Origin of the sequence: Nonomuraea endophytica, assembly GCF_014203235.1 — a bacterium.
Classification (GTDB): Bacteria; Actinomycetota; Actinomycetes; order Streptosporangiales; family Streptosporangiaceae; genus Nonomuraea; species Nonomuraea endophytica.
Genome location: NZ_JACHIN010000013.1, coordinates 246,925 through 303,948, shown reverse-complemented (window position 1 = coordinate 303,948; position 57,024 = coordinate 246,925). Strand labels below are relative to the sequence as shown.

Annotated in this window: 50 protein-coding genes (1 of these 50 only partly in view); 28 read left to right on the top strand and 22 right to left on the bottom strand. The window is 71.3% G+C overall.

Annotated elements, in window-relative coordinates; genetic code table 11:
• The 8 genes in view from HNR40_RS39655 to HNR40_RS39620 are tightly spaced (at most 58 nt apart) and all read right to left on the bottom strand, a layout consistent with a single transcriptional unit that may run on beyond the window.
• A protein-coding gene (locus HNR40_RS39655) for an SIMPL domain-containing protein (protein ID WP_312896680.1) crosses the window boundary here: on the bottom strand, nt 1-542 show its 5' portion. The gene continues 70 nt to the left of window position 1, outside the view; 542 of the gene's 612 nt are visible here — the first part of the coding sequence; its start codon is at nt 540-542; its stop codon lies beyond the left edge, outside the window.
• Between the two features lie 50 nt (nt 543-592).
• A complete protein-coding gene (locus HNR40_RS39650) occupies nt 593-2,962 on the bottom strand; it encodes a serine/threonine protein kinase (RefSeq protein ID WP_184970828.1) in 2,370 nt (789 codons plus the stop codon).
• 58 nt (nt 2,963-3,020) lie between these two features.
• Nucleotides 3,021-6,218, bottom strand: a complete 3,198-nt coding sequence (lysX, locus tag HNR40_RS39645) for a bifunctional lysylphosphatidylglycerol synthetase/lysine--tRNA ligase LysX (protein ID WP_184970826.1) — start codon at nt 6,216-6,218, stop codon at nt 3,021-3,023.
• Between the two features lie 17 nt (nt 6,219-6,235).
• Nucleotides 6,236-7,600 (bottom strand): alpha/beta fold hydrolase, encoded by a 1,365-nt coding sequence (locus HNR40_RS39640; RefSeq protein ID WP_184970824.1) that lies wholly within the window; start codon nt 7,598-7,600, stop codon nt 6,236-6,238.
• Between the two features lie 51 nt (nt 7,601-7,651).
• Nucleotides 7,652-8,209 carry a PspA-associated protein PspAB gene (gene pspAB / locus HNR40_RS39635; RefSeq protein ID WP_184970822.1) on the bottom strand — a complete coding sequence of 186 codons (558 nt, stop codon included), beginning with the start codon at nt 8,207-8,209 and terminating at the stop codon, nt 7,652-7,654.
• Nucleotides 8,206-9,102, bottom strand: coding sequence for a zinc metalloprotease HtpX (htpX, locus tag HNR40_RS39630; protein ID WP_184970820.1), 897 nt, complete (start codon nt 9,100-9,102; stop codon nt 8,206-8,208). The genes pspAB and htpX overlap by 4 nt, the downstream gene beginning before the upstream one ends.
• Before the next feature lie 3 nt (nt 9,103-9,105).
• A complete protein-coding gene (gene pspAA, locus HNR40_RS39625; protein WP_184970819.1) occupies nt 9,106-9,384 on the bottom strand; it encodes a PspA-associated protein PspAA in 279 nt (92 codons plus the stop codon).
• Nucleotides 9,381-10,205 (bottom strand): PspA/IM30 family protein, encoded by an 825-nt coding sequence (locus HNR40_RS39620; protein WP_221341372.1) that lies wholly within the window; start codon nt 10,203-10,205, stop codon nt 9,381-9,383. The genes pspAA and HNR40_RS39620 overlap by 4 nt, the downstream gene beginning before the upstream one ends.
• A gap of 126 nt (nt 10,206-10,331) precedes the next feature.
• Between HNR40_RS39620 and HNR40_RS39615 the strand changes: the two genes are divergently transcribed.
• Nucleotides 10,332-10,943, top strand: a complete 612-nt coding sequence (locus tag HNR40_RS39615) for a DUF3043 domain-containing protein (protein WP_312896679.1) — start codon at nt 10,332-10,334, stop codon at nt 10,941-10,943.
• 28 nt (nt 10,944-10,971) lie between these two features.
• On the opposite strand, the gene HNR40_RS39610 is transcribed toward HNR40_RS39615, so the two are convergent.
• A complete protein-coding gene (locus tag HNR40_RS39610; protein WP_184970818.1) occupies nt 10,972-11,976 on the bottom strand; it encodes an SMI1/KNR4 family protein in 1,005 nt (334 codons plus the stop codon).
• An 80-nt stretch (nt 11,977-12,056) separates the two neighbouring features.
• Here HNR40_RS39610 and HNR40_RS39605 point away from each other — a divergent pair, with 80 nt between their 5' ends.
• Nucleotides 12,057-13,055, top strand: a complete 999-nt coding sequence (locus HNR40_RS39605; RefSeq protein ID WP_184970817.1) for an aldo/keto reductase family protein — start codon at nt 12,057-12,059, stop codon at nt 13,053-13,055.
• A 53-nt stretch (nt 13,056-13,108) separates the two neighbouring features.
• Here the strand turns inward: HNR40_RS39605 and HNR40_RS39600 are convergent, their stop codons facing one another.
• Nucleotides 13,109-13,315, bottom strand: a complete 207-nt coding sequence (locus HNR40_RS39600; protein ID WP_184970816.1) for a hypothetical protein — start codon at nt 13,313-13,315, stop codon at nt 13,109-13,111.
• 82 nt (nt 13,316-13,397) lie between these two features.
• Between HNR40_RS39600 and HNR40_RS39595 the strand changes: the two genes are divergently transcribed.
• Complete coding sequence (locus tag HNR40_RS39595) at nt 13,398-14,081, top strand: SCO2322 family protein (protein ID WP_184970815.1); 684 nt, start codon at nt 13,398-13,400, stop codon at nt 14,079-14,081.
• 38 nt (nt 14,082-14,119) lie between these two features.
• Nucleotides 14,120-15,109 (top strand): bifunctional adenosylcobinamide kinase/adenosylcobinamide-phosphate guanylyltransferase, encoded by a 990-nt coding sequence (locus HNR40_RS39590; RefSeq protein WP_184970814.1) that lies wholly within the window; start codon nt 14,120-14,122, stop codon nt 15,107-15,109.
• Here HNR40_RS39590 and HNR40_RS39585 read toward each other — a convergent pair whose 3' ends face one another.
• The gene (locus HNR40_RS39585; RefSeq protein WP_184970812.1) at nt 15,110-15,961 is read right to left on the bottom strand and encodes an NAD-dependent epimerase/dehydratase family protein; all 852 of its coding nucleotides are present in this window, start codon (nt 15,959-15,961) and stop codon (nt 15,110-15,112) included.
• A 71-nt stretch (nt 15,962-16,032) separates the two neighbouring features.
• On the opposite strand from HNR40_RS39585, the gene HNR40_RS39580 reads away from it, so the two are divergent.
• Nucleotides 16,033-16,971: a LysR family transcriptional regulator gene (locus HNR40_RS39580; RefSeq protein WP_184970810.1), complete on the top strand. Its 939-nt coding sequence runs from the start codon at nt 16,033-16,035 to the stop codon at nt 16,969-16,971.
• Here HNR40_RS39580 and HNR40_RS39575 read toward each other — a convergent pair.
• Nucleotides 16,918-17,718, bottom strand: a complete 801-nt coding sequence (locus HNR40_RS39575; protein ID WP_184970808.1) for an ABC transporter ATP-binding protein — start codon at nt 17,716-17,718, stop codon at nt 16,918-16,920. The genes HNR40_RS39580 and HNR40_RS39575 overlap by 54 nt on opposite strands.
• A 24-nt stretch (nt 17,719-17,742) precedes the next feature.
• On the opposite strand from HNR40_RS39575, the gene HNR40_RS39570 reads away from it, so the two are divergent.
• Nucleotides 17,743-19,068: an aminoglycoside 3'-phosphotransferase gene (locus HNR40_RS39570; RefSeq protein ID WP_184970806.1), complete on the top strand. Its 1,326-nt coding sequence runs from the start codon at nt 17,743-17,745 to the stop codon at nt 19,066-19,068.
• Between the two features lie 2 nt (nt 19,069-19,070).
• The gene (locus HNR40_RS39565) at nt 19,071-19,874 is read left to right on the top strand and encodes an adenosylcobinamide-GDP ribazoletransferase (protein ID WP_184970804.1); all 804 of its coding nucleotides are present in this window, start codon (nt 19,071-19,073) and stop codon (nt 19,872-19,874) included.
• Between the two features lie 46 nt (nt 19,875-19,920).
• On the opposite strand, the gene HNR40_RS39560 is transcribed toward HNR40_RS39565, so the two are convergent.
• Genes HNR40_RS39560 through HNR40_RS39550 form a run of 3 tightly spaced genes read right to left on the bottom strand, consistent with a single transcriptional unit; the run spans nt 19,921 to nt 22,105 of the window.
• Entirely contained in the window at nt 19,921-20,799 is an 879-nt protein-coding gene (locus tag HNR40_RS39560; RefSeq protein WP_184970977.1) for a CPBP family intramembrane glutamic endopeptidase, read from the bottom strand.
• Nucleotides 20,799-21,761, bottom strand: coding sequence for a DUF1648 domain-containing protein (locus HNR40_RS39555; RefSeq protein WP_184970802.1), 963 nt, complete (start codon nt 21,759-21,761; stop codon nt 20,799-20,801). Before HNR40_RS39555 ends, HNR40_RS39560 begins: the two co-directional genes overlap by 1 nt.
• Nucleotides 21,758-22,105, bottom strand: coding sequence for a GntR family transcriptional regulator (locus HNR40_RS39550; RefSeq protein ID WP_184970800.1), 348 nt, complete (start codon nt 22,103-22,105; stop codon nt 21,758-21,760). Before HNR40_RS39550 ends, HNR40_RS39555 begins: the two co-directional genes overlap by 4 nt.
• Before the next feature lie 105 nt (nt 22,106-22,210).
• Here HNR40_RS39550 and HNR40_RS39545 point away from each other — a divergent pair, with 105 nt between their 5' ends.
• The 11 genes from HNR40_RS39545 (at nt 22,211) to HNR40_RS39495 (ending at nt 35,603) form a co-directional block, all read left to right on the top strand.
• Entirely contained in the window at nt 22,211-23,662 is a 1,452-nt protein-coding gene (locus tag HNR40_RS39545; RefSeq protein ID WP_312896678.1) for a leucyl aminopeptidase, read from the top strand.
• 48 nt (nt 23,663-23,710) lie between these two features.
• Nucleotides 23,711-25,075 (top strand): dihydrolipoyl dehydrogenase, encoded by a 1,365-nt coding sequence (lpdA, locus tag HNR40_RS39540; RefSeq protein WP_184970798.1) that lies wholly within the window; start codon nt 23,711-23,713, stop codon nt 25,073-25,075.
• A gap of 21 nt (nt 25,076-25,096) precedes the next feature.
• Nucleotides 25,097-26,593, top strand: a complete 1,497-nt coding sequence (sucB, locus tag HNR40_RS39535) for a 2-oxoglutarate dehydrogenase, E2 component, dihydrolipoamide succinyltransferase (RefSeq protein WP_184970796.1) — start codon at nt 25,097-25,099, stop codon at nt 26,591-26,593.
• 379 nt (nt 26,594-26,972) lie between these two features.
• Nucleotides 26,973-27,857 carry a TIGR01777 family oxidoreductase gene (locus HNR40_RS39530; protein ID WP_184970794.1) on the top strand — a complete coding sequence of 295 codons (885 nt, stop codon included), beginning with the start codon at nt 26,973-26,975 and terminating at the stop codon, nt 27,855-27,857.
• A 31-nt stretch (nt 27,858-27,888) separates the two neighbouring features.
• A complete protein-coding gene (locus tag HNR40_RS39525) occupies nt 27,889-28,626 on the top strand; it encodes a Type 1 glutamine amidotransferase-like domain-containing protein (protein ID WP_184970792.1) in 738 nt (245 codons plus the stop codon).
• A 38-nt stretch (nt 28,627-28,664) separates the two neighbouring features.
• Nucleotides 28,665-29,339 carry a lipoyl(octanoyl) transferase LipB gene (gene lipB, locus HNR40_RS39520; protein ID WP_184970790.1) on the top strand — a complete coding sequence of 225 codons (675 nt, stop codon included), beginning with the start codon at nt 28,665-28,667 and terminating at the stop codon, nt 29,337-29,339.
• 282 nt (nt 29,340-29,621) lie between these two features.
• Nucleotides 29,622-30,605 carry a M48 family metalloprotease gene (locus HNR40_RS39515; RefSeq protein WP_184970788.1) on the top strand — a complete coding sequence of 328 codons (984 nt, stop codon included), beginning with the start codon at nt 29,622-29,624 and terminating at the stop codon, nt 30,603-30,605.
• Between the two features lie 47 nt (nt 30,606-30,652).
• Nucleotides 30,653-31,582 carry a lipoyl synthase gene (lipA, locus tag HNR40_RS39510; protein ID WP_184970785.1) on the top strand — a complete coding sequence of 310 codons (930 nt, stop codon included), beginning with the start codon at nt 30,653-30,655 and terminating at the stop codon, nt 31,580-31,582.
• Between the two features lie 116 nt (nt 31,583-31,698).
• A complete protein-coding gene (locus HNR40_RS39505) occupies nt 31,699-34,074 on the top strand; it encodes a beta-glucosidase family protein (RefSeq protein ID WP_312896677.1) in 2,376 nt (791 codons plus the stop codon).
• Nucleotides 34,075-34,167: 93 nt separating this feature from the next.
• On the top strand, nt 34,168-34,842 hold the full coding sequence (locus HNR40_RS39500; protein WP_184970783.1) for a DUF4191 domain-containing protein: 675 nt from the start codon (nt 34,168-34,170) through the stop codon (nt 34,840-34,842).
• A complete protein-coding gene (locus tag HNR40_RS39495; protein ID WP_184970782.1) occupies nt 34,842-35,603 on the top strand; it encodes a class I SAM-dependent methyltransferase in 762 nt (253 codons plus the stop codon). The genes HNR40_RS39500 and HNR40_RS39495 overlap by 1 nt, the downstream gene beginning before the upstream one ends.
• Here the strand turns inward: HNR40_RS39495 and HNR40_RS39490 are convergent.
• Complete coding sequence (locus HNR40_RS39490; RefSeq protein WP_184970780.1) at nt 35,587-36,507, bottom strand: glycoside hydrolase family 113 protein; 921 nt, start codon at nt 36,505-36,507, stop codon at nt 35,587-35,589. The two genes, HNR40_RS39495 and HNR40_RS39490, sit on opposite strands and share 17 nt — an antisense overlap.
• Nucleotides 36,504-37,115, bottom strand: coding sequence for a TetR family transcriptional regulator (locus HNR40_RS39485; RefSeq protein WP_184970779.1), 612 nt, complete (start codon nt 37,113-37,115; stop codon nt 36,504-36,506). The genes HNR40_RS39490 and HNR40_RS39485 overlap by 4 nt, the downstream gene beginning before the upstream one ends.
• Before the next feature lie 119 nt (nt 37,116-37,234).
• Here HNR40_RS39485 and HNR40_RS39480 point away from each other — a divergent pair, with 119 nt between their 5' ends.
• Complete coding sequence (locus HNR40_RS39480; protein ID WP_184970777.1) at nt 37,235-41,518, top strand: GH92 family glycosyl hydrolase; 4,284 nt, start codon at nt 37,235-37,237, stop codon at nt 41,516-41,518.
• Between the two features lie 12 nt (nt 41,519-41,530).
• Here HNR40_RS39480 and HNR40_RS53915 read toward each other — a convergent pair whose 3' ends face one another.
• A complete protein-coding gene (locus tag HNR40_RS53915) occupies nt 41,531-42,169 on the bottom strand; it encodes an SMP-30/gluconolactonase/LRE family protein (RefSeq protein ID WP_221341371.1) in 639 nt (212 codons plus the stop codon).
• A gap of 130 nt (nt 42,170-42,299) precedes the next feature.
• On the opposite strand from HNR40_RS53915, the gene HNR40_RS53910 reads away from it, so the two are divergent.
• Nucleotides 42,300-42,533: a hypothetical protein gene (locus tag HNR40_RS53910; protein ID WP_221341370.1), complete on the top strand. Its 234-nt coding sequence runs from the start codon at nt 42,300-42,302 to the stop codon at nt 42,531-42,533.
• A 118-nt stretch (nt 42,534-42,651) separates the two neighbouring features.
• On the opposite strand, the gene HNR40_RS39470 is transcribed toward HNR40_RS53910, so the two are convergent.
• The 4 genes from HNR40_RS39470 to HNR40_RS39455 are packed head-to-tail and all read right to left on the bottom strand — an operon-like array spanning nt 42,652 to nt 46,760.
• A complete protein-coding gene (locus HNR40_RS39470; protein ID WP_184970773.1) occupies nt 42,652-43,410 on the bottom strand; it encodes an SDR family NAD(P)-dependent oxidoreductase in 759 nt (252 codons plus the stop codon).
• A complete protein-coding gene (locus tag HNR40_RS39465; RefSeq protein WP_184970771.1) occupies nt 43,407-44,249 on the bottom strand; it encodes an amidohydrolase family protein in 843 nt (280 codons plus the stop codon). Before HNR40_RS39465 ends, HNR40_RS39470 begins: the two co-directional genes overlap by 4 nt.
• The gene (locus HNR40_RS39460) at nt 44,239-45,420 is read right to left on the bottom strand and encodes a mandelate racemase/muconate lactonizing enzyme family protein (RefSeq protein WP_184970769.1); all 1,182 of its coding nucleotides are present in this window, start codon (nt 45,418-45,420) and stop codon (nt 44,239-44,241) included. Before HNR40_RS39460 ends, HNR40_RS39465 begins: the two co-directional genes overlap by 11 nt.
• Complete coding sequence (locus HNR40_RS39455; protein WP_221341369.1) at nt 45,420-46,760, bottom strand: aspartate aminotransferase family protein; 1,341 nt, start codon at nt 46,758-46,760, stop codon at nt 45,420-45,422. The genes HNR40_RS39460 and HNR40_RS39455 overlap by 1 nt, the downstream gene beginning before the upstream one ends.
• 218 nt (nt 46,761-46,978) lie before the next feature.
• Between HNR40_RS39455 and HNR40_RS39450 the strand changes: the two genes are divergently transcribed.
• From HNR40_RS39450 to HNR40_RS39415, 8 genes are all read left to right on the top strand, one after another.
• Nucleotides 46,979-47,719: an IclR family transcriptional regulator gene (locus HNR40_RS39450; protein WP_221341368.1), complete on the top strand. Its 741-nt coding sequence runs from the start codon at nt 46,979-46,981 to the stop codon at nt 47,717-47,719.
• A gap of 172 nt (nt 47,720-47,891) precedes the next feature.
• Complete coding sequence (locus HNR40_RS39445; protein WP_221341367.1) at nt 47,892-49,841, top strand: putative phage tail protein; 1,950 nt, start codon at nt 47,892-47,894, stop codon at nt 49,839-49,841.
• Nucleotides 49,842-49,876: 35 nt separating this feature from the next.
• Complete coding sequence (locus HNR40_RS39440; protein WP_221341366.1) at nt 49,877-51,955, top strand: putative phage tail protein; 2,079 nt, start codon at nt 49,877-49,879, stop codon at nt 51,953-51,955.
• Nucleotides 51,956-53,182 carry a Gfo/Idh/MocA family protein gene (locus tag HNR40_RS39435; protein ID WP_184970762.1) on the top strand — a complete coding sequence of 409 codons (1,227 nt, stop codon included), beginning with the start codon at nt 51,956-51,958 and terminating at the stop codon, nt 53,180-53,182.
• Between the two features lie 29 nt (nt 53,183-53,211).
• A complete protein-coding gene (locus tag HNR40_RS39430) occupies nt 53,212-54,432 on the top strand; it encodes an ABC transporter substrate-binding protein (protein ID WP_184970761.1) in 1,221 nt (406 codons plus the stop codon).
• A complete protein-coding gene (locus HNR40_RS39425; RefSeq protein ID WP_184970760.1) occupies nt 54,429-55,277 on the top strand; it encodes a carbohydrate ABC transporter permease in 849 nt (282 codons plus the stop codon). The genes HNR40_RS39430 and HNR40_RS39425 overlap by 4 nt, the downstream gene beginning before the upstream one ends.
• A gap of 2 nt (nt 55,278-55,279) precedes the next feature.
• The gene (locus HNR40_RS39420; protein ID WP_184970759.1) at nt 55,280-56,152 is read left to right on the top strand and encodes a carbohydrate ABC transporter permease; all 873 of its coding nucleotides are present in this window, start codon (nt 55,280-55,282) and stop codon (nt 56,150-56,152) included.
• Complete coding sequence (locus HNR40_RS39415; RefSeq protein ID WP_184970758.1) at nt 56,152-57,015, top strand: GNAT family N-acetyltransferase; 864 nt, start codon at nt 56,152-56,154, stop codon at nt 57,013-57,015. The genes HNR40_RS39420 and HNR40_RS39415 overlap by 1 nt, the downstream gene beginning before the upstream one ends.
• The last annotated feature ends 9 nt before the right edge of the window (nt 57,016-57,024 follow it).

Sequence of the window (57,024 nt, the reverse complement as noted above, 5' to 3'; positions counted from 1 at the left end):
TGGTCGGCCATGGCCGCCGCGGCCATCATCATCGGCCGCGGCGGGGCGTCGGCCTCCTCGCTGATGGACACGACCTGGCCGAGCGGGCGGCCGGCCAGGCCCGCATATTGCTCCGCCTTGGCCCTGGCGTCCTTGAAGGCCCGGTCGCGCGCGTCCTTGAGCGCCGAGACCGGGTCGGAGATCTCGAAGCTGACGCCGTTGAGCCTGGCCTCCTCGCCGACCCCCGCCACGAGGTCGATGATCCGGTCGGCCTGCGACAGGTCGCGCACCACCGCCTCGACGCCCTGGGCGGCGCGGTAGGCGGAGACCTTCGGGTAGTTCTCGTACTCGGGTCCCAGCGACAGCTCGCTGGTGCGCAGGTCCTTGGCGTCCAGGCCCGCCTCGGTCAGCGTCCGCAGGAGCCGGACGGCGGCGGCGCGGACGGCGGCGAAGGCCTCACCGGCGCTCGCCTTGCGCACCTCGACGCCGGCGTTGAGCCGCATGGCGTCCGGGGCGGCCGAGACCGCGCCCTGACCGAGCACGGTGATCTGCTGGCTGTCCACGTGTACCCCCTGAGGAGTCCGGAGCTTCGGGCCTTCTTGATCCTAAGCGCCTAGTGCGCTCCTCGCGTGTAGAGGAAGCCCATGGCGTCGAAGTCCTTCTTCTTGGGCGCGGTGGCCAGGACCCGCGTCGTGTCGCCCTTCATGTCGACGACCACGGCCTGGTAGCCGCCGGCGTGCACACGCCAGATCGCCACGTGGTCCTCGTCCCACCAGCCGATCAGCCGGTTGGTCTGGATCGGGATGGGCGGCCTGCTCTCGCCCCGGCCGGAGACGGGCTTGGCGCACAGGCTGCTGCCCGCCTCGTCGCAGTAGGCGAGGTAGTGGGTGCCCGAGGGCGAGAGCACGTCGCTCTCGACCCACAGCGGGTGGCCGCCCTCGGGCAGAGTGCGGGCCAGCGGCCTGCCTTCGAGGTCGAAGAAGCGCATGTCGCCGTTCGCCCAGTTGCCGACAGACTCGCCGTCGCCGTCCCAGAAGTAGTCGTAGGTGCTGGTGTTGATGTCCTTGACCTGGAAGACGCTGGGCTTGCCGGTGGCGATGTCGAGGATGGCGTAGCCGTACGGGATGCTGTCGTTGTCCGTGGCCTTGTACAGCGTGAACAGGCCCAGCCTGCCGTCCGGCGACCAGCGCGGCGCGCTCGGGTAGACGGGGGCGGCGGTCAGCTTGATCGTGCGCTTGACGCCGGTGACGTGCTCGACGATCGAGACCTGGGAGTAGCCGTCGCTGCTGTAGTCGGCGTCGGTGGCCAGGGCGCGGGTGCCGGTGGTGTTGAGCGCGTACTCGAAGTAGGCGCGGTTGAGCACGAAGCGGTCGGCGCCCGCCTTTCTGACGTAGACGCGCTTGCCGCTGTCGGCGCTGTAGGAGACGAGCTTGATCGGGTCGTCGTCGTGCTCCTCGACCGTCACCACCGTTCCCGGCAGCGTGAACCGCTTGGTCGCCGCCGGTGGCGGTGAGGGGTTCTTGGCGGTGGTGGGGGCGGGCGTGGCCGGGCGGGACGTCCTGGGGGTGGCCGAGGTCGTGACCGGGCCGCCCGCCATCCGGGTGGCCGTGACCACGCCGACGACCGCCAGCACCAGCACCGCGACGGCGGCCGCCGCGATCACCCAGCCCGTGCGCATGCCGCGCGGCCTGGTGGGCGGTGGCTGGCGCAGGGGCCGCGAGTGCTGCGGGGGCGGCAGATGAGCAGCCGGTACGGCCGGCGGCCCAACCCACGTCCCCTGCCCGGGAGGCACTCCGTGACCGGGAGGCACTCCTTGACCGGGCATCCGCTGTCCGGGCGGCATCCCCGGCGGCGGTGGCGTCGGCGGCGCCCCCTGCCGCTGCGGCATCCCAGGACCCTGCTGCATCCCAGGACCCTGCTGCATACCCGGGCTTTGCTGCATACCGTGGCTCTGCTGCGTCCCCGGGCCTTGTTGCATGCCGGGGCCCGGCGGCATCCCGGTGTTGTGCGGCGTTCCGGGGCCCGGTGGCATCGCGTTGGGGCCGCTCTGGGGGCGGGCGTCCGGGGGTGCGAAGGGGGCCCCGCCCGGTCCCGCTGCCACGGCCGTGCCCTCGACCAGCAGGCCGGGTGACGGCGGGCCCGAACCCGGCGCCTGCCCGAACGGGCCGCCCGGCGCGTGCCCCAGCAGGCGCATCAGCGCGTCCCCCGCGCTCGGCCGCCGGTTCGGGTCCTTCTCCAGGCAGTCCTGGACCAGCGCGCGCAGTTGCGGATCGGCGATGCCGCTGATGTCGGGCGCCGCGTTGAGGATGCGGTTGACCATGGCGGGCAGGCTGTCGGCCCCGAAGGGCGTGTGCCCGGTGGCGGCGTACAACATCGTGGACGCCCACGCGTGCATGTCCGCGCGGGGACCGGGCACCGCGTCGGTGAGCTGCTCGGGCGCCATGAACGCGGGGGTGCCGATGGCGGTGGCGGTGAGCGTGGAGGTGAGGTCGAGCGCCTTGGCGATGCCGAAGTCGATCACCCTCGGGCCGTCGGCGGCGAGCACCACGTTGGACGGTTTGAAGTCGCGGTGCACGATCCCGGCCTGGTGGATCGCGACGAGCGCGGTGACGGTGCCGATCGCCAGGCGGTGCAGCGCGGGGCCTGAGCGCGGCCCCTCCCGCTGGACGACCTCGTGCAGGGTCGGCCCGTCGATGTACTCGCTGACGATGTACGGCCGGCCGTTCAGCAGCCCGGTCTCGATCACCTGGGCGGTGCAGAAGGGCGCGACCCGGCGGGCCATGGCGACCTCGCGGACGAAGCGCTCGGAGGCGTCCTCGTCCCCGGCCAGGTCGGCGCGGAGCAGCTTGACGGCGACCTGGCCTCCGGCGGAGTTCTCGCCGAGGTAGACGGTGCCCTGTCCGCCCTCGCCCAGGCGGGCGGTCAGGTTGTAGGCCCCGACCCTGCCGGGGTCTCCCGCCCGCAGGGCAACGAGCTCCGGCATCCCCACCCCCACATTTGGCGACTTTCCCGGCCATTGTGGTGGGTGTCTGGCAATCTCGTCATCTCTTTGCGGGACGTACCAGCGGGAAAGGCAGCGTCTGGCGGATGGGCGCGCCGGTCAGGAGCATGACGAGCCGGTCCACGCCGAGTCCGAGCCCGCCGGTCGGCGGCATCGCGTACTCCAGCGCGGCCAGGAAGTCCTCGTCCAGCTCCATCGCCTCGGGATCGCCCCCGGCGGCCAGCGAGGACTGCTCGGTCAGCCGCCGCCGCTGCTCGGCCGGATCGGCCAGCTCGGAGTAGGCGGTGCCCAGCTCCGCCCCGAACGCCACCAGGTCCCAGCGCTCGGCCAGCCGGGGATCGTCGCGGTGCGGGCGCGTCAGCGGCGAGACGTCGGCGGGAAAGTCGACGTAGAAGGCGGGCGCGGTGGTCCGCGCCTCGACCAGCCGCTCGTACAGCTCCAGGACCAGCTCCCCGCGCCGCCACTTCGGGTTGTACGGCACGCCGAGCCGGTCACAGAGCTTCCGCAGTTCCGGCGCCCCGGTGGCCGCGGTGACCTCTTCACCGGCGGCGGCGGAGATCGCCTGGTTGACCGGGACGACCGGCCACTCGCCCGAGATGTCCACCCCTTGCACGATCTGCCCGCCCAGCGCCGCCTGGGCGCCCTCCTGGATCAGCGAGCGGGCGAGGTCCAGCATGTCCCGGTAGTCGGCGTAGGCCTGATAGGCCTCCAGCATGGTGAACTCCGGGTTGTGCTTGTGTGACACGCCCTCGTTCCTGAAGGTCCTGCCCAGCTCGAACACCCGCTCCACCCCGCCCACGCACAGCCGCTTGAGGTAGAGCTCGGGCGCGATCCGCAGGTACAGGTCCAGGTCGTAGGCATTGATGTGGGTGCGGAACGGGCGCGCGCCGGCCCCTCCGTGCACCGGCTGCAGGATCGGGGTCTCGACCTCCAGGAAGCCCCGCCGTACCAGGCCGTCGCGCAGGGCCCGGACGGCGGCGGCGCGTACCCGCAGCATCTCCCGCGCGGCGGGCGAGGTGATCAGGTCGAGGTGGCGGCGGCGCACGCGGGCCTCGGGGTCGGTCAGCCCGCGGCGCTTGTCGGGCAGCGGGTGCAGGCACTTGCCGGTCAGCGTCCAGTCCTCGGCCAGCACGGAGACCTCGCCCGTGGCGGAGCTCTCGACCCGCCCGTGGACCCCGACGTGGTCGCCGAGGTCCACGACGCGCCGCCAGCGTGCCAGCAGCTCCGGATCGGTGATCATGAGCTGCCGCTCCCCCGCCCAGTCGCGCAGCGTCGCGAACAGGATGCCGCCGTGGTCGCGCACCAGCATCACCCGCCCGGCCACCGCCACCCTCTCGCCGACCCGCCCGGCCTGCGCCGTCGTGTGCGTGCGCGGGAAGTTCACCGGGTACGGCTCCGCGACCAGCGCCAGCTTCCCCGCCCTGACCCCGTCCTGCTCCGGCGGCGCGGCGGCGGCCTTGGGCGGGGCCTCGGCGGCGGGCGCTTCCAGGGCCACCGGCGTCACGGGCTCGACCGCCCGGCCCTCACCGCGCCGCAGCAGCGTGGGCAGGCTCGGACCGGCCAGGAACCCCTCCGCCACCGCCGAGGCCAGCCCGACCTTGGGCAGGTCGCGGTTGTCGGCGTAGGCGAGAAAGCGCGGCACCCACTCGGGCCGGTACTTCACGTTCGACCGGTAGAGCGACTCCAGCTGCCACCAGCGCGAGAAGAACAGCAGCAGCCGCCGCCACGCCCGCAGCACCGGACCGGCCCCGATCCTGGCGCCCTCCTCGAAGGCGGCGCGGAAGACGGCGAAGTTGAGCGAGATCCGCTCGACGCCCAGTTCGGGCGCCCGCTCGACCAGGCCGGTGACCATGAACTCCATGAGCCCGTTGTCGGCCCCCCGGTCGCGGCGCATGAGGTCGAGCGAGAGCCCGCGCTCGCCCCACGGGACGAACGACAGGATCGCCGCCTCGTCGCCGTCGGCGGTGAGCGCCTCGACGAGCACGCAGCGGCCGTCGGCGGGGTCGCCGAGCCGGCCGAGCGCCATGGAGAAGCCGCGCTCGGTCTCGGTGTCGCGCCAGGCGTCGGCCCTGGCGATGACGCTGCGCATCTCCTCGGGTGACAGCTCGGCGTGCCTGCGTACCCGCAGGGTGTATCCGGCGCGCCCGACCCGGTTGACCGCCTGCCGCACGCCGCGCATCTCGCGGCCGCCGAGGGTGAAGGCGGCCACGTGCAGGACCGCCTCGTCGCCGAGTTGCAGGACCTTGAGCCCGGCGCGGGCGTAGGCGCGGGCGCCCTCCTCGCCGGCGCCGATGGCGGCGGGCGTCCAGCCGTACTCCTCGGCCTGGCGCCGCCAGCGGGCGATGGCCGGTTCCCACGCCTCCACGTCGCCGATCGGGTCGCCGCCCGCCAGGCTCACCCCGCTGACGACGCGGTAGGAGATCGCGCTCTTGCCGCTCGGCGAGAAGATCGCGGCCCGGTCGCGGCGGGTGGCGAAGTAGCCGAGCGAGTCGCGCTCGCCCTCGGCGGCCAGCAGGTGGCGGATCCCGGCCTCGTCGGCGGGCAGCAGTTCGGCGATGGCCCACTGCGAGCGGAACAGCACCGCGAACGCCCACAGCAGCGCGATCGCGCTCAGCAGCCCGATCGTGAACGCCACCCAGGCCGGCCCGTACCCCACCCGGTCGAAGTCGAGCGTGATCGCGCCGCCGAGCGCCTTCTCGATCACCCACGGCAGCCGGTCCTGCCGCCGGAGCGTGCCGTGGAAGGCGCTGATCAGCGCGTACCCGACGCCGATCGAGACCAGCAGCCCGGCCGCCAGCGTCAGCAGCGCCTTGCGGAAGGCGGCCCGCTGGGTCTTGGCGAAGAACTCCGCGCGCGCGGCCACCAGCAGCACGAGCAGGACGAGCGTCACGCCGAAGTTGACCGCGACCCGCCAGACCGGGTAGTCATCGCCCGCCTCCGGCTCCAGCCAGACGATCAGCCCGTAGAGCGCCAGCAGCACCAGCGTGAAGACCAGGAAAACCAGCATCAGCCGGTACGCGGCCCGCTTGCGCCGGGCGACGGCCCCGGCCAGCAGGGCGAGGAAGACGGCGTAGGCCAGGTTGGGCTCGGCGGGGAAGACGAGGTCGTTGAAGGTGTCGGTGACCGGCCGCAGCAACGCGTGCAGGGGCCGGATCAGCGCGATCAGCGCGCAGTAGACGGCCAGGGCGGCCAGGGTCCCGGCCAGGACCTTCGGCACCCACCCCCAGCGTGTCGTCATTGACCGGATATACCCGGCTACTTTCCGTTAAATGACCTGGTGATGGCCTCGGGAGCGTCAAGCTGGACCTGGTGCCCGGCCCTCGGCAGCCGCAGCAGCTCCGCGCCGAGCGCGTCCGCCAGCCGCTGCTGGCAGCGGTCGGCACGCCCGGCCGTGATCACCAGTGTCGGCACCCGCGGATAGGGATGCTCCCGCCGGACGCGCTCCAGCTCGGCGGCCATGTCCCGGTAGGCCAGCCACTCCCCCGCCACCGCCGCCAGCACCTTGCCCTCGCGGTAGACGCCCGCCCGGTCGGGCCCGCCACCGGCCAGCCGGTGCGCCAGCGGCCCGAAGCAGCGCGCCAGCGCCGCGGCGGCCCACGTCCCGCCGAAGGCCGGCAGCCAGCGGCCCAGCGCCCGGCCGGGGGCCGACGTGCCGCGGCCCGGCTTCCTGCGGCAGCTCGGGTCCACCAGGACCACGCGGGAGACGCGCAGCGGGTGCAGGCGGGCGAACGCCTCGGCGTGCCAGGCGGCCACCGAATGGGCGATCACCGCCACCTTCTCGGGATGGGAGGGGGCCAGGGCGGCCAGGCGGGCGGCCTCGCCGTACAGGGTGGGCGGGGTGTGGGGTGCGGGGCTGCGGCCGAGTCCGGGGCGGTCGAAGCGGATCACCCGGTGCGCGGGGGCGAGCCCGGCGGCCACGGCGTCCCAGTGGAACCAGGCGCCGCCCATCCCGGCGGCCACCAGCACGGCGGGGCCGCGGCCGTCCTCGATCACGTGCGGGCTGCGCTCGTCCCTGACGGAGTGGGGCGCGGCCAGCAGGCGCGCGGCCACGTACACCAGCCAGAGCGCGATCACCAGGACCTGGAAGCGCTGGGCCACCCCGATGAAGTGGGCGGCGATGACCGCGACCAGCGTGAGCACGCTGGCCAGCACGTACGCGCCGGCCAGGAAGACTGCGGTGCGCGTACGCCAGATCCTGGCCAGCTCCACCATCGCGGCCAGCGCGGAGACGGAGGCGAGCGTGCTGGTGAGCGTGTGGAGGTGGTGCGGCAGCGAGAGCGGGCCGCGCGCGCACGCCGGATCGCTGACGACCGCGCAGTCCAGCGGGAGCGCGCCGTCGGCGATCGTGAACACCCCGAACAGCGTCAGGGCCAGCCAGCCGCCCCACGCGGCCGGCTCCCTGGGCGCGAGCGCGACGCCGGCCACGACGGCCAGCCCGGCCAGCACGTCGGCCAGCCGGAACAACCGCGACCAGGGCTGGTCGCGGGCGGCCAGCTCGCTGAGGTAGCCCTCGGCCGCGTCGACCGCCGGGCTGGCGAACTGACCCGGCACCCAGGCGCTGTACACCACGCCCGCGACGAAGAAGGCACAGGCCGAGACCATGATCAGACGACGCTCCACGTCGCCATTAGATCACTCTGCGTGACAATTCCGGCGCTCCGGGGCACCGTCTCAGAGACCGGGCGCGCCCCAGACCGGGAACCAGCGCGCCAGATCCTCCTCGATCGGCAGCTCGCCGGCCAGCGCGCCCCTGGCCTGGAGTTCGAGCGCGTTGTCCCGGCGCTCGCCCGGCAGCGGGGCGAACGGGTAGAAGGTGCCGCGCTTGTAGAGGTAGACCACGGCCATGCGGCGGCCGGCCGGGTCGGCGAAGGACACCAGCGAGCACAGCAGCGACGGGCCGAACCCGGCGCCCTCCAGCGAGGAGTTCACCGCGTGGAGTTCGGTGACCAGGTCGCTGAGGTCGGACGGGGCCCGCCGTACCAGGAGCCAGGTGTAGCCGTAGGCGTCCGTGGAGCGCTCGACGCGCTCGCCCAGCAGCGCGCGCACGTCACTCTCCAGCGTGGCGAACGCGCCGCCCTCGGCCGCGCGGAAGCTCACCGAGCCGAGCCCGGTCGGCGCCAGCCCGGTCGCGGCCTGCAGCGTCACCGCCGCCGACGGCAGCGCGAACAGCGCGTCGAGGTTGGGTTTGGCGGCCTTCGTCCGGCCCAGCAGGGAGTCCAGCCACTTCATCGGCCCAGCTCCGCCGAGATCTTGGCCAGGTTGTCCAGCCGCTTCTGCAACGGCGGATGCGTGGCGAACAGGTTCGCCAGCGACTGCCCCCTCGACAGCGCCGGGGCGAAGTAGAAGGCGTTGAACGGCTCCGCCGCCCGCAGGTCGCGGGTCGGGATCCTGGCCATCTCCCCGCTCACCTTGGTCAGGGCGCTGGCCAGCGCGCTCGGCCGCTGCGTGAGCAGGGCGCCGGCGCGGTCGGCGGCGAGTTCGCGGTAGCGCGACAGCGCTCTGGTCAGCAGGAAGCTGACCGCGTAGACGAGGATGGAGACGAGCAGGATGATCAGGCCGATCGGCAGGCCGCCCCGGTCGTCACGGCTGCGCCCGCCGAGGCCGGCATAGAGGGCGAAGCGGGTCATCAGCCCGGCCACGATGCCGAGGAACGAGGCGATCGTCATCACCGCGACGTCGCGGTGGGCGACGTGCGAGAGTTCGTGGGCCAGCACCCCTTCGAGCTCCTGCGGCTCAAGGCGGCGCAGCAGGCCGGTCGTGACGCAGATCACGGCCTTTTTCTGGTTACGGCCCGTCGCGAAGGCGTTCGGCACATCGGAGTCGGCGATGGCGACGCGCGGCTTGGGCATGTCGGCCAGCGCGCACAGCCGATCGATCAGGCCGTGCAGCTCGGGCGCCTCCTGCGGCGATACTTCCCGCCCGCCCATCGCGAACAAGGCGATCCGGTCGGACAGGAAGTACTGCGCGAACAGCATGACACCGGCGATGACCAACACGGTCAGCGCCCTCACCCCCAAAGCGATGAGAACGCCGACGAAAGCAACGTAGAGCAACCCGAGCAGGAACATCGTCACGACCATGCGACGAGTCAGGCCGCTGTCGGACGCGAACCGCGTGCGCACGGGTTAACCAGGAATCAAGCCCTGGTCGCCCAGCATCTCCCGGACTTCCTCGATCGAGGCGTCCGCGGGGGGAAGGATCAGCTCTGACGGCTCAAGGCTGTCGTCGGAAAGCGCCTTGCCCACGTGGCGCACCTTGTCGAGCAGGGCGTGCAGCCGTACTCGGAAGTTCTCCTCGTCGTCGGCCTCGATGGCCGACTCAAGCTCGCTGTCCAGCTGGTTGAGGAGGGCGATGTCGTCGGCGGAGATCTCCACCTGACCCTCGCCCATGATCCGTACGATCATGCTCCGTCCCCCTGCCTGGGCAGCTGCTGGGTCTGGGGCTGCTGCTGCGGCTGGGCCTGCGGCTGAGGCTGCTGGGCCTGCTGCGGCTGTCCCTGCTCGATCGAGCCCTGCGGCGCCGGGCCCTGGCCGAGCTCGGCCTTCATGCGGGCCAGCTCAAGCTCGACGTCCATGCCGCCGCCCATGCGGTCGAGCTCGGCCTGGATGTCGTCGCCACGGGTGCCGCTGAAGTCGTCGAGCGCGCCGCTGGCCAGCAGCTCGTCGATCGCCCCGGCCCGCGCCTGCATCTGCGCGGTCTTGTCCTCGGCACGCTGGATAGCCAGGCCGACGTCGCCCATCTCCTCCGAGATGCCGGAGAAAGCCTCGTTGATGCGCGTCTGCGCCTCGGCGGCCGTGTAGGTCGCCTTGATCGTCTCCTTCTTCGTGCGGAAGGAGTCGACCTTGGCCTGCAGGCGCTGGGAGGCCGTGGTGAGCTTCTCCTCCTCGCCCTGAAGGTTGTCGTGCTGGATGCGCAGATCGGCCATCTGCGTCTGCAGACCGGAGCGACGGCTCAGCGCCTCACGCGCGAGGTCCTCACGGCCCACGGACAGCGCCTTGCGGCCCTGGTCCTCCAGCTTCCTGGATTGCTGCTCCAGTCCATTGATCTGCAGCTCGACCCGCTTACGGGAGGTGGCGACGTCGGCCACGCCCCTGCGTACCTTCTGCAGCAGCTCAAGCTGGCGCTGGTACGAATAGTCGAGGGTCTCGCGTGGATCCTCCATTTTGTCCAGGGCCTTGTTGGCCTTGGACTTGAAGATCATCGAAAGTCTCTTCATCACGCTCATGCGCGTCGGCCGTCCCCTTCTTAGGTCGTGCTGTTGGTCACCCACTGCAGCGCAGCCGCCTTGGGATTACCCTACGCATAACGCACGAGGGCGTCACTAAGTTGCAGTACAGGTAGGGTTGACGACGTGTTGCGACGCCGTTCCCAGACCTCCGTGGACGACACCCCCGTCCCCGCTGACGATCCTAAACCCCAGGGTAAGGGTCGTCCCACACCCAAGCGCCGGGATGCCGAAGGCAGAAGGCGCCAGCCCGTCTCCGCGCCGAAGGACCGCAAGGAGGCCTACCGCGCCATGCGGGCGAAACAGGCCGCCGAGCGGGACCGGGCCAGGAAGGGCATGCTGGCCGGTGACGAGAAGTACTTCCCGGTCCGCGACCGGGGGCCCGCGCGCAAGTTCGCCCGTGACTGGGTCGACTCGCGCCGCCTGCCCAGCCAGTACTTCCTGCCCTTCTCCCTGCTCATCCTGCTGCTGACCTGGATTCCCTGGCCGGCCGGCCAGCGGGAGGTCGTCCTTTACTGGGTGATGCTGACGGGCTGGCCGATCATGATGGTCGGCGTGCTGTTCACGTCGGTGTACGTCTCCTGGAAGGTCAAGAAGGAGGCGACGGCCAAATTCCCGAACGAGCCCATGAAGGGCGTCGGGTTCTACGCCGCGATGCGGGCGCTGCAGATCCGCAAGCTGCGCTTCCCGCCGCCGCAGCTGCTTCCGGGCGGCAGGCCCGTCCCGCCCAAGAAGTAGGAGATCTTTTTCCGGTACGGCGCCGCGGTCAGTTTTCCAGGTACTCCAGCTTCCACTGGAGTACCCCGCGCTTCACCTTCGGCGTCCAACCGGCGACGTCACCACCGCGTTCCAGTACGTCCGCAGTGGTGCGCAGCAGGAAGGTGACGGGCGTGGGCGCCGCGTCGAGGCCGAAGTCCGCGACGTCGTCGTCCCAGCTCACGTTGTGTGACGCGGCGTCGACCACGGCCCATCGCCCCGACCATCGGGACTGGAACGGGATCATCCGGGGAGCCTGCCACCACTCCCCGTCCACACGGCACTGCCCGCGCCAGGTGTCGCGGATCTGCCTGATCGTCAGGTCGAGACCGCCGGGCAGCACGTCGTTGCCGCCGTTGTGGCGCAGCAGCGAGGCCCTCAGGTCGTCGGGGAAGTCCAGGCCCATCTGCGACTCGGCGACCGCGATCGTGCGCGCCCTGCCCGGGGCGCCGAGCGTGCGGTAGGTGGTGGGCGCGTTCGCCCTGAGCCACCGCTCGATCCTGCGCCACTCCTTGATGACCTGCCGCTTCACCGACGTGTCGATGGGCCGGATCGCCACCGGCCGCCTGACGGGGGTGCAGGTGACCGGCCCGGCAAGCACCTGCGGCGTCGCCTCCGCGGGTGATGGCGTGACCGCCGCGGACGACGGCGTTGCCGCTGCGGTTGACGGCGTTGCCACCGCGGGGGGTGGCGTGGCGTCCGCGCCGTCGGGGGTTTCAGCCGACAGCACCTGGCCGTGCGAGTTCAGGGTGAGCGTCTGGCCGGGCTGTTCCTGGTCCGTGCCTTCGGCCCGATTCCGGCCCTGCGCGGGTATCAGCGCCACGGCCAGGACCACCGCCACCACCGCCGCGATGACCACCCAGGCGAGCCACATGCCCGTCTTCCCGCGGACCTCCACCGGCCGGGGAGCGGGAGAGGGCGGCACCGGGCTCGGTCTCCGGGCGCGGCGGCGCAGCCGTACCCCCAGTGCGACCAGAATCGCGGCCGTCAGCGCGACCCGCACGAGCTTCAGCACGCCGGGCACCCTATCCCGAAAACCCCGCCCGGACGGCCCGGTGGTCGGCCGCCTCGCCCATACCGCCTAAGGTCGGATGTATGGAATTCCGTCACCTCGGCCGCAGCGGTCTCCTGGTCAGCGAGATCAGCTACGGCAACTGGATCACCCACGGCTCACAGGTCGAGGAGGACGCCGCCAAGCTGTGCGTCCGGGCGGCGCTCGACGAGGGCATCACCACCTTCGACACCGCCGACGTCTACGCGGGCACGAAGGCCGAGGAAGTCCTCGGACGGGCGCTCAAGGGCGTGCGCAGGGAGTCGCTCGAGATCTTCACCAAGGTTTACTGGCCCACCGGCCCCGGGCAGAACGACCGCGGCCTGTCCCGCAAGCACATCACCGAGTCCATCCACGGCTCGCTGCGCCGCCTGCAGACCGACTACGTCGACCTCTACCAGGCGCACCGCTTCGACAACGAGACGCCGCTGGAGGAGACGCTCAAGACCTTCGACGACCTGGTACGCCAGGGCAAGGTCCTGTACGTGGGCGTCAGCGAGTGGACCGCCGGCCAGATCGCCCAGGCGCTGAAGATCGCCGACGAGATGGGCTTCGACCGGATCGTGTCGAACCAGCCGCAGTACTCGGCGCTGTGGCGGGTCATCGAGGCGGAGGTCGTGCCGCTGAGCGAGAAGGAAGGCGTCAGCCAGATCGTCTGGTCGCCGATCGCCCAGGGTGTGCTGAGCGGCAAGTATCTGCCCGGCCAGCCGCCGCCCGCGGGCTCGCGCGCCACCTCCGAGTTGGGGGCCGGGTTCATCTCCCGCTTCCTCGATGACGACGTGCTCACCCGCGTGCAGGAGCTCAAGCCGATCGCCGCCGACCTGGGTCTCACCATGGCCCAGCTCGCCGTCGCCTGGGTTCTGCAGAACCCGAACGTGGCCAGCGCCATCGTCGGCGCCACGCGGCCCGAGCAGGTGCGCGACAACGTGAAGGCGGTCGGCGTCAAGCTCGACGCGGAAGTGCTGAAGCGCATCGACGACGCGCTGGGCCCGATCGTGGAGCGCGACCCGGCCAAGACGGTCAGCCCGGAGAAGCGCCCCTGACGTCATTCAACTGAATAAACAAAAACCCCTTGAGTCACTCAAGGGGTTTTTCGTTACTCCGCGCGCAATGCCATTCCCGCGTATTCGACGCGGTCCTCCTCCAGCAACGCAACTTGTTCGACACCGGCTTCGAGCAGCTCACGGTAGTTTTCCCCGAGCCACGACTCGGCATCGGCCTGACTCGGAAAGACTTCTCGCGGCAATGGGCGGTCCGTTACCTCACCACCATTTGCATTTTCATAACGCCACCGCCATGTCATGCCATACGCTCCTTTTTCCGCGGGTTCGCCGGTGCACCTTCCGACGGTTATGGAACCCTACTCCCCACCTGGAGGTCATTCGATGCTGCGCAGAATTCGTGTTGCCGCGGGAAGTGCGGCGGCGGCGGTGGCGCTCCTCACCGTTCCCGCCCTCGCCACTCCGCCGGTCTCTCCCGGCGGTCCGGTGCCGGGGGCGCCCGATCCGAACGCCGTGCGTATCTGGAGCGTCTGGAAGAGCGACGGCACCGCCTGGCTGGCCGCCGCGCCCGCGGACGTGCCCGCCGAGGGCGACGTGGTCGGCTGGCGCTTCGCCGCCTCCCCCGACGGCACCGCCGCCGAGCCGCCCGGCGGCGAACTGGCCGACTTCACCGCCGTGTGCGGGCAGCAGACCGGCGGCGACGGCAAGCGCGTGGCCGTGCTCGTGGACTTCGGCGACGCCGACAACGACGCCTACCCGGGCGAACGTCCCCCCGCGCCGATCCGCACCTGCGTGCGCGACGCCAAGGAGGCGAGCGCCGCGCAGTTGCTCGCCCAGGCCGCCAGGACGCGCGTGGACGAGCGGGAACGGGTCGTCGCGGTCAACGACTACCCCGCGCAGGAGAAGGGCGGCACAGAGGCATCGGCGCCCGCGTCCGTGTCCGCATCGGGCGGGCTGCCGCTGCCGCTGATCCTCGGTGGCGCCGGCGTCCTGGTCCTGCTGGCGGGCGGCGCCGTCGTCGCCACCCACCGCCGCACCCGACCCGCCGCCCACAGCGCCCGCTCCTGACCCCGCCGCCCTTTCCGCCCGGCGCTAGGCTCCGGACAGTGAAGATCGTGCTCTCCGGTACGGCGGGGCCGCGCGGCCGGCCGGAACCCGGCTGCCCGTGCGCCTCCTGCCTGACCCTGCCCGGCGGCCACCGGCGGCCCACCGAGGTGCTCGTGGACGGTCAGGCCATATCGCCCGGCTCGCATGTGCTCGTGGACGGTCAGGTCTTGCCGCCCGGCTCGCATGTGCGCGGAGGGGTGCGGCTGCTGTTCGAGCCGGACGCCGCCTTGCCCGATGACGGGGCTGGCGGGCCGTATGACGTGGTGCTGCTCGATCTGCTCGGGCGGCCGGAGCGGCTCGGGGAGCTGCGCCGGGCCGGGATGGTCGCGGCGGGCGCGCAGGTCGTGGCCGTGGGGCTGGATCACCGGGTGCGCTCGGAGGAGGAGCTGGGCAGGCGGCTGGAGTTGTGGGGGGCGCGGGCCGTACCGGATGGAACGGTCCTGGAGCTGCCCGGCCCCGCGCGGGTCCCGCACCCGCGCAGGACGCTGCTGCTGGGCGGGTCGCGGTCGGGCAAGTCGGCCGAGGCCGAGCTGCGGCTGGCGGCCGAGCCGCACGTGACGTACGTGGCGACCGGGCCGTCGGGGGCCGGTGACGGAGAGTGGGCGGCGCGGGTGCGCGCGCACCGGGAGCGGCGGCCGGCGCACTGGGACACCGCCGAGACCACGGACCTGGCCGGGACCATCGCGACGGCCACCACGCCGCTGCTGGTGGACGGGCTCGGAACGTGGGTGGCGGCGGTGTTCGACGAGCACGGGGCCTGGGAGGGTCCGCGCGAGCCGGTCTGGCGGCGCTGCGACGAGCTGGTCGAGGCCTGGCGGCGGACGCCGGTCGAGATCGTGGCCGTCTCGGACGAGGTGGGCCTGGGCGTGGTGCCGGCGACCGCGAGCGGGCGCGCCTTCCGCGACGTCCTGGGCAAGCTCAACGAACGGCTGGCGGCCGAGTCCGAGTACGTGGCGCTGGTGGTCGCCGGGCGGCTGCTGCCGCTCTGATCAGACGTAAGCACGTGTCTCCCGCACGACGCCGGGCAGCCAGTCGCCGACGTTCGAGAACCTGAAGCCGAGTGTGGTGGCGCGGCCGTTGTCCATGGTGTAGTCGCGCTCGAAGGAGTACGGCGAGTCCCCGCGCGTGTAGAGCGGCCGCCCGATCGTCTCGCACAGCCGCCTGACGTCGAGCGTGCCGTGGGAGCAGGCGTTGACCGGCCCGCTGAAGTCGCCGAGCGCGGCCCAGGCCAGGAAGGCGGCGATCTCACGCTCGTGGATGAAGGAGGCAGGACGCGGATCGGCGCAGATCCCGACCGGAACCCCCGCGTCCACCCGCCGCACGTAGTGGTCGAGCCGCCCGGTGAAATCGTCCCCGCCGAGCACGTGGGCGGTCCGCACGGCCGTGAACACGAACCCCGCCGACCGCAGCACCGCCTCGGCCAGCCGCTTGCCCGCGCCATAGTGACGTTCCCCGCCCCGGAGCAGGTCCGCACGGACGATTCCGGCCGTGAAGTCGAGCGCGTCCTCCCGGTACGGCGCGCCGCCGCCGAGATCGGCGTAGACCTCGACCGTGGAGGTCATCACGTACCGCCGGGTCTTGCCCTCGAAGACCCGGCGGGCGACGGCGGCGTGCCGCGGGGTGTAGCAGACCTGGTCGACGACGGCGTCGAAGGAACGGCCGGCCAGCGCCAGCCGCATGGCCTCCTCGTCACCCCGGTCGGCGCGCAGGTGGGTGACCCCCTCGGGCGGCGTGGACGAGCCCCGGTTGACGACGGTGACGCGAGCTCCGTGGTCGCGCAGGTTCTCGATCAGCCGCCGCCCGAAGTAGCGGCTGCCGCCGATGACACAGATCTCGTTCATGCGGGCCAGCATGCGACCATATAGTCGACAGTGGTAGTGATGACCTACTCAATCGGCCATTAGGAGAACTGTTGATTGACGTTCACCGGCTGAAAATCCTCCGCGAGGTGGCGAAGCACGGCAGCTTCAACCGTGCCGCCGGCGCCCTGCGCTTCACCCCGTCGGCGGTCTCGCAGCAGATCGCCGCGCTCGAACGCGGGCTCGGCATCGCCGTGGTCGAGCGCAGCACCCGCGGAGTGACGCTGACCGAACCCGGCCGCATGCTCGTGGAGGCGGCCGACGCCATCGCCGCCGAGCTGAGCGACGCCCAGGAGCGCATCGACCGCCTGTCGGCCGCGCGCGCCCAGCTGACCGTGGCGGCGTTCACCAGCGGCGGCCGGGTCGTGCTGCCCCAGGCGCTGGCCGCGTTCGTGGCCGAGCATCCCGAGGTGGAGCTCACCATCGTCGAAGGCGAGCCCGAGGACGCGCTCCCGCTGGTCCGCGCCGGCCGGGCCGATCTGGCGCTCGCCTACCACTTCGACGGCCTGCCGCCCGCCCGGCCCGGCGACCGCTCGGGACTCGACTGGACGCCGCTGGCACGCGACCCGCTGCGCCTGGTCCTGCCGGGCGGGCACCATCTGGCCGGGCGGGAGCGGGTCGCCCTGGGCGAGCTGAGCGGGGAGCGCTGGGTGCTCGGCTGCCTCAAAACCATGGCCCTGCTGCGGCAGTACGCGACGATGGCCGGGTTCGAGCTGCGGGTCTCGTGCAGCGCCACCGACTACTTCTTCGCGCAGTCGCTCGTGTCGGCGGGCGTCGGGGTCGCGCTCATCCCGGAGATCGCCCTGACCGGGGCGTCCGATCTGGCCGTGCTCACGCTGGAGGCGCCCAGCCCGTCGCGGTTCATCGGGGTGGCCACCTCCCGGCGGCGGGGCGGGGCGGCGCGGCCGTACGTGGACAGGCTGACCGAGCTGCTGGTGTCAGGGGCGGACGGCGCGGGCGTACCAGCGGCCGTCGAGGCGGTCGGCGTGTAGCGGGCGGCCGAAGCAGTCCGAGAGGTTGTCCGGGGTCAGCACGTCGTCGACGGGGCCGGCGGCGAGCACGCGGGCGTCCTTCATGAGCATCGCGTGCGTGGTCGTGGCCGGCACCTCCTCCAGGTGGTGGGTGACCGTGACGGTGGTGAGGACGGGGCGGGTGGCGGCCAGGTCCTCGATGGCCGAGATGAGGTCCTCGCGGGCGGGCAGGTCGAGGCCGGCGGCCGGCTCGTCGAGCAGCAGGACGGCCGGGTCGGCCATGAGCGCCCTGGCGATGCGTACGCGCGCCCGCTCCCCCTGCGAGCAGACGCGGAACTCCCGGTCGGCCAGGTCCTTGCAGCCGAGGTCGGCGAGCAGGCGCAGGGCGCGCTCGCGCTCGGCCTCGCCAAGCTTGTCCCACAGCGGGACGCTGGTCCCGGTGTGCCCGGTGAGGACCACGGTGAGCGCGGTGGCGTCCTCGTCCTCCATCAGGCTCTCGTCCACGAGCCGCTGGCTGGCGGCGACGAGGCCGATGTGGCGGCGCAGCTCGCGCAGGTCCACCCGGCCGAGGCGGTGGCCGAGCACGTGGACCGACCCCTCGGTCGGGTGGCGTACGGCCGAGGCCAGCGACAGCAGAGTGGTCTTGCCGGCGCCGTTGGGGCCGAGCACCACCCAGTGCTCGCCGAAGTCGACCCGCCAGTCGATCGAGGACAGCAGGGTCTTGCCGACGACACGGACACCGACACCTTCGAGTTCCAGCACGTGCATCCGGCCACGATAACGTCCTAAATCATGCTGAGTGACAAGGTCCGCCAACTGATCACCTACGATGCACGGCTGCGGATGGTCGTTGCGGACCATCCGAAACTCCGGGCGCTGGTGGAGCGGGCGGCGGCCGACGGGGCCGTCGATCATGAGTCGCAGCGGGCGCTGGGCGTGGCGCTGCTGGCATTGGGCGAGTACGAGCGGGCCGCCGTTCACCTGCGGCGCGCGGTGGAACTGGCCGGGTCGCCCGGCGAGGTGATCGCCGCCCGGACCGACCTCGCCGACCTGTATCGGCACGACGGCGACCTGCCGGGCTCTGAGCTGATCTGCCGGATGACGCTGGAACTCGCCAGGGCGCAGGCGCCCGAGCTGGCCGCTCTGCCGCTGCTGCGCCTGGGCTGGACGCTGGCCGAGCAGGGCCGCCCCGACGAGGCCAGGCAGGCACTCGCCGAGTCACGGGAGCTCCACCGGCGGTTCGCCGGGACGCCGGAGCTTCGCCGCCAGTTCGGCCAGGCGCCCGATCCACGCCAGGAGTTCGGCCAGGCGACGGAGGCGGGGCGGGAGTTCGGCCAAGGGACGGAGGCGGGGCGGGAGTTCGGCGAGGTGGTGGAAGCGAGGTTGTTCGCGGACGTGGATCTTGCGGGGCTTGTAGTGCCTTTGCCGCCTTCTGTCGCCGCGCTTCTGGGTGAGGAGCCCGAGTGGGATCACGACCATGACGGCGCCAGCGGGTCGCTGGCCCGTGCGGGCTCCTACTTCGTCCGCCGGGGGCCGGAGGCGGTGGCCGAGCACGCGCGGCTGGTGTGGCTGCGGGAGCGGGCGGGGGTGGCCGGGGTGGTGGCGTTCGAGGGGGACGTGCTGGTCACCGCCGACACCGGGGTCGAGACGCTGGCGGCCTCGGACGATCCCGGCGCGGCGATGGGCAGGGCGTTGCGGGAGCTGCATGCCGTACCCGTGGCGGACTGTCCTTTTGACGGGCGGCTGGACGTACTGCTCGCCCAGGCGCGGCGCAACGTGGTCGAGGGGCGGGTGGACGCCGACGACTTCGACGACGACAACCTCGGCCGCACGCCCACGCAGGTCTACGAGCGGCTGCTGGCCGAGCGGCCGGACCAGGAGGATCTGGTCGTGGCCCACGGCGACTTCACCCCGTCCAACGTGATGACGAACGGCGTGCTCATCGACCTGGCGCGGCTGGGCGTGGCCGACCGCTACCGGGACCTGGCCATCGCGCTGCGGGACCTGAGCGGCGACTTCGGGCCCGAGGCCGTGGCCGCCTTCCTGTCCGCCTATGGCCTGGACGCGCCCGACGAGGCCAAGCTGGCTTACTACCGGCTGATCGACGAGCTGTTCTGAGCATGGACGGGCTGAGGTTCGCGTTCGGCACGCTGTCGGTCTTCCCGGTGCGGGTCTCGCGGGTGGACCGGGAGGTGGCCGGGCGGGCGATGGCGCTGGCGCCGCTGGCCGGGCTGGTGCTGGGCGTGGTGGCGGCGGTGCCGTTGCTGCTGCCGCTGGTGTCGCCGGGGCCGCCGCTCCTGGCCGCCGCGTTGTCGCTGGGGCTGCTCGCCCTCCTCACCCGGGGCCTGCACCTGGACGGCCTGGCCGACCTCGCCGACGGGCTGGGCAGCGGCAAGCCCGCACCTCAAGCCCTCGACATCATGAAAAAGTCGGACATCGGGCCGTTCGGGGTGCTGACGCTGGTCTTCACCCTGCTCATCCAGGCCGCCGCCCTGTCCGGCCTGCCCGCGTGGCTGGGGGCGGCGTCCCTGGTCACGGCCTGTGCGACGGGACGCCTCGCGCTCACGTGGGCCTGCCGGGCGGACGTCCCCGCCGCCCGCCCCGACGGCCTGGGCGCCATGGTCGCCGCCACGGTACGGCCCGCCGCCCGCTGGACCACCACCCTCGCCACGCTGACCCTGATCCTCGCCCTGGCCGTCGGCCTCCAGGCTTGGCTACCCGGCTCGCCCGGCGCCCGGCCAGGTCTCGGCTGGCTGCCGGTCGCGGTGGTGCTGCCGTTGGCGGTGGTGGCGGGGCTGGCGGCGGCCATGGCCCTGCTCGGGCACGCGCGGCGACGGCTGGGCGGGATCACCGGTGACGTTCTCGGCGCCCTGGTGGAGACGGCCACCACCGCCGCCCTGGTCACCTGCGCCCTGCTCACCTGAAGGCAGGGGGCTCAGATGGTGGCCGGGCTCGTCTGAAGGCGGGGGTTCAGATGGTGGCCGGTTCGGCGGGCCGTACCGGATAGAGCTTGAGCAGGGCCGCGCCCAGCAGGGCGAGGACCACCCACCCCACGAGGCCGGTGACGCCGACGACGGCCGGGTTGGGCGGGGCGGCGGCATCGCCCAGCAGGAGGGACGTGCCCGTGACGCCGTTGATCGCGCCGTGCGCCACCACGGCGGGCCACACGCTGCCGGTGCGCAGCCGCAGCCAGCCCATCGTGACCCCGAGCAGGACGCAGGTGACGATGAAGTACGGCCCCGCCCACGGACCCAGCGCCGGATAGTTGTAGCCGAGCAAGGTGATCGGGAAGTGCCACACGCCCCAGATCACCCCGGACAGCAGCAACCCGCCCAGCACCCCGCGCGCGGCCACCAGGCGCGGCAGCAGCCATCCACGCCAGCCCAGTTCCTCGCCGAGGACGGGCAGCGCGTTGAGCAGCGGCGTGGCCACCACGGCGAACACGATCTGCGCGATCACCAGCCCGCTCACGTCGGCGGGCACCGGGACGCCGGCCGCCTCCATGCCCTGCTTGAACAGGCTGAGCCCGCCCAGGTCCAGCGAGACCAGCCCCAGCGCCGCGCTCAACGCGAGGCAGAGCGCGACCACCAGCGGCGTGCCGATCCAGGCCGCGGCCATGAGCAGGAGGGTGCGGCGGCGGTCGGGGCCGAACGTGAGGCCGTTCTCGCGCGCCCACTCACGGAACGGCGTGCGGGTCCTGGCCCACACCGCCAGCACGCCCAGAGTGGGCGTGAACATGAGCGCCGTGGCACTGATCATGAACGCCGGCGAGGCCAGCCCGCCACCGAGCCACAGCGGCAGGCTGAACGCCCACGCCAGCCCGAACGCGACCACCAGGAAGAGCGCCATCACGCCACTTTCTCCTCGATCAGGGCGTTGATCAGCGAGGCGCCGCGCCGGGCGTCGTCGACGCTGATGAGCAGTTGGCCACCGGAGTGGTAGCGCAGCACGAGGCAGTCGCCGCCGCGCAGCATGATCGCGGCCATGCCGGGCACCCCGCGGATGCCCCAGCCGCCGACCTGGCTCGGGTAGCGGACCTCTGACCACGCCTTCTCGATCTTGGACAGCCGGATCCGCCGCACCGGCCAGCCGAACGGGCCGAAGCCGAGCGCCAGCCCGTCGTCGGTGACCCGCACGATGGCGGCGCTGGTGAACAGGCCGGACACGAACACCACCGCACTGGCGAACAGCAGCGAGCCCCAGACCGTGTCCGGGGTGGCGCCGATGAAGGCCACGCCCGCGGCCACGATGAACGTCGCCCCGCCCACCACGGTCATGGCCAGCAGCCAGGGGTTGCTGACCCGGCTCACCCATACGGACCGCTGACCGGCGCGCAGCCGCAGCTTGGGCGGAGCCTCACCGGCGGGCGGCGGCTGGTCGGGCTCGCCCCTGCCGAGGAAGCCGGCGGCCAGCCCGCCGCTCGCGGCCGCCACGACGACGGCCAGCACGATCCAGGCCGGCAACTCGGCCTCGGTCCAGACGGGCCGGTCGAGGTTGGCGTAGACGGTGGTCAGCGTGATGCCCACGGCGAACAGGCCGACCCCGACCAGGAAGCCCCACCAGTAGCCGCGGCTGAGGCGGCGGCGCAGCATCCGGCCGTGCAGGGCCATGCCCACCATCACCGCCCACGTCACCACCCACGGCAGGACGGCCATCAGCATGAACTGGGTGAACGACGAGGACCTGTCGGCCCGGTCGGACCAGTGGGTGGCGAGCGGATCCGGCAGGCGGTCACGGAAGGAGAGGGGCACCGTGACGAGCACAGCGGTGATGATCAATCCCCACACCGTGCCGACGATCCGGGTTGTCATGGCAGTTCCTCCAAAATCGCGATGAGGTCGTCACGGCGGTAGCCGTATCTTCTGGCCTCTTCCAGCAGCTCGCGGGCGCGCTGAACGAGCAGAGCACGGCCGTCCAGCTGGCCGGCCACGCTGATCCCGCGCCCTCTCCTGAACTCCAGCAACCCCTCGTCGCGCAGGTCGCGCAGGGCGCGCAGCACGGTGTTGGCGTTGATGCCGAGCACGTCGGCCAGGTCGCGGGCGGACGGCAGCCGGTCGCCGGGGGCGTACGAGCCGTCGCCGATGGCGCGCCTGATCGCGCCGGCCACCTGCTCGTGCAGGGGGCGGGCGTCGTTGAGGTCCAGAGTGAGCAGCATGGTGCTAATGACACTAGCACCATTCCCTTGATGATGCCTACCAGCGATTCATGGGATGAACCCCTGTTTGTGACTAGACAGAAAGCGCGGATAGCATCGGTTTACGTGACCACTGTGCGGCTGAACTCAGCAGATCCCGTCTCGTTCGACACCGACGCACTGATCGTCGGTTTCCACCCCGGCGCTGAGGGCCCACGCCCCGTCGCCGAAGGGCTCGACGCCGCTTTCGGCGGGAAGCTGACCGCCTCGCTCGCCGCGGTGGGCTTCACCGGCAAGGCCGGCGAACTGGCCAAGATCCCGGCGTTCGGCGCCATCACCGCGCCGCTCCTGGTCGCCATCGGGCTGGGCGACGACCCCGACGCCGAGGCGCTACGACGGGCCGCCGGCGCCGCCGTACGGTCGCTGGCCGGAACCGCGCGCGCCGCGCTCGCGCTCGGCGGCGAGCCCGAGGCAGTCGCGCTCGGCGGGCTGCTCGGCGCCTACTCCTTCGCCCGCTACCGCACCAACGGCGAGCAGAAGAACCCGGTCGGCGAGCTGACCGTGCTGGCCGCCGAGACCGCCGGCGCCGCCGAGCGCGCCGGCGTCCTGGCCGAGTCCGTCTCGCTGGTCCGCGACCTGGTCAACACCCCGCCGTCCGACCTGTTCCCGGCGCGCTTCGCCGAGATCGCCGAGGAGGAGGGCGGCAAGGCCGGGCTGAACGTCGAGGTGCTCGACGAGGTCCAGCTCAGGAACGGCGGCTTCGGCGGCCTCGTCGCCGTCGGCCAGGGCTCGGTCAACCCGCCCCGCCTGGTACGCCTGTCCTACAGCCACGCCGACGCCGCCAAGACGCTGGCCTTCGTCGGCAAGGGCATCACGTTCGACACCGGCGGGCTCAACCTCAAGCCGTCCGCCTCCATGGACTGGATGAAGTCTGACATGGGCGGCGCGGGTGCGGTCCTCGGCGCCCTGCTCGGCATCGCCAAGCTCGGCCTCAAGGTCAACGCGGTCGGCTACCTCTGCCTCGCCGAGAACATGCCCAGCGGCACCGCCCAGCGCCCCTCCGACATCATCCACAGCTACAGCGGCAAGACCGTCGAGGTGCTCGACACCGACGCCGAGGGCCGCCTGGTCCTCATGGACGGCATCGCCCGCGCCGCCGAGGACGAGCCCGACGTCATCGTGGACGTGGCCACGCTGACCGGCGCCCAGATCGTCGCGCTCGGCTGGCGCACCGCCGGCGTCATGTCCAACGACGACGACCTGCGCGAACTGGTCGTCGACGTGGCCGGCTCCGTCGGCGAGGGCGCCTGGGGCATGCCGCTCCCCGAGGAACTGCGCAAGGGCCTCGACTCCCCCATCGCCGACATCGCCAACCTCCAGCCGGAGCGCTGGGGCAGCATGCTGGCCGCGGGAATCTTCCTCAAGGAGTTCGTGCCCGACGGCGTCAAGTGGGCGCACATCGACATGGCCGGACCCGCCTTCAACAAGGGCGAGCCGCACGGCTACACCCCCAAGGGCGGCACCGGCGCCATCACCCGGACGCTCATCGGACTCGCAGAGCGGCACGCGAGCGCCTGAAACAAATGAAAAGATGACGGCATCACGATCCCGACAAGGAGCCTTCCTGTGGCCTACGACATCGTCGTCCTAGGTGGCGGCAGCGGCGGTTACGCCTGCGCGCTCCGGGCGGCCGAGTTGGGCAAGTCGGTCGCCCTGATCGAACGAGACAAGATCGGCGGCACCTGCCTGCACCGGGGATGCATCCCCACCAAGGCCCTCCTGCATTCGGCGGAGGTCGCCGACGAGACCCGCGAGAGCGAGTCCTTCGGCGTCAAGGCGCGCTTCGAGGGCATCGACGTGCCCGGCGTCCACGCCTTCAAAGACAAGATCGTCACGCGTGCCTGGAAGGGCGTGCAGGGCCTGCTGAAGTCGGCCGGTGTGACGGTCGTCGAGGGCGAGGGGCGCCTGGCCGGCGCCAACCGCGTCCAGGTCGGCTCCGAGGTCTACGAGGGCGGCGCCGTCGTCCTCGCCACGGGGTCGGCGCCCAAGTCGCTGCCCGGCCTGCAGATCGACGGCGAGCGCGTCATCACCAGCGAGCACACGCTGGTGATGGAGCGCGTGCCGAGCTCGGTCGTCGTGCTGGGCGGCGGCGTCATCGGCGTCGAGCTGGCCAGCGTCTACCGCTCGTTCGGCGCCGAGGTGACCATCGTCGAGGCGCTGCCGCACCTGCTGCCGACCGAGGAGGAGTCCAGCTCCAAGCTGCTGGAGCGGGCCTTCCGCCGGCGCGGCATCAAGTACGAGCTCGGCGTCTTCTTCGACAGCGCCAAGACCACCGACACCGGCGTGGTGGTGACGCTCGCCAACGGCAAGACGCTCGACGCCGAGCAACTGCTCGTGGCCGTCGGCCGCGGCGCCGTCTCGGCCGGCATGGGCTTCGAGGAGCAAGGCGTCCAGATCGAGCGCGGCACCGTCGTGGTCGACCAGCACTGCCAGACCTCCGTCCCCGGCGTCTACGCCATCGGCGACCTGATCGACACCCCGCAGCTGGCCCACGCGGGCTTCGCCGAGGGCATCCTGGTGGCCGAGCACATCGCCGGGCTCAACCCGCCGCCCATCGACTACGCGGGCGTGCCGCGGATCACCTACTCCGACCCCGAGGTCGCCTCCGTCGGCATCACCTCCAAGCAGGCCGCCGACCGGGGCATCGAGATCGTCGAGCAGGTCTACGACCTCGCGGGCAACCCCAAGAGCCAGATCCTCGGCACCTCCGGAGCCGTCAAGGTGCTCGCCCAGAAGGACGGCCCGGTCGTGGGCGTCCACATGGTCGGGCGCCGCATCGGCGAGCTCGTCACCGAGGCTCAGCTCATCTACAACTGGGAGGCGCTGCCAGCAGAGGTCGCCCAGCTCATCCACGCGCATCCCACCCAGTCAGAAGCCATGGGCGAGGCGATGCTGGCACTGGCCGGCAAGCCCCTGCACGTCCACAACTAAGAACTCGAGGAAGACATACCCATGCCGGTCTCCGTACAGATGCCCCAGCTCGGCGAGAGCGTCACCGAGGGCACGGTAACCCGTTGGCTGAAGAAGGAGGGCGAGCGCGTCGAGGCTGACGAGCCGCTCCTCGAAGTGTCGACCGACAAGGTCGACACCGAGATCCCGTCGCCGTCCGCGGGCGTCATCACCAAGATCGTTGTGGCTGAGGACGAGACCGTCGAGGTCGGGGCCGAGCTGGCGATCATCGACGAGAACGGCCAGGCGGGCGCCCCGGCGGCCCCGGCCGAGGAGGCCCCCGCGCCGCAGCCGGAGCAGGCTCCCGCCTCTTCGATCCCGCAGCCCGAGCCCACCCCGGCCCCCGCCCCGGCGCCCGCTCAGGCCCCGGCGCCCGCCGCCCAGGCTCCGGCTGCCGAGGCTCCCGCCGCTCCGGCTCCCGCGCCCGCCGCTCCGGCGCAGCCCGCCGCTCCGGCTCCGGCGCCCGCGCAGGCCCAGGCTCCGCTGTCTTCGTCGGGTGAGAGCCCGTACGTGACGCCGCTGGTGCGCAAGCTGGCCAACGAGCACGGCGTGGACCTGGAGGCGATCTCGGGCACCGGCGTGGGTGGCCGCATCCGCAAGCAGGACGTGCTGGAGGCCGCCAAGTCCCAGCGCGAGGCCGCCGCCCCGGCGCCCGCTCCCGCCGCCGCCCCGGCCGCTCCGGCTGCCCAGGCTCCGGCCGCCGCCGCTGCCCCGGCCGCGCAGGCTCCGGCCGCTCCGGTCAGCGCCTCGCCCGAGCCGGTCGAGGTGGACACGACGCTGCGGGGCCGTACCGAGAAGATGACGCGGCTGCGTCAGACGATCGCCAAGCGCATGGTGGAGTCGCTGCAGACGGCGGCGCAGCTCACCTCGGTCGTCGAGGTGGACGTCACGAAGATCGCCCGCCTGCGGGCCAAGGCGAAGGACGACTTCCTGCGCCGCGAGGGCGTGAAGCTGACCTTCACCCCGTTCTTCGCGATGGCCACGGTCGAGGCGCTCAAGCAGCACCCCAAGCTCAACGCCACGATCAACAACGAGACCAACGAGGTGACCTACTTCGACGTCGAGAACCTCGGCGTCGCGGTGGACACCGAGCGCGGCCTGCTGGCCGCCGTCGTCAAGAACGCCGGCGACCTCAACCTGGCCGGGCTGGCCCGCAAGGTCACCGACCTCGCCGAGCGCACCCGCAACAACCAGGTGACGCCCGACGAGATCACCGGCGGCACCTTCACGCTCACCAACACCGGCAGCCGCGGTGCCCTGTTCGACACGCCGATCCTCAACCAGCCGCAGGTCGGCATGCTGGGCACCGGCGCGGTCGTCAAGCGTCCCGTGGTGGTGGACACGCCTGAGGGCGAGGTCATCGCGGTGCGTTCGATGGTGTACCTGGCTCTCACCTACGACCACCGGCTCGTCGACGGCGCCGACGCGGCCCGCTTCCTGACGACGATCAAGCGTCGCCTCGAAGAAGGCCGCTTCGAGGCGCAGCTGGGCCTGGCGTAGTAGCTCGCTAGAAGGGCCGTCCGACGCTCCGTCGGACGGCCCTTTGCGTTTTCTCCGTGCGTTTCTCTGTGCGGTCCTTTCCGGTGCCTTTTCCGTTACGGCAAGCCCAGCAGGCCACCGACCGCCGCCGTGGGCGGGCGGCCTCGTCCGAGCGGCCGGCAGTCGGACGGGGTTCCCGCCGTCACAAGGCACGATTGACCGGCCACCATGGCCAGGCTGAGCACCGCACGAGGGCGCCGAGCCCCACCGCACCACACCCCACCGCGCGGCGCCACACACCCCGGCCTGCGGCCCACACCACGCCGCGCTGCGCACCGCGCCCTTGCTGGTCGGAGGCGCGTAGCGGGATTGGTGGGGTGGTGGAGCGTAGGGTGGGGGCATGGTGATCATCGTTACCGGGGGTTCTGGGCTGCTTGGGCCGGCGTTGATGGGGGCGCTTCGGGAGCGTGGGCACGAGGTGCGGCAGCTGGTGCGGCGGCCGGTGCGGGCGGAGCATGAGTCCTTCTGGGATCCGGGTGCCGGCGTTGTTGATCCGGGGGTGTTCGACGGGGTTAGTGGGGTTGTGCATCTGGCTGGGGCTTCTATCGCCGGGAAGCGGTGGAGCGGGGCGTACAAGAGGCTGCTGGTTGAGAGCCGGGTGCGTAGCACGGACACGCTGGTCGAGGCGATCCGGGGGCTTTCGGTGCCGCCTGAGGTGTTGGTTTCGGCCTCTGGGGTGGATTTTTACGGGGATACCGGGGATCGGGTGATTGATGAGGGTGCGCCGCTGGGGACTGGGTTTCTTGCCCGGCTCTGCGAGGCCTGGGAGGGGTCGGCTCGGGGGGCGTCCGTGCGGAATGTGCAGCTTCGGACGGGGCTGGTGCTGAGCGGGAAGGGCGGGGCACTGGGGCCCATGTTGCCGATCTTCCGGATGGGGCTGGGGGCTCCGCTGGGCTCTGGGCGGCAGTATTGGTCGTGGATTGCCGCGGAGGATTGGGTGGGTTCCGTGCTCCATGTCCTGGAAAATCGGGAAATCTCGGGACCGGTGAACCTTGTGGGGCCTTCTCCCCTGACCAACGCGGAGTTCACCAAAACTCTTGGACGGGCGCTCCGGCGGCCGACGATGCCGATAGGGGTGCCGGGGTTCGCGCTGGAGCTGGGGCTGGGCGAATTCGCCAAGGAGGCGCTGCTCCCGAGCCACCGCATCGTGCCGAAGAAGCTGGTGGACAGCGGCTATGGCTTCATCCATACGCGTCTCGATCAGGCACTGGCCGCCGTACTCTAGTCTGTCCGACACGATGTGGGGGAGCACAGTCATGACCAGAACCGGCCAGTCACACATCCTTGCCATCGGTGGTGGATCGTTCCGCCAGACGCGGCGCCACGGCTTCATCGAAGCCAGCCCGCTGCTGCGCTACGGACTCGACCTCACCGGGCAGGACCGTCCCAAGCTGGGACTTATCGCCACGGCGATGGGCGATGACGCCGACTGGTTGCTGAAGATGTACGGCGCCTTCTCCCACTGGGATGTCGAGGTGAGCCACTTGACGGTGTTCCCCATGCCCAACCGGGAGGACCCGCGGGCGTGGATGCTCGATCAGGACATGATCTACGTCTGCGGCGGCAGCGTCGCCAACCTCATGGCGTTGTGGCGGCTGCACGGCTACGACGAGATGCTGGAGGAGGCTTGGCAGTCCGGCGTGGTGCTGTCCGGGCAGAGCGCCGGCGCCCTCTGCTGGCACGTGGGCGGCAACACCGACTCCTTCGGCCCCGACCTGCACGTATGGGCGGAGGGCATGGGCCTGCTCCCCTACTCGTGCGGCGTGCACTACAACTCCGAGCCGCAGCGCCGCGAGATGCTGCAGGCCTCGGTGGCGTCCGGCGAGCTGCCCGGCGGGTACGCCGCCGACGAGGGCGTCGGCCTGCATTACGTGGGCACCGAGTTCATCCAGGCGGTCACCGCCGACCCCAGGGGCTACGCCTACCGCCTGGAGCACGACGGCGACGGCGGCGTGAAGGAGTTGCGGATCGAGCCCCGGCTGCTGACGTCCTGAATTACCCTTCATAGGTGAGGGAACGGCACAATGGACACATGCGCCACGCCTTGGCCATTGTGCGGCTCGGTGTCGATGTCCCCTACGAGCAGGCCTGGAACCTCCAGCGCTGGGTGCACGAGAAGCATCTCGCCGGAGAGCTGGGCGACACCGCCCTGATCCTGGAGCACGCGCCCGTCTACACCGCGGGCAAGCGCACCGCCCCGCACGAGCGCCCCGCCGACGGCACCCCGGTCATCGACGTCGACCGGGGTGGCCGGATCACCTGGCATGGGCCCGGCCAGCTGGTCGGGTACCCGATCGTGGCGGTCTCCGACGTCAACGAGTACGTGCGCCGGCTCGAAGAGGCCATGGTGCTGGTCTGCGCCGACTTCGGGGTCAGCGCGCGGCGGGTGCCGCGCAGGGGCGGGGTGTGGGCGGTCGGGGACGCCGCCCTGGGCCTGCCGGACCGCATGCTCGGCGCGGTCGGCATCCGGGTGACGCGCGGGGTGGCCATGCACGGCTTCGCCCTCAACTGCGCCAACGACCCGCGCTGGTTCAACCGCATCGACCCGTGCGGCATCCCGGGCGCCGGCGTCTCCACCCTCTCCGCCGAGACCGGCCGCCGCATCGTGGTCGAGGAGGTCATGCCGATCATGGAGAAGAGGCTGGCGGACGTGCTCGGCCTCGAGTCCTACGACGTCCACGAAGAAGACCTCCTCCGCCACCGCTAACCCACCCGGGACGGGATGCGCCTGACCCGACAAGCCCGGATGGCCGAGCCAAGTGGGCCAAACCCCAAGGCATGGGCCGCAGGTTCAGACACCGGAAGGTCGCAGGCTTGACCGGATGAGGCAGGGGTGGCCGGGCGGGGGTGGGGTCGAGGGGCGTGGGGCTGACCCGGGAGTGGGCTGCGGGCCGGGTGCGGCTGGGTGGGTGGGGAAATGTCGGGCTGGTAATCGAATCGGCATCTAATTGCGGTTGATTCCGGATAAGGCGTTTCTACGATCGGGCCTGTGAAGCGTCTCTTGGCTCTCGTGCTGTCGCTGATCGTTCACGCGCTGACCCTGGCCTTCGTTCTGGCGGGCGGTGCGCTCATCGTGTTCAACCCGGGCGAGGTCCCCGCCTGGGTGGCCGGGGCTCTTCTGCTGGCGGTCGGGGTCATGTTGCGGCCGAGGCTGGGGCGGCTGTCCGCCGATGCCGAGGTGCTGGCGCCTTCGTCCGCTCCCGAGCTTTACGGCGCCGCCGCCCGGGTAGCCGACGCGCTGGCCGTCAAGCGGCCCGCCACCGTGGCCATCATGGATCTGGGCGTCGACGCCACCTCCACGCGGATCGGGCTGCGGCGGACCCCGGTGATGGTCGTCGGGCTGCCGCTGTGGCTGGCACTGACGCCGAGGCAGCGGGTGACGCTGCTGGCCAGGGCCTACGCCGCGGGCAAGATCGGCGAGGGGCTCATCGTCGGGGAGGCGTTGTCGACGCTGGCCGAGTGGCGGATGGGGCTGGTCGGCGCGGCGCCGCTCAAGCAGCGCGAGGAGGCCCGGGTGGTCATGGACCGGGCGTCGCTGGGCGTGATGCACGCGCCGGGCGCCTCCTACGAGGCGGCGGGACTGCTCGGGCGGATCTTCGGGCGGGTGCTGGGCGGCCCGGTGCTGCTGGCCGAGTACGCGCTGACCCGACTGGTACGCGCGGGCGACAGCCGTACCAAAGAGGAAAGGCGGGCGTTGACGGCCAGGGTGACGTCGGCGGAGGAGCTGGACGAGCTTGAGGACCTGATGGCGAGCGGCCGCTATCTCGCGCCGATCCAGGCGGCGGCGCTGCGCGGGGAGAGTGTCGCGGAGATCAGGCAGGACGCGCTGACCAGGGCCAGGCTGTCCGACGACGGTGTGCTGACGTCGGCGCCGGGGTCGGAGTTGCTGGGGGCGCGGGAGTCGGAGCTGATCGACGCGGAGTTGCTGAAGCACTACACGCGGGCCATCCGCGGGTTCGGGCTGATTTCGTGATACAGGTCGGGTCATGGGATGTTCTCCCGGGGACGTAAGCTGGGTCCGTGACCGTTGCCCCTGAAGGCCGAAAGCTCCTCCGCTTGGAGGTGCGCAACGCCGAGACCCCTATCGAGCGCAAGCCCCCGTGGATCAAGACCAAGCTGAAGACGGGCCCCGAGTACACCGAGCTCAAATCGCTCGTGCGCCGGGAGGGCCTGCACACGGTCTGTGAAGAGGCGGGCTGTCCCAATATCTACGAGTGCTGGGAAGATCGCGAGGCGACCTTCCTCATCGGCGGCGACCAGTGCACCCGCCGGTGCGACTTCTGCCAGATCGACACGGGCAAGCCCAAGGAATATGACAGGGACGAGCCGCGCAGGGTCGCCGAGTCGGTCCAGCAGATGGGCCTGCGCTACGCGACCGTGACCGGCGTCGCCCGTGACGACCTGCCCGACGGCGGCGCCTGGCTCTACGCCGAGACGGCCAGGCAGATCCACACCCTGCTGCCCGGCTGCGGCGTCGAGCTGCTGGTGCCCGACTTCAACGGCGACCGCGACCAGTTGGAGGAGGTCTTCTCCAGCGAGCCGGAGGTGTTCGCGCACAACGTCGAGACCGTGCCGCGCATCTTCAAGCGGATCAGACCGGCCTTCCGGTACGAGCGTTCGCTCGGCGTCATCACGATGGCCCGCGAGGCGGGGCTGGTGACCAAGTCCAACCTGATCCTGGGCATGGGCGAGGAGCGCGAGGAGATCGTGCAGGCGATGCGCGACCTTCACGAGGCCGGCACCGACCTGCTCACGATCACGCAATACCTGCGGCCCACGCCGCGCCACCACCCGGTGGAGCGCTGGGTGAAGCCGGAGGAGTTCGTGGAGCTGCAGGCCGAGGCCGAGGCGATCGGCTTCGCCGGTGTGCTGTCGGGTCCGCTGGTCCGCTCGTCGTACCGGGCGGGCAAGCTCTACAAGCAGGCGATCGAGGCGCGGCAGAGCGCCTGATCCAGCCGGCCGGAAACCGCGTCCCTCACCGAGGGGTGCGGTTTTTTCGTGCCCTCTATGTAACGCAAAGGTAACAAACCTAGCTCTCGGTCGGTTTTCTGGTTAACACTGACGGGGTGGATTTCGACGAACTGATCAACAAGCTGGATCTCAGCACCAAGATCCGCCTGCTCACCGGGGCCGACATGTGGTCGCTGCCCGCGATCCCCGAGATCGGGCTCGACCGGCTCGTGATGAGCGACGGCCCGATCGGCGTACGCGGCGAGCAGTGGAGCGCCGTGGACCCGTCGATCGCCCTGCCCAGCCCCACCGCGCTGGCCGCGACGTGGGACGTCGACCTGGTCAGGCGGGTCGGCAGGCTGCTCGCCCAGGAGGCCCGGCGCAAGGGCGTCCACGTGCTGCTGGCTCCGACCATCAACCTGCACCGCACGCCGCTGGGCGGACGGCACTTCGAGTGCTTCTCCGAGGACCCGTTCCTCACCGGGGAGGTCGGCGCGGCCTACGTCGAGGGCGTCCAGGACGGCGGGGTCGGCACCACGCCCAAGCACTTCGTGGCCAACGACTTCGAGACCGACCGCTTCACCGTCAACGTCAAGGTGCCCGACAAGGTGCTGCGGGAGATGTATCTGGCGCCGTTCGAGCGGGTCGTGCGGGCGGGCGCGTGGGGTCTCATGAGCGCCTACAACTCGGTCAACGGCACGACCATGACCGAGCACTCCGACCTGGTCAACGGGGTGTTGAAGGACGAGTGGGGCTTCGACGGGTACGTGGTGTCCGACTGGACGGCGGTGCGCTCCACCGAGGCGGCCGCGCTCGGCGGCACCGACGTGGCCATGCCCGGTCCGAACGGGCCGTGGGGCGAGAAGCTGGAGGCCGCGGTCCGCGAGGGGCGGGTGCCGGAGTCGGCCGTGGACGACCGGGTCCGCCGCATCCTGCGGCTGGCTCAGCGCACCGGCGCGCTCGGCGGGGGCGCGGGCCGTACCGGCGGATCGGTGGACTCGATCGACGGGGTGGCGCTCGCGCGCGAGGTGGCCGCGCGGTCGTTCACGCTGCTCAGAAACGAGGGCGCGGTGCTGCCGTTCGCGGGCGTGCGGACGCTCGCGCTCATCGGGTCGGCGGCCGACGAGGCGCGGATCATGGGCGGCGGCAGCGCCCAGGTCTTCCCCGACCGGATCGTCTCGCCGCTGCAGGGGCTGAGTGAGCGGGACGGCGTCGAGGTGCGCTACGCGCTGGGCACCGACCCCCGGCTGCGCTTCTCGCCGCTCAACGCCCCCGCCACCGCGCTCTTCCTGGACGGCGAAGGAGAACTGCTGGCCGAGGCGGCGGTGCCGATCGCCGAGGCGCGCTGGGTGGGCCAGCCGCCGGCGGGCGTGGACCTCGACCGGCTGGCCGCGGTGGAACTGCGCGCCGGCTACACGGCGGACGTCGCCGGGGAGCACCAGTTCTCGGTCACGGGTGTCGGCCGCTACACCTTCACGATCGACGGCACGACCGTGTTCGACGACGCGATCCTCTTCGAGGGCGACGACCCGGGGGCCGCGCTGCTGCACGCGCCCGAGCGGCGCTTCACGCACGTGCTGGAGGCCGGCCAGAGCGTCGAGCTGTCGCTGCGCCAGCACGAGGTGGCCAGCTTCGCCGGGATGACGCTGATCATGTTCGCGATCGGGCACGCCAACCCGTCGGCGGGCGAGGACGAGCTGCTGGCCGAGGCGGCGCGGCTGGCCGCCGAGAGCGACGTGGCCGTGGTGGTGGCCTCGACCACGCTGGAGGTGGAGAGCGAGGGCTTCGACCGCAAGGACCTCAAGCTGCCCGGCCGCCAGGACGAGCTGATCGCCGCCGTGGCCGCGGCCAACCCGCGCACGGTGGTCGTGGTCAACGCCGGCTCCCCCGTCGAGATGCCTTGGGCGGGTGACGTGGCGGCCGTGCTGCTGACCTGGTTCCCCGGTCAGGAGGCCGGGCTGGCGCTGGCCGACGTGCTGTTCGGCGACGCCGAGCCGGGCGGGCGGCTGCCCACGACCTGGCCGGTGTCGCTGGAGGACAGCCCGGTGGTCGACGTCACGCCGCGGGACGGGGCGGTGCCGTACGACGAGGGCGCCTTCATCGGCTACCGGGGCTGGGAGAAGTCCGGGCGGGCTCCGGCCTTCTGGTTCGGGCACGGCCTCGGGTACACGTCGTGGACCTACGACGCCGTGGACGCCAACACCGAATCGGTCACGGTTTCCGTCACCAACACCGGTGAGCGGCGCGGGCGGGAGGTCGTGCAGGTGTACGTGGCTCCGGCCGGGCCCGGTGAGCGGCCGGCGCGCTGGCTGGCCGGGTTCGCGGTGGTCGAGGCGGGACCCGGGGAGACCGTCGTGAGCACGGTTTTCCTGCCCGAGCGCACGTTCCAGGAGTGGGGCGAGGACGGCTGGACCACCGTGCCCGGCGCGTACACGGTCGAGGTCGGAGCCAGCTTCGCCGACCGGAGGCTGACGGCGGACATCAGCGTCTGAGACCGAGAAAAAGGGGCGTGCCCGGTTTGGGCGCGCCCCTTTTGTGTGGTCACGTTTTCATCTCAGGGGGCTGGGCTTTGTATCCTTCAGAGCATGGCAACCGCAGAAGAGAAGCCGGGGCGTATCAAGCAGCTCCGCATGATCGCGCAGATCATCAAGCAGGCCAACCCCAAGGGGCTGCCGATCGTCTTTCTCTCGGCGGTCGCCACCCTGGCCGTGGCCGTCGTCATCGGCCTGGTCATCGACCAGCTGATCTATTCGATCATCCTCGGCATCATGCTGGCCTTCACCGTCGGCCTGGTGGTCTTCGGCCAGCTCGCCCAGCGGGCCCAGTACTCCATCCTGCACGGGCAGACCGGCGCCGCCGCCGCGGTCCTGCAGGGGATGCGCGGCAACTGGCAGGTCACCCCGGCCATCTCGGTCAACCGCGACCAGGACCTGATCCACATGGTCGTCGGCTTCCCCGGCGTCGTGCTGGTCTCGGAAGGTCCCGGCAACCGGGTGGCCAAGATGCTCACCGCGGAGAAGAAGCGCCTGTCCCGAGTGGCGCTCGGCATCGAGATCTACGACCTCCAGTGCGGTGACGGCGAGGGCCAGATCCCGCTGGCCAAGCTGCAGCGGCACATCATGAAGCTGCCGCGCAACCTGAAGAAGCCCGCGGTCAACGAGGTCAAGGACCGGCTGCGCTCGCTGCCCAAGAACATGCCGCTGCCCAAGGGCCCGATGCCCAAGGGCGCGCGGGTCCCGCGCGGCCCCAAGATGCGCTAGTGCTGTCGCAGTCGTCGCGGGCCAACCGCTGGTGGTGGGACGGCAACGCCGACGACTACCAGGTCGAGCACGGCCCCTTCCTCGGCGACGCGCGGTTCGTGTGGTGCCCGGAGGGTCTCGACGAGGCCGACGCCCGGCTGCTGGGCGAGGTGCGCGGGCGCGAGATCCTGGAGATCGGGTGCGGGGCCGCGCAGTGCGCGCGGTGGCTGGCCGGGCAGGGCGCCCGGGTGGCCGCCTTCGACATCTCCCACCGGCAGCTGCGCCATTCCCAGCGCATCGACCTGGAGACCGGGGTGACGGTTCCGGCCGTCCAGGCGGACGCCGAGGCGCTGCCGTTCCTCGACGCCCGGTTCGACCTGGTCTGCTCGGCGTTCGGGGCGCTGCCGTTCGTGGCCGATCCGGCTTCCGTCTTCCGTGAGGTGCGCCGGGTGCTGCGGCCGGGCGGGCGGTTCGTCTTCTCGGTGAGCCATCCGATCCGGTGGGCGTTCCCCGATGATCCCGGGCCTCGGGGGCTGACCTCTGACCGGTCGTACTTCGACCGCACGCCGTACACCGAGACCGGGGAGCGCGGCGAGGTCACCTACGTCGAGCACCACCGCACGCTGGGCGACTGGATCGGGTTCATGGCCGCGGCTGAGCTGCGGATCGACGGGCTGGTCGAGCCCGAGTGGCCGCCGGGGCACGAGCGGGTGTGGGGTGGCTGGAGCCCGTTGCGCGGGCGCAACCTGCCCGGCACCGCGATCTTCAGCTGTAGCGCCTAGCCATGGCGTGGAAGACCGCCTTCGGCTCCCAGCGGGTGTCGTCGAGCATCCTGACCACGCCGTAGGAGCCGAGGTCGGCGGCGTTCTGGCGGGTGTAGCCGGCGAAGGTGAACCACAGCGCGGTGTCGACGCCCTCCCGCTCGAAGACGTCCATCAGGTCCTCGAGGTAGCGGACCTGCTCCTGCTCATCGGGTACGGCGTCCGCGGGCGGCTGCCAGGCCATGCCGCCGAGCAGACCGGCGCCCTGGTAGGCGCAGGTGCCGAACTCGGTCACCACGACCGGCTTGCCGTGGCGGGCGTGCGCGCGGATCTCCTCGGGAAAGCTCTCCTGGTTGTACGCCGCGCGGTAGGCGTCGACGCCGACCAGGTCGAACGGCGTCCAGTCGATGGGCTCCCACGGCGCGCTGGCATAGGTGACCGGGCCGTCGAAGTGCTTGCGGACCGTCTGGGCCGCCTCGGCCAGGAAGGCGTCGAGCCGCTCGATGATCGGGCCGAGGTCCTCCCACCAGGCGCTCTCCTCGTCGGCCATCAGCTCCAGGCGCTCCGAGTAGGTGTCGCCGGGCATGAACCCCTGGCCGAAGGCGCTGGTCTCGCAGCCGGTGACCAGGATCGTCCGGCCGTCGAGCGCCTGGGCGCGGCGGGCGCACTCGGCGTAGAGGTCGAGCATCTCGGCCGTGGACAGGTCCACCGGGAACGGCGCGAAGTAGACCTCCAGCCCGGCCGCGACGGCCTCCTCGGCCGCGACGCTCAGCCGTTCGGGATCTCTGCCGGACACGCGTACGGCCGTGCAGTGCAGGTCACCGGCGATGACCCGCATGTCGGAACGGGCCGTCTCCCGGTCGAACACCGCTCGGGTGCCGGGCTCCGGCAGGAAGCCGGTGTCGTAGTTGATGCCTTTCCTCATGTCCCATGTCCTCTTTCCAGCAGGTCGAAGGCCCGGTTCACGTCGGGACGCAGCGACTCCCCCGCCTCGCGCAGGCTCATGCCGCCGGCCAGGCGATCGAAGAAGGCCTCCTGCAGCAGCAGGATCGTCGCGGTGATCTGGGCCGCCATCAGGTCGGCGGTGAGGTCGTCGGCGGGCAGGTGCCAGGTGTCGCGGCCGCTGAGGACCATGGCCAGGGCGGCGCGCTGGCCGTACTGGATTTCCTGCATGGCGGCGGTCAGCGTGGGGCTGGCGATGATCACTTTCATCCTGGTCATGAGCTCCGGGATGTCCACCTCCGCCTCCAGGTGCTCGGCGAAGAGCAGGTAGTGCTCGCGCAGGGCGCCCAGGGGGGTCTGGCCGCGGCGGCGGCAGCCGACGACGCCGGCGACGTCCTCTTCCACGCCGTCGAGGACCAGGGCCTCCTTGTTCGGGAAGTAGTTGAACAACGTCACCTTGGCCACGCCGGCGGCCTCGGCGATCTCGTTGACCGTGACGGCCTCGAAGCCTCGTTCGGCGAACAGGCGCAGCGCGGTGTCGCCGATGTGCTTGCGCCGCTGCGCCTTCTTCTCCTTGCTCACCCCGACCATGAGAGGAACGATAATGCGTACCGGGTTCAAAAGTAAACCCGGTATGGATTCGCGGATCGGCCATTGACAACGTTGTCTTTTCGGTTTCTTCTGGTGACAACGTTGTCAGGGAGGCTTGTATGCGCAGAACGCATCTGGCGGTCGTGACGGCCGTCGCCGTGGCGGTGTTCGCGGGGTTATCCGGGGTGGCGGCGGCCGATCCACCGCCGTCACCGCTGCCGTCGGACGCCCCGTCCGCGGCCCCCACCCATCCGGCTCCGCTCGACGAGCAGCCCTCGGCCCAGCGGCCGGCGGGACAGAGCCGGGTCAGCGCGGCGCCGCCAGGGGCGCTGTTCCACTCCTCCTTTGAAACGGGGCAACCCCAGCCCGACTGGGTCAACACGCCCGAGGAGGGCAGGCCGGGCGACGGGGTTACCGGGAGTAGCACGGGCGGGATTCCGGGCAACATCACCGACGAGATCGTCGAGGTGGCGGCCAGCGGCGAGTACTCCCAGGCCGGAGAGGTCAAGGAGAACCTGCTCGACGGGGACGTCAACACCAAGTGGCTCGTGTTCACCTCGACCGGCTGGGTCTCGGTCAAGCTGACCAAGCCGATCAAGGTCGTCCGTTACGCGCTGGCCAGCGCCAACGACGCGGCCGAGCGGGATCCGCGCGACTGGGCTCTGGAGGGATCCCAGGACGGGCGGAGCTGGACGGCCGTCGACACCCGTGCGGGCGAGGTGTTCGACGCACGGCTGAAGACGCGGGAGTTCGAGGTGGCGAACGCGGCGCCGTACCTGCACTATCGGCTGAACGTGACCCGCATCGGGTCCGGCGGGATCGTGCAGCTCGCCGAGCTGCAGTTGTCCGACGGGGACACGACGCCGAAGCCGCCCTCGCCGATGCGCAGCGTGGTCGGGCCGGGGCCGGGCAGCGGGTTCGCGGCCAAGCTGCGCGCCGGGTACACGGGGCTGCAGGCCTTCCGGTACTCGGGCAGCACCACGCGTGAGCAGGGCGGGCGGGCCACCAACAAGGTGTTCGACACCGACATCGCGGTGGCGGCCGACACCGAGCTATCCTACAAGATCTTCCCCGAGTTCACGGGGGCGTCTCTCGCCTATCCGAGCACCTTCGGCGCGGTGGATCTGGCCTTCGACGACGGGACCTACCTCAGCGACCTCAGGGCGGCCGACCACCACGGGATCACGCTGAACCCGCGGGCCCAAGGGGTTTCCAAGACCCTGTACGCCGACCAGTGGAACCACAAGAAGGTACGCGTCGGGGACGTGGCCAAGGGAAAGCGGATCAAGCGCGTCCTCGTGGCCTTCGACGCGCCGGTGGGACCGCTGTCGTTCAAGGGATGGCTGGACGACGTCACGCTCGCCCCGGCCGACGACGGCAAGCCGGGCAGCGTGGCGGACTACGCGCTGACCACCCGGGGCACGCACTCGACGGGCGGTTTCTCACGGGGCAACAACTTCCCGGCCACGGCGGTGCCGCACGGGTTCAACTTCTGGACCCCCATGACCGGGTCGGGGTCGAACTCGTGGCTGTACGAGTACCACCGCAACGGCAACGCCGACAACGTGCCGACCATCCAGGCGTTCGCCGCCTCGCACCAGCCGAGCCCGTGGATGGGCGACCGGCAGTCGTTCCAGGTGATGCCGTCGCTGCTGGCCAGGCCGAACGCGGACCGGGTGGCCAGGGCGACGCCGTTCTCGCATGACAGGGAGACGGCGCGGCCGTACTACTACGGGGTGGACCTCCTGAACGGGATCCGCACCGAGATCGCGCCCGCCGACCACGCGGCGGTCTTCCGCTTCACGTTCCCGGGTGACGGCGGCAGCCTGATCTTCGACAACTACAACAACGACGGCGGGCTCACCGTCGGCGCCGACGGCGTGGTGACCGGCTTCACGGACGCGCGCAGCGGACTGTCCGCGGGCGCGACCAGGATGTTCGTGTACGCCACGTTCGACCAGCCCGTCACCGCCGGTGGCAAGCTGACCGGCGCGGGCCGCGACAACGTCACCGGCTACACCGCCTTCGGCGCCAAGCAGGTGACCATGCGCATCGCCACCTCGTTCATCAGCGTGGAGCAGGCGCGGCTGAACCTGGCCGAGGTCGCCGACGGGTTCGAGCCGGTGAAGGCGCGGGCCAAGCGGGCGTGGGAGGACAAGCTGGGCGTGATCGAGGTGGAGGGCGCCTCGCATGACCAGCTCACCACGCTCTACTCCAACCTGTACCGGTTGTTCCTGTATCCGAACTCGGGCTTCGAGAACACTCCGCAGGGGCCGAAGTACGCCAGCCCGGTCTCGCCTCTGGCCGGGCAGAACACGCCCACGCAGACCGGGGCGAAGGTGGTGGACGGCAAGATCTACGTCAACAACGGGTTCTGGGACACCTACCGCACCACCTGGCCCGCGTACGCGCTGCTGTCGCCCCAGGCCGGGGAGCTGGTGGACGGCTTCGTCCAGCAATATCGCGACGGCGGCTGGATCGCGCGCTGGTCCTCGCCCGGCTACGCCGACCTGATGGTGGGCACCAGCTCGGACGTGGCCTTCGCCGACGCCTACACCAAGGGGGTGCGCGGGTTCGACGCCAAGGCCGCCTACGCGGCGGCGCTGCGCAACGCGACCACGGTGCCGCCGAACGCCTCGGTGGGCCGCAAGGGCATGGCCACGTCGGTCTTCCGCGGGTACACGGCGCTCAACGAGGTCGGCGAGGGCCTGTCGTGGGCGGTGGACGGCTACATCAACGACTTCGGCATCGCGGAGATGGCCAAGGAACTGGCCAAGACCGCCACCGGGGCCGAGAAGACGAAATATCTCGACGAAGCCGAATATTTCGGCAATCGGGCGCTTAATTACCTGAACATGTGGGATCCCGCCACCGGCTTCTTCCAGGGCCGCGACTCCACCGGCAAGTGGCGTCACACCAAGGACACCTACGACCCCCGCGTCTGGGGCTACGACTACACCGAGACCAACGGCTGGAACATGGCCTTCCACGCGCCGCAAGACGGCGTGGGACTCGCCGGCCTGTACGGCGGCCGCCCGGCCCTGGCCAAGAAGCTCGACGACTTCTTCACCAGCCCGGAGACCGCCACCTTCCCCGGCTCGTACAACGGCGTCATCCACGAGATGCGCGAGGCCAGGGACGTGCGCATGGGCCAGTACGGCCACAGCAACCAGCCCAGCCACCACATTCCCTACATGTACAACTACGCCGGGCAGCCGTGGAAGACGCAGGCGAAGGTCCGCGAGGCCCTGTCCCGGCTGTACCTCGGCAGCGAGATCGGGCAGGGCTACGCCGGTGACGAGGACAACGGCGAGATGTCGGCCTGGTACCTCTTCGGCGCGCTCGGCTTCTACCCGCTCCAGATCGGCAGCCCGCACTACACGGTCGGCTCGCCGCTGTTCACCAAGGCCACGGTCCACCTGCCGTCGGGCCGGGACCTGGTGATCAACGCACCGGCCAACAGCGCGAAGAACGTCTACGTCCAGGGGCTCAAGGTCAACGGCAAGGCGTGGTCGTCGACGTCTCTGCCGCACGACGTGCTGGCCCGCGGCGCCGTACTGGACTTCGCGATGGGACCCGAGCCGTCCACCTGGGGAGAGCCGCTGAACTCGATCACCCCGGACGGCGCGACGCCGCGCCCGCTGCGTGACATCCCGGTGAGCGGCGGCCCGGCCGCGCTGTCGGACGACACCTCGGCCACGACCGCGCAGCTGTCAGGCCCGGTCACGCTCCGCGCGGGCACCAGGGAGAAGGTCTCCTTCTACACGCTCACCTCGGGACAGACCGGGCCGTCGTCGTGGACGCTGGAGGGCTCCCTGGACGGCGCCACCTGGACCGTCGCCGACCGGCGGCAGAACGAGCCGTTCACCTGGTCCCGCCAGACCCGCCCCTTCAAGATCGCCAACCCGGGCCGTTACGCCCACTACCGCCTGACAGCCACCGGAACGCTGGCCGAGCTGGAACTCCTGGCCCAGCCCGACCCCCCCTGCACCCAGACCGTGACCGGCACCCGTCCCGGCCCGCTCACGGTGAGCTCCGGCGTCACCTGCCTGGCCGCCGGGGCGAAGGTGTCGGGACCGGTGACCGTCCGCAGGGGCGCCAGCCTGTACGCGCTGGACTCGGCCACGATCGGCGGCCCGCTGAGCGCGGCCGGCGCCGAAACCGTGGCACTGCTCGGCACGTCGATCGGCGGCCCGCTCGCCGCGACCGGCGTGGCGGCGCTGTCCCTGGAGGCGGTGACCGTCGGCGGACCGGCGGCGCTGACCGGCAACACAGGTCCGCTGATCGCCGCCTCGGCCGTCCGCGGGCCGCTGACCTGCACGGGCAACCAGCCACCCCCGACGGCCAACGGCCTGCCCAGCACCGTGGGCGGGCCGGTCACCGGGCAGTGCCGTTCACTCTGAACCGCGCTCGGCTCATCCGGCGAACGGTGTGGGCGGGACTCCCCCGCCCACACCGGTCACCGCCAGCAAGGACCCGCCGTCGGGCGCGGCGGTGGTCACGTAGAGCGTGTCGCCGCCGAAGGCACAGCTCGTCGGGCGGGCGCAGGGCGTCTCGACGACCGTGTCGAGACGCCCTTCAGGCGTATAGCGGTGTACGGCGGCGCCGTCCCAGACCGCCACCCACACACAGCCGTCCACGTCGACGGCCAGACCGTCGGGCAGCCCGCCCCTGACCTCGGCCACCACGCGCCTGCAGGTGATGCGGCCGTCGTGGGCGTCGAAGGCGTCGAGGGTGTGGGTGGGGGTGTCGACGTAGTACATGGTCCGGTGGTCCGGGGCCCAGCCGAGGCCGTTGGAGCAGGTAACGCCGGTGAGCTCGGTGGTGGCACGGCCGTCGGGGGCCACCCGGTAGAGGGCGGCCGTGCCGGGGCGGTCGGTGCACATGGTGCCGATCCAGAAATGTCCCCACGGGTCCACGGCACCGTCGTTGAACCTTGTGTCCGGCGGCAGATCCCACCATCCCAGGGGCACGCCCCCGGGCTCCAGCGTGAGCCGGTCACCCCGGGCCACCACCAGACCCCCGCCGCGCCGCGTGGCGATCGCCGTGACCATCCCGCCCCGAGGATCGGCCCCCCGCCCTCCGGAGTCCCCGCCCCGAAACCCCGCAGCTGGGCCACCCGCGCCCGAGGACCCCGGGCCGGAGGACTCCACGCCTTCGAGATGGCCAGGGGCGAAGGGGTCGGTGAGCGAGCTTTCGGGAGAGGAGGTCATGCGGCCGAGGGACGGGGAGGTGGCCGAGCCGAGGAACGAGGAGGCGGCCGAGCCGGGAGAGGGGGAGGTGGCCGAGGCGTGGGAGGGAGAGGTGGACGAAGCGGGAGAGGTGGGAGAGGTGGAAGAGGCGGGAGAGGTGGGGGATGTGGGGGTGAGGGAGGTGGTGGGGGTGGGCGGAGTGGAGGTGGTTGTGGTGGGGTTGTAGGTGTGGATCTGGCCGGTGGGGAGGTCTACCCAGAGCAGGCGGCCGTGGGTCTGGTCCCAGATCGGGCATTCCGCCAGTTCGGCCGTGCCCGGGACCACGATCTCCGCGCGGAGGCGCCTCACAGGGAGTTGCGGTAGGGCGGCATGAAGCGGAGCCGGGGCATCTGGTCGGCCAGTACGCCGCCGTCCACCACGAGGGTGGCGCCGGTGACGTAGCGGGCCTGGTCCGAGACCAGGTAGCGGACCGCCCCTGCCACGTCCTGCGGCGTGCCGTACCCGCCGTGGAGGGGGATGCGCTCCTCCCACGCCCGCTCGAAGGCGGCGCGGTCGAGGGGGAAGTCGCCGTCGATGGGGGTGGCGATCATGCCGGGGGCGACCGCGTTGACGGTGATGCCGTGCGGGCCGAGTTCGGCGGCGAGCGATTTGGTGGTGAGTTCCAGGGCGGCCTTGGAGGCGTTGTAGTGGGCGAGTCCGGCCTCGGCCATGAGGCCGTTCTTGGAGGAGATGTTGACGATCCGGCCCTGGACGCCGTCGGCGATCATGTGTTCGGCCACGCGCTGCGCCAGGAAGAAGGGGGCCTCGCTGTTGACCCGCATGACCCGGCGCCACTCCGCGACGGTGATCTCGTTGAAGTGGCGCAGCGAGGCGATGCCCGCGTTGTTGACGAGGACGGCGATCGGGCCGTGCTCGCCCCGGACGCGGTCGACGAGGGCGGCGATGGCCTCGGTGTGCGCGAGGTCGAAGGCGTAGGAGGGCGGGGGTTCGGCGCCGGGCAGGTCGATGGTCACCACGCGGAGCCCGGCCGTGACCAGGTCGGCGGCGATCGCCTGGCCCAGGCCGCGGGCGGCGCCGGTGACCACGGCGAGTTCGGTGCTCATGACAGGCCCAGCAGGTCGAGCGACGGGCGGTGGATGAGCTTCTCGATCTCCTCGCGGTCCAGGGGCGGCAGGCCGGGGATGCCGGGCACCTCGCCCACCGCGCGCAGGCCGTCCACGGAGGCGTTCACCGTGGTGAAGGGGTAGTCGCTGCCGAACAGCAGCTTGTCCCACACGCCGTAGTCCTGGACCAGCCGCAGGCTGTGCCAGAGCTGGAAGGGCCGGTAGTGCAGGGCGGAGACGTCGGCGTAGACGTGGCGGTGTTTGCGGATGACCGCGATGCACTCCCCCTCGTACGGATGGCCGAGGTGGGCCAGGACCATCCGCAGCCCGGGATGGCGGATCGCGACCTCGTCCAGGTGGACGGGCAGCGCGTAGCGCAGGGGCGCGGCCGAGACGAACGTGGTGCCGGTGTGCACGAGCAGGGGGAGGCCGTGGGTCTCGGCGTAGGTGTAGAGGTCGTCGAGTGCCGGGTCGGCGGGATCGAATCCGGCGTACATCGGCATGAGCTTGATGCCGCGCAGGCCCAGGTCCTGGTGGCCGTGGACAAGTTCGTCGCGCCAGCCGGGCTGGGTGGGGTCGAGCGCGAGGTAGCCGATGAGGCGGCCGGGGCGGGCCGCGGCGTAGGCGGCCACCTCGGCGTCGTCCACCCACAGGCCGGACCGGCGCGCCTTGCCGCCGACGACGATGGTGGTCGTGTCCCCGGGCGCGCTGGCCGCGTAGTCGGCCCAGCGGACGGTCAGGTCCACCTCTCCCCCGTGGGCCCTGGCCGACTCGGCGGCGAACGGGTCGCCCAGGTCGCCGGGGCAGGAGAACAGGTGCGAGTGGACGTCAACGATCACGCTTTTCCCAGCCTTCGGCGAACATGTTCCAGAAGCGGTGGGACGGCGGGTGCTCGGCGAAGACCTCGTCGACCAGTTCGATGCCGAGCCCCGGCTGCTCAGGAATGCCGATATATCCGGACTCGACGGGCAGTGCGCCCCGCACCGCGTCGTGGACATGCGGGTCCACCATGCCGTCGAACGTCTCCAGGATCAGGAAGTTCGGCATCCCGAGCACCGCGTGCACGCTGACGGTGGTGCAGACCGGCGAGTTGGAGTTGTGCGGCGCGACCAGCATCGCGTGCACGTCCGCCTGCGCCGCCAGCTTCCTGACCTCGGTGAACCCACCGGCCATCGACAGGTCGGGCTGGATGATGTCCACCGCGCCGGTCGCGAACAGCCGCGCGTACTCGTAGCGGTTGTGGAAGTGCTCGCCGCCCGAGATCGGCATCGTGGCCCGCTGCCGAAGCTCGGCGTAGCGCTCGATGTGGGTCCAGGGCAGCGGCTCCTCGAACCAGCCGAGGTCGAACGGCTCCAGCTCCCGCACCAGCCGCTGGGCGGTGGGCATGGCGAAGCGCGCGTGCCCCTCCACGAACAGGTCGGCATCGGGTACGGCCGCGCGCACGGCCGCCACGATCTCCACCGACAGCCGCAGCTCCTGCCGGGACAGGGACCCCAGCCCGGCCCCGAACGGGTCGAACTTCAGCGCGGTGTAGCCCCGGGCGGCGACCTCGCGGGCCTTGGCGGCGAACGTCTCGGGGTCGCGCTCGCCGGTGTACCAGCCGTTGGCGTACACCCGGACGCGCTCGCGGCAGGCGCCGCCGGTCAGGCGGTAGGCGGGGACGCCGAGCGCCTTGCCCATGATGTCGTAGAGCGCCTGGTCGATCCCGGAGACCACGATCCCGCCGACGTCGCCGCCGCGCAGGAAGTCGCCCTGGTACATGCGCAGCCAGATCTCCTCCACGTCGAAGGGATCGGCGCCGATCAGGTGGCGTTCGGCCATGGACTCGGCCAGCGAGCACGTCTCGCGGCCCCGGTAGGGATGGGTGATCTCGCCGACACCCGACAGTCCCTCGTCGGTGTGGACGCGCACGTAGGAGAAGTCCCGCCACGCGGTGCCGAGCGAGAGGGTTTCCACGCGGCTGATGCGCCCGGCCGGTCCGGTGGGGCGGTTCTTGTCGACGGTCAGCATCAGCGGGCCCCGCCCATCGTGCTGGCGCCGCTGAGGTCGAGCTCGGCGCCGGTGGCGAGCTGGGCGCCGGCGGCCAGGGCGGCGGCCTCCAGCAGGTGGTCGACGTCGGCGTCGGTGTGGGCGTAGGAGACATGGCTGCGCTTGAGGTTCAGCGGCAGCTCGAAGATGCCGTGGTCGAGCAGCCGGCGCCGGTAGCCGATGAACATGCTGGCATCATTGCGCAGCAGGTCGTCGTAGGTGCGGGCGGGTCCGTCCATGAAGTACTCGACGAAGACCGAGCCGTATCCGGTCACCAGCGAGGCGACGCCCAGCGAGGAGAAGACCTCGGCTAGGCCGGTGCGGATGCGCTCGCCCAGCCGGAAGACGTGCTCGTGCACCGGCTCGGACCGCAGCTTGCGCAGGGTGGCCAGCGCGGCGGCGACCACGGCCGGGTGGCCGTTGTAGGTGCCGGCGAAGAAGGCGGGCCCGCCGGGCCGGGAGCTGAACAGGTCCATGAGGTCGGCGCGGCCGCCGAGCGCGCCCACCGGGTAGCCGTTGGCGATGGCCTTGCCCAGGGTGGTCAGGTCGGGGGTGATCCCGCTGATCGCCTGCCAGCCGCCGAGGTGGTGGCGGAAGCCGGTGATCACCTCGTCGAAGACCAGCACGCTGCCCGCCCGGGTGCACTCCTCGCGCAGCGTGCGCAGGAACTCCTGCTCCGGCAGCAGGCAGCCGACGTTGTGCGGCACCGGCTCGACGATGACCGCGGCGATGTCGGCGCCGTGCTCGGCGAAGGCCTGCCGTACCGCGTCGGCGGAGTTGAAGGGCAGCACGAGCGTCGCGTCGAGCACCTCGGGCAGGATCCCGGCGGAGATGGGGTCCTTGCCGCCCACGCGGTCGGGGGCGGAGATCACGTTGAGGCTGACCGCGTCGTGCCAGCCGTGGTAGCAGCCCTGGAACTTGACCACGAGCCGCCGCCCGGTGGCCGCCCTGGCCACGCGCAGCGCGTGGAAGGTGGCCTCGCTGCCGGTGCTGGTCAGCAGCACCTGCTCGACGCTCGGGACGAGCTCGGTCAGCGCCTCGGCGAGCTCGACCTCGTCCTCGGTGACGCCCACCCCGCACAGGTCGACGGTACGGCCGGCCTCGGCGACGGCCGCCGAGACGTCGGGGTCGTTGTGGCCGAGCAGGGGCGGGCCGAAGGCCGCGTGGTAGTCGACGTACTCCCGGCCGTCCCGGTCGCGGAAGCGGGCGCCACTGGCCTGGGCGATGACGAGGTCGCCGAGGCCGGGGACGTTGCGCTGCCCGCTGTTGACGCCGCCGGGGATGACCCGGCGGGCGCGCTCGGAAAGGACACGCTGATTCAAGATCTCTCCTCGAAGCATGCAGGTCGCGGCCCAGCCCGGCCGCGGCGAGCACTGACGATCCACCGCTGATGTGCATTTGCCGAACACTGTTTGGCATAACCGAACAGCTTGGAAGGACCATAAACAGCCCAAGGCCTGGGTGTCAACGACGAACTCCGCTACGCTGTTCGGTTGTGACGAACACTCCTGCTGAGGATTCGCGATATTGGGTGCGGAGCGTGGCCCGCGCCGCCGAGGTTCTGGAGGCCCTGAGCAAGAGCGACGGGGGCGTGAGCGTGACCGACCTGGCCGCCGCCTGCGGGCTGAGCAAGAGCGCCGCGTTCGCGACCCTCTACACGCTGCGCCAGTACGGGCTGGTGGCCGACGACGGCGAGGGCATGAACCGCCGCTACCGGCTCGGCATGGCGCTGGCCAGGCTCGGCTCCCGTGCCCAGGACCAGCTCAGCCTGCGCGACGTGGCCCGGCCGGCGCTGGTCGAGCTGACCCGGCAGACCGGGATGAACTCCCGCCTCGCGGTGCCCGACGAGGGCCAGGCGGTCGTCGTCGACCAGGTCAGCAACGGCGAGCGCATCCAGGTCGACCTGCGCATGGGCACCCGCGAACTGCCCCACTGCACCGGCCTGGGCAAGGCGCTGCTGGCCGAGATGACCGACGAGGAGGTGACGGCGCTGGCCGGGCGGGTCGGCCTGCCGTACCGGACGGGACACACGATCACCGACCTGACGGTGCTGCTCGCGCACCTCAAGATGGTCAGGGAACTCGGCTACGCGGTCGACGACGAGGAGGACGCCGACGGGATCTTCTGCATCGGCAGTGCGCTGCGCGACCACACCGGCGCCTGCGTCGGCGCGATCAGCATCACCTCGCTGAAGCGCGACCTGCCGGCCTGGCGTTATCAGGAGCTCGGCCGCCAGGTCAGGGCCACCGCCGAGCGGATCTCGGGGGAACTCGGCGCTTGACAGAACCCTCGGACGCTGTCTAGCGTCCACGGCTAATCGTTTCGGGCGCATCACTGGCTCCCGCCGCCGCAGCCCCGGCGCCGGGAAGTACGGCCAGCAGCACCGCCGCCTGCACGCCTCAATGCGTGTCGCCCGGCCTTCCACCCCCTTTGAGGCCTGAACCATGAAACAGGTGGCCAGTGTCGCGCGCCTTCTCACGCTCGATGCTTCCAAGCTCGCCGACGGCACGGTGCTCCGTGTCGCCGGCTACCGCGCCGCGGGCGACGGCGGCGGCATGCTCGTCCGATGGGACGCGCGCTCGACCGCCCAGGCGAACGGCGGCACCGTCCTGGGCACGTCCAGGAAGGGCCGCTGGCTGCAAATTCACGACGGATGCCTAGATTTCCGGAAATTTGGCATCTTCGACGCCAAGACCCCCGCAGACGCCGCACTCGACGCCATGGTCAACGACCCCGGCGTCACCCGGATCGAAGCCCGCACCGACCTGAACTTCACCAAGCGGCACGTCTTCCGCCGCTCGGGCATCGTGCTCGACTTCGGCGGCCACCTGATGACCACCGAGGGCATCGAGAAGAACTCCCATGACAACCCCTTCGGCGCCGTCCTGTTCTTCCAGGGCGAGCGGACGAAGACCATCCGCGTCCACAAGCTCACCGCCGTCCTGCCCGATCTGTCCGACGTCTTCGAGGTGGGCGACTCGGCCGGCTTCGAGATCGGCCAGTGGTGGGCGGTCGAGGTGGACGCCCTGTCCGGGACGTACGAGCGTGAGCTCCAGCGCCTGGTACAGATCACGCAGGTCGTGGACGGCTCCCACGTCCGCGTGAACTACAAGAACGGCTGGGAGCTAGCTCCCGGCCGGTCGCTCACCTGGACGCGCGTAATACCGGTCGAACGCGTCCAGGTGAGCGGCCTCCGCTTCACCGGCGTCCCCGGCGGCGACCAATACACCGGCTCCCACCCGCTGGCCTACGAGTACGCGGTCCACTGCGACGTCGCCGACGTCCACGCCGAGGGCTCCTTCTGGCCGGTGATCATGCGCCGCTGGTGCACGTTCTTCCGTACCGAGCGGTGCGGGCTCAAGAACCCGCCCACGGTCATGTACGGCGGCGCCGGCTACCTCACCCAGCAGATCTACTGCCTCTACGGCCACGTGGCCGACTGCACCACCTCCAACGTCCGCCACCTCAACGACTTCACCGCCAGCGCGTACTGCACGGTCGAGAACTGCCACGGCGACGGCGACGACGAGGGCGGCAACCCCTTCACCACCCACGGCCAGTACGAGCACGACCTGGTCTTCACCGGCAACTCCGGCCTCATGGACCTGGCCAACAGCGGCGCGCTGTGGGGCACCAGCGCCAAGCGGATCACGGTCAGGAAGCACCTGTGCTCCTGGTTCGTGGCCGGAACCAAGATCACGGACCTGACGCTTGAGGACGTCAGGGTCATCCCCCGCTCGACGTTCGACCCGGCGGGAACGCTCCAGGTGAACGCCGACGGCCTGCAGATGCGTGGCTGCTCGGCGAAGACGTTCGCGATCGGCCAGCGCTCCGGCCGCTCCACCCGGCCCAACGTGATCGAGGGCTGCTCCTTCGAACTGCCCAAGGGCCAGGTGGTCGTGCAGACGCCGGTCACGAACGCGGTGCACTTCAAGGACTGCGTCTTAACCGGCCTCGACGGCGCGACCATGCGCGGCGCCGGCCCGCTCACGTTCACGGACTGCGTCCTGGACGGCGCCGGCCCCCTCCTGCTGGGATCAGCGAGCATCACGGTCAGGGGCGGGCGCATCACCGGCACCCCGATCCAGCTCACCGCCGTGCGCGACCAGATCCTCAGGCTGGCCGGCGTGGAGCTCGACGACTCCCCGCTGACCAGGGCGGACGGCCCCGGCGCCATCACCTGGGAGCTGGCCGGCGTGCGCAGCCGGGCCGAGCGCTCCCACCTGGAGCTGACCGGCGGCAAGAACCGCTACCTGGCCACCGGCTCCGCCTTCACCGGCGGCACGCTGACGCTGACCGGGGCCGCCGAGGTCCTGCACACCGGCTGCGCCGAGGACGGCGTCGAGCGCCGGTTACCGCCGTCGGGCCCGCGCGTGCTGGTCAGCCACACCATCACGCTCTGAGCCGATCACCCCCCACTCCTAGCAAGGAACCACCCATGGAACGTCGTGACATCCTGCGCGCCTCCGGCCGGGCAGCCGCCGGCACCCTCCTGCTCGCCCAGCCGGCGCAGGCCGATCCGGGCAAGAAGCCCAAGGACGAGGTACGCGCTGTCGCCACCGTCGCCGAACTGCTCGCCTACGGGGCGGCGAAGCTGGCCGACGGCACCCTGACCCAGGTCGCCGGCTACCGCTCCCCCGGCGACGGCGGCGGCATGCTGGCGCGCTGGGACGCGAACTCCACCGCCCCGGCCAACGGCGGCACCGTCCTGGGCGCCGCCGGGAAAGGCCGTTGGCTCCAGATTCACGACGGATGCCTAGATTTCCGGAAATTTGGCATCTTCGACGCCAAAACACCCGCAGACGCCGCACTCGACGCCATGGTCAACGACCCGAGCGTCACCCGGATCGAAGCCCATACCGACCTGAACTTCACCAAGCGCCACACCTTCTCCCGCTCCGGCCTGGTGCTCGACTTCGGCGGCCACCTGATGACCACCGACGGCATCGAGAAGGCCGGCGCCGACGACCCCTTCGCGGCCGTGCTGCTGTTCCGCGGCAAGGTCACCGAGACCAAGGTCACCCACAAACTCACCCAGGTCATGCCCGACCTGTCGGACGTCTTCGAGGTCGGCGACTCCGGCCGGTTCAAGGTCGGCCAGTGGTGGGCGGCCGAGGTCGACCAGGGCGCCGGCCGCTGGGAGAAGGAACTGCAGAAGCTCGTCGAGGTCACGCAGATCGTCAGCCCCACGCAGATCCGGGTCAACTACAAGAACGGCTGGGAGCTGAAGGCCGGCCGGAGCGTCACCTGGACGCTGGTCGATCCGGTCGCCCGGGTCCACGTCCGCAACCTGCGCTTCCGCGGCGTCGTGCCCGGCGACCAATACACCGGCTCCCACCCCCTCGCCTACGAGTACGCCGTCCACTGCGACGTCGAGTCCATCCACGCGGAAGGCGCGTTCTGGCCGGTGATCATGCGCCGCTGGGCCACGCACTTCCGTACCGACCGCTGCACGCTGAAGAACCCGGCCAGCGTCACGTGGGGCGGCGCCGGCTACCTCACCCAGCAGATCTACTGCCTCTACGGCCACGTCGCCGACTGCCACGTGTCCAACTCCCGCCATCTCAACGACTTCACCGCCAGCGCGTACTGCTACGTCGAGAACTGCCACGGCGACGGCGACGACCAGGGCCCCTTCGTCACCCACGGCCAGTACGAGCACGACCTCACCTACACCGGCAACTCCGGCCTGATGACGTTCGCCAACTCCGGCGCAGCCTGGGGCTCGGCGGCCAAGCGCATCACGGTGCGCAAGCACGTCTGCTCGTGGTTCGTGGCCCGGGTGAAGATCACCGATCTGACGCTGGAGGACGTCCAGGTCATCGGCAAGCCCTCGCTCAACGGCTCGGGCATGATCTGGGTCAACGCCGACGGCGTGCAGATGCGCGGCTGCTCGGCCAGCCACACGCTGATCGTCTCGCAGCAGTCGAAGCTGTCGGGCCGCCCCAACCTCATCGAGGGCTGCGCGTTCACGCTGCCCGCCAAGAGCGAGATCGTCCAGGCCGGCGTCACCAGCCCGGTGCACATCAGCCGCTCGGTCCTGAACGGCCTGGACGGCAACACGTTCAACGGCGCGCAGACGGTCTTCACCCACGTCGTCTTCAACGCCGCCCAGAACGCCGCGCCGCTGACCCTCGCCGGCTCGGCGACGCTGACCGGCTGCACGCTCAACGGCCTCGGCCTGCGCGCCGCCGGCAAGGCCGACCAGCGCCTGCGGCTCGACGGCGGCACGGACATCTCGGGCGAGGGCGCGGGCGCGCTGCTCTCCCGCGCGGAGCCGGCCGGCCTCGTGTCCTGGGAGCTGTACGGCATGCGCAGCCGTACCACCGGAGCCCACGTCCTGCTGGAGGCGGGGCGCAACCGCTACACCGCGACCGGCAGCCAGTTCAGCGGCGGCAAGCTCACGATCAAGCAGTTCGAGCTGGTCCAGCACACCGGCAACGTCGAGGAGGCGGTGACCAGGGAACTGCCGCCGGACGGCCCGAAGGTCCTCACTTCCGGAAATTTGGTGATTTAGGTGCGGAAAGTCACGCTGGCCATCGCGGGAGCGGGCAACAGGGGCCAGACCTACGCCTCCTGGATCGCCGCCCATCCCGGCCGGGCCGAGCTCGTCGCGGTCGCCGACCCCGATCCGGCCAGGCGGCGCGCGATCGGCGCGCTGAGTCCCGGCGTCCAGGAGTTCGACGACTGGCGGGACCTGCTCAGCGAGAGGGTGGCCGACGCGGTCATCCTGTCCACGCAGGACCGCCTGCACGTCGAGCCCGCCATCGCGCTGGCGGGCGCGGGCTACGCGCTGCTGATGGAGAAGCCGCTGGCCCCCACCGAGGAGGAGTGCCGGCGCATCGTGCGGGCGGTGTCGGAGTCGGGGGTGCTGTTCGCGGTCTGCCACGTGCTGCGCTACACGCCCTACACCGAACTGGTGAAGCGGGTCGCCGGCAGCGGGGTGATCGGCGAGATCATGAGCGTCGAGCACCTGGAACCGGTCGGCTGGTGGCACCACGCCCACTCCTACGTGCGCGGTCCCTGGCGCAGCGAACGGCTGGCCAGCCCGATGCTGCTCGCCAAGTCCTCGCACGACCTCGACTGGCTCACCTACGTCACCGGCCGCCGGATCCGGCGGGTCTCCAGCTTCGGCTCGCTCGGCCACTTCCGGCCGGACCGGCGCCCGGCCGGGGCCGCCGACCGCTGCCTCGACTGCCCGATCGAGCCGGTCTGCCCCTACTCCGCGCCCGGGCTCTACCTGAACCGCGGCTACGACTGGCCGACCAGCGTGCTCGGCGGCACCGAGGCCGAGGTCATGGACGCGCTGCGCACCGGCCCGTACGGCAGGTGCGTCTACGCGAGCGACAACGACGTGGTCGACCACCAGGTGCTGGCCATGGAGCTGAGCGGCGGGGCCACGGCCACGTTCACGATGTCCGCCTTCACCGAGCAGACCCACCGGCAGACGAAGATCTTCGGCACCCACGGGCGGCTGATCGGCGACGGCGAGTCGGTGGAGGTGCTCGACTTCCGCGACAGCCGTACCACCAGGTGGGAAGGCGCGAGCAGCGGGTCGAACGCGGGCGACGGCCACGGCGGCGGCGACGCCGGCGTCATGGACGCCTTCGTGAGCGCGCTGGCCACCGGCGACCGCTCGTTCGTGCGCTCGGACCACACCGAGTCGCTCCACAGCCACCTCGCGGTCTTCGCCGCCGAGCGGGCCCGTCACACCGGCACGGTCGTCACCGTGCCCCATGCCTGAAAAGCCCGAATCATAGAAGAGGAACGATCATGCGACCTCGCGCACTGGCAGCCGCGCTGCTCGCCGTCGGAACGCTCGCCGCCTGCGGCGGGTCCGGCGGCGACGGCAAGCAGACCGTGACCATGTGGATCTACCCGATCATCGCCGACCAGGCCAAGCACCAGGCGTTCTGGGACGGGCAGGTCAAGGCCTTCGAGTCGGCCAACCCGAATGTCGACGTCAAGGTGGAGATCTACCCGTGGGCCAAGCGGGACGAGGCGCTGTCCACGGCGATCGCCGGCAACAAGGCGCCCGACGTGGTCTACCTCATCCCCGACCAGCTGCCCAAGTACGTGAAGACGCTGGAGCCGGTCGACTCCTACCTCGCCGACAAGGCCGGCTACCGGCCCAACGCGCTCCAGGCGGTCACCGTGGACGGCAAGGCCATGGGCGCGCCCGTCCTCATGTCGGCCAACCCGCTGGTGTGCAACCAGAAGGCCTTCGACGCCGCCGGGATCAAGGACTTCCCCAAGACGTGGGAGGACGTGCTGCGCCTGGCCCCGCAGTTCAAGGCCAAGGGCGTGGACGTCACCAACTACTGGGCCGACCCGGCCGCGACGCTCAACCAGTCGTTCTACCCGCTGCTGTGGCAGGCCGGCGGCGACGTCTTCACCGCCGACGGCAAGGCCAGCGCGTTCGGCGGCCCCGAGGGCGTCAGGGCGCTGACCTTCCTCAAGCAGCTCGCCGACGGCGGCTATGTGGAGAAGGACCTGCTGACGGGGCTGCCCAAGTTCGAGCAGACGCGCACCGCCCAGAACAAGGTGGCCTGCACCTGGCAGCAGCTGCCCGCCGACGTCGAGTCGTTCTGGGGCAAGGAGAACATCAAGGTGGTGCCCCCGCTGACCGGCGCCAAGCAGGTCGCCTACGGCACGGTCGGCTCGCTGAGCATGCTCAAGGCGAGCAAGAACAAGGAGGCGGCGGGCAAGTGGATCTCCTTCGCCACCGGGGCCGAGCCGAGCAAGGCGTTCAACCTGGCCTCGGGCTTCTTCTCGCCGCGCACCACGACCGGCGCCCTGTACGCCGCCGACCCGGTCCAGTCCGAGGTGGAGAAGACGCTCGACCTGACCACGGCCGGGCCGCTGCACGACAAGGCCCGTGACGTCATGGGCGTGCTCGCGCCGGAGATCCAGGCCGCGCTCATCGGCAAGAAGACGCCCGAGCAGGCGCTGGCCGACGCGGCCAAGGCCGCCGACGCCCTGCTGGGCCGATGAGGTTTACGCTGCGCTGGGAGGCGCGGACCGGACTGCTGTTCGTCCTGCCGTGCCTCCTGCTCTTCCTGGCCTTCCGCTTCGGCCCGTCGATCGCGGGCGTGCTGCTCGGCTTCTTCGAGTTCGGCATCGGCGACAGCCCGGCGTTCACCGGCCTGGACAACTTCCGCCGCATGGCCGGCGACCCGGTGTTCTGGGACTCGCTGCAGGTCACGCTGATCTACACCGTGCTCTACGTGCCCGTCTCCATGGCCGCCTCGGTCGGCATGGCGCTGCTGGTGCGCCGCTCCTTCCGCGGCGCGCGCTTCTTCCGCTCGGTCTTCTTCCTGCCGGTCGTCACCAGCCTCGTGCTCGCCGGAACCGTCTTCACCTGGCTGTTCTCCTCCGAGGGTCCGATCACCAAGCTGACCGGCCTGTCGTGGCTGGCCTCGCCGACGCTGGTCCTGCCCGCCCTGGTGATCGTCTCGGTCTGGTCGAGATTCGGGTACGGCATGCTCATCGTCCTGGCCCGCCTGCAGGATCTCCCCCGCGAACTGGAGGAGGCGGCGCTGTCCGACGGAGCCTCGACCTGGCAGCGCTTCCGCCACATCGTCCTGCCCCAGCTCCGCCCGGCGCTGTTCTTCGTGGCCGTCATCGAGACGACGACCTCCTTCCAGGTCTTCGACCTCGTCTACGTGATGACCGGCGGCGGCCCCGCGCACGGCAGCTTCACCCTCGTGATGGCGCTGTACGAGCAGGGGTTCAAGAACTTCGAGTTCGGCTACGCCAGCGCGATCGGCGTCGCCCTGTTCGTCATGACCCTCGTGGTGGCGCTCATCCAGCGCCTGATCATCGGGAGGAGCAAGTGACCATGCTGGCCACGCGGCCGCCCGCCGTACGCTCGAAACATCCGTCCTACAAGGCCCTGGAGCCGTCACGCGGCGGGAAGATCGCCCGGATCGTGCTGCTGGCGATCGCGACGCCGGTGACGCTCTTCCCCTTCTACGCGATGGTCGTGCTGTCGCTGAAGCCGGGCGCCGCCGTCACCTTTCCGCAGAGCATGCTGCCCTGGCCGGTCGACTTCAGCGCCTACGGCGAGGTGCTCGGCGGGCGCGACCTGCTGAAGTGGACGTTCAACACGCTCGTCTACTCCGTGGTGAGCGTCGTGGCCGTGCTGCTGCTGGCCTCGCTGGCCGGGTACGCCTTCGCCAAGAAGCGTTTTCCGGGGCGCGAGCCCATGTTCTGGTCGTTCCTGGCGATGGTGATGGTGCCCTACCACGTCACGCTGATCCCGACCTTCGTCCTCATCGCGCAGCTCGGCGGCGTGGACACCTACTGGGGGCTGATCCTGCCCACACTCGCCAACGCGCAGGCGGTGTTCCTGATGCGGCAGTTCATCATGGGGCTGCCGGACGAGCTGTTCGAGGCGGCGCGGCTCGACGGGGCGTCCGAGTGGCGGATCTTCACCAGGATCGTGCTGCCGCTGTGCAAGCCGATCCTGGCCACGCTCGGGGTCTTCGTCTTCCTGTGGCACTGGAACGACCTGCTGTGGCCGTTGATCGTGGGCGGCAGCGCGGACATGCGGACGCTGACGGTCGGCATCGCCTCGCTGCATCAGGAGAACGTGCCGCTCAGCGTGGTGCTGGCCGGGGCGACGGTGGCGTTCGTGCCGATCTTCGCCGCGTACCTGGTCGGGCAGCGCTACTTCACCGAAGGCGTCACGATGTCGGGGATCAAGGGCTGATGGGCGGCCCCGAGGGCGGGATGATCAGGACGGCCCGCCCCGGCGACCGCGACGCGCTCTACGCGCTGTGGGCGGCGTGCTTCGACGCGCCGCACATCGTGCCGTTGTACGAGAGCGACCCCGGCCGCCACGAGCGCACCTTCGTCGTGCCCGGCCCCGGCGGCCTGCTGGCCTGCGTCTACTACCTGCCGCGCCCGATCCGCGACGGCCGCGGCGGGGTGCTGCGCGTGGGCGGCGTCGCCAACGTCGCCACCCGCCCCGACGCCCGCGGGCAGGGCCACGTCCGGCGTCTCCTGGCCGCCGCCGTGGCGGCGATGGCCGCCGACGGCTGCGCGTGGTCGCTGCTGTTCACCGGCACCCCGGCCGTCTACTCCGGCTGGCGCTCGTTCGAGCTGCCACTGGTCAGCGGGCCGCTGGCCGTTCCCGGCGGGGTGTGCGCGCCGCTGCGGGCCGCCGTGCCCGAGGAGCTGGCCGGCCTGCACGAGGCGCACAACCGCCGCCGTCCGCTGACCACCGTCCGCGACCCGGCGCACTGGCGGGTCAGGGTGCCGCTCTGGTACGGCGAGCTCCTCCGCACCGGGGACGCCTACGCCGCCGTGCGCTGGCACGCGGACGAGCTGGAGATCCTCGAGGTCGCCGGGGACCTGGAGACCCTGCTGCCGGCGCTGGCCGGTGAGGCCCTCCGGCGCGGGATCCGGCGGGCGCGGGCGCGGCTCGCGTGGGACGATCCGGCGGTGCCGTACCTGCTGGCGAGCGTGCGGCGGGACAGCGATCGGACGGGGATGGCCCGCGCGGTGCTGGCCGACCCGGACCCGGTCGTGCGGGCCCCGGGCGCGGCCCACTGGCCCGCCGACTACTTCTGAGCTACATGT

What these genes read in the sequence shown, in the direction of transcription:
- HNR40_RS39650 (WP_184970828.1), bottom strand. Translation starts at nt 2,962, where the DNA reads ATGCCGGAGCTCGTTGCCCTGCGGGCGGGAGACCCCGGCAGGGTCGGG.
- lysX (WP_184970826.1), bottom strand. Translation starts at nt 6,218, where the DNA reads ATGACGACACGCTGGGGGTGGGTGCCGAAGGTCCTGGCCGGGACCCTG.
- pspAB (WP_184970822.1), bottom strand. Translation starts at nt 8,209, where the DNA reads ATGAAGTGGCTGGACTCCCTGCTGGGCCGGACGAAGGCCGCCAAACCC.
- pspAA (WP_184970819.1), bottom strand. Translation starts at nt 9,384, where the DNA reads ATGATCGTACGGATCATGGGCGAGGGTCAGGTGGAGATCTCCGCCGAC.
- HNR40_RS39620 (WP_221341372.1), bottom strand. Translation starts at nt 10,205, where the DNA reads ATGAGCGTGATGAAGAGACTTTCGATGATCTTCAAGTCCAAGGCCAAC.
- HNR40_RS39605 (WP_184970817.1), top strand. Translation starts at nt 12,057, where the DNA reads ATGGAATTCCGTCACCTCGGCCGCAGCGGTCTCCTGGTCAGCGAGATC.
- HNR40_RS39600 (WP_184970816.1), bottom strand. Translation starts at nt 13,315, where the DNA reads ATGACATGGCGGTGGCGTTATGAAAATGCAAATGGTGGTGAGGTAACG.
- HNR40_RS39595 (WP_184970815.1), top strand. Translation starts at nt 13,398, where the DNA reads ATGCTGCGCAGAATTCGTGTTGCCGCGGGAAGTGCGGCGGCGGCGGTG.
- HNR40_RS39585 (WP_184970812.1), bottom strand. Translation starts at nt 15,961, where the DNA reads ATGAACGAGATCTGTGTCATCGGCGGCAGCCGCTACTTCGGGCGGCGG.
- HNR40_RS39575 (WP_184970808.1), bottom strand. Translation starts at nt 17,718, where the DNA reads ATGCACGTGCTGGAACTCGAAGGTGTCGGTGTCCGTGTCGTCGGCAAG.
- HNR40_RS39570 (WP_184970806.1), top strand. Translation starts at nt 17,743, where the DNA reads ATGCTGAGTGACAAGGTCCGCCAACTGATCACCTACGATGCACGGCTG.
- HNR40_RS39565 (WP_184970804.1), top strand. Translation starts at nt 19,071, where the DNA reads ATGGACGGGCTGAGGTTCGCGTTCGGCACGCTGTCGGTCTTCCCGGTG.
- HNR40_RS39560 (WP_184970977.1), bottom strand. Translation starts at nt 20,799, where the DNA reads ATGGCGCTCTTCCTGGTGGTCGCGTTCGGGCTGGCGTGGGCGTTCAGC.
- HNR40_RS39555 (WP_184970802.1), bottom strand. Translation starts at nt 21,761, where the DNA reads ATGACAACCCGGATCGTCGGCACGGTGTGGGGATTGATCATCACCGCT.
- HNR40_RS39550 (WP_184970800.1), bottom strand. Translation starts at nt 22,105, where the DNA reads ATGCTGCTCACTCTGGACCTCAACGACGCCCGCCCCCTGCACGAGCAG.
- sucB (WP_184970796.1), top strand. Translation starts at nt 25,097, where the DNA reads ATGCCGGTCTCCGTACAGATGCCCCAGCTCGGCGAGAGCGTCACCGAG.
- HNR40_RS39530 (WP_184970794.1), top strand. Translation starts at nt 26,973, where the DNA reads ATGGTGATCATCGTTACCGGGGGTTCTGGGCTGCTTGGGCCGGCGTTG.
- HNR40_RS39525 (WP_184970792.1), top strand. Translation starts at nt 27,889, where the DNA reads ATGACCAGAACCGGCCAGTCACACATCCTTGCCATCGGTGGTGGATCG.
- lipB (WP_184970790.1), top strand. Translation starts at nt 28,665, where the DNA reads ATGCGCCACGCCTTGGCCATTGTGCGGCTCGGTGTCGATGTCCCCTAC.
- HNR40_RS39500 (WP_184970783.1), top strand. Translation starts at nt 34,168, where the DNA reads ATGGCAACCGCAGAAGAGAAGCCGGGGCGTATCAAGCAGCTCCGCATG.
- HNR40_RS39490 (WP_184970780.1), bottom strand. Translation starts at nt 36,507, where the DNA reads ATGAGGAAAGGCATCAACTACGACACCGGCTTCCTGCCGGAGCCCGGC.
- HNR40_RS39485 (WP_184970779.1), bottom strand. Translation starts at nt 37,115, where the DNA reads ATGGTCGGGGTGAGCAAGGAGAAGAAGGCGCAGCGGCGCAAGCACATC.
- HNR40_RS39480 (WP_184970777.1), top strand. Translation starts at nt 37,235, where the DNA reads ATGCGCAGAACGCATCTGGCGGTCGTGACGGCCGTCGCCGTGGCGGTG.
- HNR40_RS53915 (WP_221341371.1), bottom strand. Translation starts at nt 42,169, where the DNA reads ATGGTCACGGCGATCGCCACGCGGCGCGGCGGGGGTCTGGTGGTGGCC.
- HNR40_RS39470 (WP_184970773.1), bottom strand. Translation starts at nt 43,410, where the DNA reads ATGAGCACCGAACTCGCCGTGGTCACCGGCGCCGCCCGCGGCCTGGGC.
- HNR40_RS39460 (WP_184970769.1), bottom strand. Translation starts at nt 45,420, where the DNA reads ATGCTGACCGTCGACAAGAACCGCCCCACCGGACCGGCCGGGCGCATC.
- HNR40_RS39440 (WP_221341366.1), top strand. Translation starts at nt 49,877, where the DNA reads ATGGAACGTCGTGACATCCTGCGCGCCTCCGGCCGGGCAGCCGCCGGC.
- HNR40_RS39430 (WP_184970761.1), top strand. Translation starts at nt 53,212, where the DNA reads ATGCGACCTCGCGCACTGGCAGCCGCGCTGCTCGCCGTCGGAACGCTC.
- HNR40_RS39425 (WP_184970760.1), top strand. Translation starts at nt 54,429, where the DNA reads ATGAGGTTTACGCTGCGCTGGGAGGCGCGGACCGGACTGCTGTTCGTC.
- HNR40_RS39420 (WP_184970759.1), top strand. Translation starts at nt 55,280, where the DNA reads ATGCTGGCCACGCGGCCGCCCGCCGTACGCTCGAAACATCCGTCCTAC.
- HNR40_RS39415 (WP_184970758.1), top strand. Translation starts at nt 56,152, where the DNA reads ATGGGCGGCCCCGAGGGCGGGATGATCAGGACGGCCCGCCCCGGCGAC.